At 31.9% G+C, this 46,096-nt stretch carries 43 protein-coding genes and 1 tRNA gene; 28 read left to right on the plus strand and 16 right to left on the minus strand.

Features of this window, described 5'->3' with window-relative positions; all coding sequences use genetic code 11:
• The 7 genes from QZZ51_RS04240 to QZZ51_RS04270 all read left to right on the plus strand — a co-directional run.
• The coding region (locus tag QZZ51_RS04240) for a gliding motility-associated C-terminal domain-containing protein (protein ID WP_291866404.1) at window positions 1-1,333 on the plus strand (1,333 nt) is incomplete at its 5' end.
• 19 nt (window positions 1,334-1,352) lie between these two features.
• Window positions 1,353-2,240 (plus strand): type IX secretion system membrane protein PorP/SprF, encoded by an 888-nt coding sequence (locus tag QZZ51_RS04245; protein WP_291866407.1) that lies wholly within the window; start codon window positions 1,353-1,355, stop codon window positions 2,238-2,240.
• A gap of 273 nt (window positions 2,241-2,513) precedes the next feature.
• Window positions 2,514-2,813 carry a ribosome-associated translation inhibitor RaiA gene (gene raiA / locus QZZ51_RS04250; protein ID WP_291866410.1) on the plus strand — a complete coding sequence of 100 codons (300 nt, stop codon included), beginning with the start codon at window positions 2,514-2,516 and terminating at the stop codon, window positions 2,811-2,813.
• An 11-nt stretch (window positions 2,814-2,824) separates the two neighbouring features.
• Window positions 2,825-3,661 (plus strand): universal stress protein, encoded by an 837-nt coding sequence (locus QZZ51_RS04255; RefSeq protein WP_291866412.1) that lies wholly within the window; start codon window positions 2,825-2,827, stop codon window positions 3,659-3,661.
• Between the two features lie 16 nt (window positions 3,662-3,677).
• The gene (ppdK, locus tag QZZ51_RS04260) at window positions 3,678-6,407 is read left to right on the plus strand and encodes a pyruvate, phosphate dikinase (protein ID WP_291866415.1); all 2,730 of its coding nucleotides are present in this window, start codon (window positions 3,678-3,680) and stop codon (window positions 6,405-6,407) included.
• A 77-nt stretch (window positions 6,408-6,484) separates the two neighbouring features.
• A complete protein-coding gene (locus tag QZZ51_RS04265) occupies window positions 6,485-6,862 on the plus strand; it encodes a hypothetical protein (RefSeq protein WP_291866419.1) in 378 nt (125 codons plus the stop codon).
• Window positions 6,863-6,944: 82 nt separating this feature from the next.
• Entirely contained in the window at window positions 6,945-9,242 is a 2,298-nt protein-coding gene (locus QZZ51_RS04270) for a TonB-dependent receptor (protein WP_291866421.1), read from the plus strand.
• Window positions 9,243-9,369: 127 nt separating this feature from the next.
• Here the strand turns inward: QZZ51_RS04270 and QZZ51_RS04275 are convergent, their stop codons facing one another.
• The 7 genes from QZZ51_RS04275 to trxA form a co-directional block, all read right to left on the minus strand.
• The gene (locus QZZ51_RS04275; protein ID WP_291866424.1) at window positions 9,370-10,395 is read right to left on the minus strand and encodes a DUF3365 domain-containing protein; all 1,026 of its coding nucleotides are present in this window, start codon (window positions 10,393-10,395) and stop codon (window positions 9,370-9,372) included.
• 7 nt (window positions 10,396-10,402) lie between these two features.
• A complete protein-coding gene (locus QZZ51_RS04280; RefSeq protein ID WP_291866426.1) occupies window positions 10,403-10,672 on the minus strand; it encodes a heavy-metal-associated domain-containing protein in 270 nt (89 codons plus the stop codon).
• A gap of 99 nt (window positions 10,673-10,771) precedes the next feature.
• Window positions 10,772-12,187 carry an MBL fold metallo-hydrolase gene (locus QZZ51_RS04285; RefSeq protein ID WP_291866429.1) on the minus strand — a complete coding sequence of 472 codons (1,416 nt, stop codon included), beginning with the start codon at window positions 12,185-12,187 and terminating at the stop codon, window positions 10,772-10,774.
• Between the two features lie 98 nt (window positions 12,188-12,285).
• Window positions 12,286-12,687 (minus strand): hypothetical protein, encoded by a 402-nt coding sequence (locus tag QZZ51_RS04290; protein WP_291866432.1) that lies wholly within the window; start codon window positions 12,685-12,687, stop codon window positions 12,286-12,288.
• A 255-nt stretch (window positions 12,688-12,942) separates the two neighbouring features.
• Window positions 12,943-13,392, minus strand: a complete 450-nt coding sequence (locus QZZ51_RS04295; RefSeq protein WP_291866435.1) for a hypothetical protein — start codon at window positions 13,390-13,392, stop codon at window positions 12,943-12,945.
• Window positions 13,393-13,633: 241 nt separating this feature from the next.
• A complete protein-coding gene (locus QZZ51_RS04300; RefSeq protein ID WP_291866438.1) occupies window positions 13,634-14,407 on the minus strand; it encodes a GNAT family N-acetyltransferase in 774 nt (257 codons plus the stop codon).
• An 89-nt stretch (window positions 14,408-14,496) separates the two neighbouring features.
• Window positions 14,497-14,796 carry a thioredoxin gene (trxA, locus tag QZZ51_RS04305; protein ID WP_291866440.1) on the minus strand — a complete coding sequence of 100 codons (300 nt, stop codon included), beginning with the start codon at window positions 14,794-14,796 and terminating at the stop codon, window positions 14,497-14,499.
• 108 nt (window positions 14,797-14,904) lie between these two features.
• On the opposite strand from trxA, the gene QZZ51_RS04310 reads away from it, so the two are divergent.
• From QZZ51_RS04310 to QZZ51_RS04320, 3 genes are read left to right on the plus strand one after another with little or no spacing between them, the layout of a single operon-like run.
• On the plus strand, window positions 14,905-15,750 hold the full coding sequence (locus QZZ51_RS04310) for a universal stress protein (protein WP_291866442.1): 846 nt from the start codon (window positions 14,905-14,907) through the stop codon (window positions 15,748-15,750).
• Between the two features lie 16 nt (window positions 15,751-15,766).
• Window positions 15,767-16,615, plus strand: a complete 849-nt coding sequence (locus tag QZZ51_RS04315) for a universal stress protein (RefSeq protein WP_291866444.1) — start codon at window positions 15,767-15,769, stop codon at window positions 16,613-16,615.
• Between the two features lie 4 nt (window positions 16,616-16,619).
• Complete coding sequence (locus tag QZZ51_RS04320) at window positions 16,620-17,465, plus strand: universal stress protein (protein WP_291866446.1); 846 nt, start codon at window positions 16,620-16,622, stop codon at window positions 17,463-17,465.
• 18 nt (window positions 17,466-17,483) lie between these two features.
• On the opposite strand, the gene QZZ51_RS04325 is transcribed toward QZZ51_RS04320, so the two are convergent.
• Both QZZ51_RS04325 and QZZ51_RS04330 read right to left on the minus strand, forming a co-directional pair.
• Entirely contained in the window at window positions 17,484-18,203 is a 720-nt protein-coding gene (locus QZZ51_RS04325) for a LytTR family DNA-binding domain-containing protein (RefSeq protein WP_291866449.1), read from the minus strand.
• 1,035 nt (window positions 18,204-19,238) lie between these two features.
• Window positions 19,239-20,648 carry an aldehyde dehydrogenase family protein gene (locus QZZ51_RS04330; protein ID WP_291866453.1) on the minus strand — a complete coding sequence of 470 codons (1,410 nt, stop codon included), beginning with the start codon at window positions 20,646-20,648 and terminating at the stop codon, window positions 19,239-19,241.
• A 146-nt stretch (window positions 20,649-20,794) separates the two neighbouring features.
• Between QZZ51_RS04330 and QZZ51_RS04335 the strand changes: the two genes are divergently transcribed.
• The 7 genes from QZZ51_RS04335 to QZZ51_RS04365 all read left to right on the plus strand — a co-directional run bounded on the left by QZZ51_RS04335 (window position 20,795) and on the right by QZZ51_RS04365 (window position 27,846).
• The gene (locus tag QZZ51_RS04335) at window positions 20,795-21,613 is read left to right on the plus strand and encodes a sterol desaturase family protein (RefSeq protein WP_291866456.1); all 819 of its coding nucleotides are present in this window, start codon (window positions 20,795-20,797) and stop codon (window positions 21,611-21,613) included.
• Between the two features lie 129 nt (window positions 21,614-21,742).
• Window positions 21,743-23,464: a GMC family oxidoreductase gene (locus QZZ51_RS04340; protein WP_291866459.1), complete on the plus strand. Its 1,722-nt coding sequence runs from the start codon at window positions 21,743-21,745 to the stop codon at window positions 23,462-23,464.
• 3 nt (window positions 23,465-23,467) lie between these two features.
• The gene (locus QZZ51_RS04345; protein ID WP_291866462.1) at window positions 23,468-24,190 is read left to right on the plus strand and encodes a gluconate 2-dehydrogenase subunit 3 family protein; all 723 of its coding nucleotides are present in this window, start codon (window positions 23,468-23,470) and stop codon (window positions 24,188-24,190) included.
• 18 nt (window positions 24,191-24,208) lie between these two features.
• The gene (locus tag QZZ51_RS04350; RefSeq protein WP_291866465.1) at window positions 24,209-25,042 is read left to right on the plus strand and encodes a sugar phosphate isomerase/epimerase; all 834 of its coding nucleotides are present in this window, start codon (window positions 24,209-24,211) and stop codon (window positions 25,040-25,042) included.
• A gap of 127 nt (window positions 25,043-25,169) precedes the next feature.
• Complete coding sequence (locus tag QZZ51_RS04355) at window positions 25,170-25,889, plus strand: M15 family metallopeptidase (RefSeq protein ID WP_291866469.1); 720 nt, start codon at window positions 25,170-25,172, stop codon at window positions 25,887-25,889.
• Between the two features lie 423 nt (window positions 25,890-26,312).
• Window positions 26,313-26,386 (plus strand) — tRNA-Pro (locus tag QZZ51_RS04360).
• A gap of 215 nt (window positions 26,387-26,601) precedes the next feature.
• Window positions 26,602-27,846: a site-specific integrase gene (locus QZZ51_RS04365; protein ID WP_291866472.1), complete on the plus strand. Its 1,245-nt coding sequence runs from the start codon at window positions 26,602-26,604 to the stop codon at window positions 27,844-27,846.
• Window positions 27,847-28,079: 233 nt separating this feature from the next.
• On the opposite strand, the gene QZZ51_RS04370 is transcribed toward QZZ51_RS04365, so the two are convergent.
• Both QZZ51_RS04370 and QZZ51_RS04375 read right to left on the minus strand, forming a co-directional pair.
• Window positions 28,080-29,177 (minus strand): hypothetical protein, encoded by a 1,098-nt coding sequence (locus tag QZZ51_RS04370; RefSeq protein WP_291866477.1) that lies wholly within the window; start codon window positions 29,175-29,177, stop codon window positions 28,080-28,082.
• Between the two features lies 1 nt (window position 29,178).
• Window positions 29,179-29,958, minus strand: a complete 780-nt coding sequence (locus QZZ51_RS04375; RefSeq protein ID WP_291866480.1) for a sigma-70 family RNA polymerase sigma factor — start codon at window positions 29,956-29,958, stop codon at window positions 29,179-29,181.
• Window positions 29,959-30,324: 366 nt separating this feature from the next.
• Between QZZ51_RS04375 and QZZ51_RS04380 the strand changes: the two genes are divergently transcribed.
• The 4 genes from QZZ51_RS04380 (at window position 30,325) to QZZ51_RS04395 (ending at window position 34,760) form a co-directional block, all read left to right on the plus strand.
• A complete protein-coding gene (locus QZZ51_RS04380) occupies window positions 30,325-30,573 on the plus strand; it encodes a hypothetical protein (protein WP_291866483.1) in 249 nt (82 codons plus the stop codon).
• A gap of 2,521 nt (window positions 30,574-33,094) precedes the next feature.
• Window positions 33,095-33,640, plus strand: coding sequence for a DUF488 domain-containing protein (locus QZZ51_RS04385; protein ID WP_291866485.1), 546 nt, complete (start codon window positions 33,095-33,097; stop codon window positions 33,638-33,640).
• A 2-nt stretch (window positions 33,641-33,642) separates the two neighbouring features.
• Window positions 33,643-34,122, plus strand: coding sequence for a DUF488 domain-containing protein (locus QZZ51_RS04390; protein WP_291866489.1), 480 nt, complete (start codon window positions 33,643-33,645; stop codon window positions 34,120-34,122).
• A gap of 2 nt (window positions 34,123-34,124) precedes the next feature.
• Entirely contained in the window at window positions 34,125-34,760 is a 636-nt protein-coding gene (locus QZZ51_RS04395; RefSeq protein ID WP_291866492.1) for a hypothetical protein, read from the plus strand.
• Window positions 34,761-34,796: 36 nt separating this feature from the next.
• Here QZZ51_RS04395 and QZZ51_RS04400 read toward each other — a convergent pair whose 3' ends face one another.
• The 3 genes from QZZ51_RS04400 to QZZ51_RS04410 are packed head-to-tail and all read right to left on the minus strand — an operon-like array spanning window position 34,797 to window position 36,479.
• A complete protein-coding gene (locus QZZ51_RS04400; protein ID WP_291866495.1) occupies window positions 34,797-36,047 on the minus strand; it encodes a hypothetical protein in 1,251 nt (416 codons plus the stop codon).
• Window positions 36,048-36,097: 50 nt separating this feature from the next.
• Entirely contained in the window at window positions 36,098-36,247 is a 150-nt protein-coding gene (locus QZZ51_RS04405) for a hypothetical protein (protein WP_291866497.1), read from the minus strand.
• Between the two features lie 58 nt (window positions 36,248-36,305).
• Complete coding sequence (locus QZZ51_RS04410; protein ID WP_291866500.1) at window positions 36,306-36,479, minus strand: hypothetical protein; 174 nt, start codon at window positions 36,477-36,479, stop codon at window positions 36,306-36,308.
• Between the two features lie 126 nt (window positions 36,480-36,605).
• On the opposite strand from QZZ51_RS04410, the gene QZZ51_RS04415 reads away from it, so the two are divergent.
• From QZZ51_RS04415 to QZZ51_RS04435, 5 genes are all read left to right on the plus strand, one after another.
• A complete protein-coding gene (locus QZZ51_RS04415; protein WP_291866502.1) occupies window positions 36,606-37,250 on the plus strand; it encodes a hypothetical protein in 645 nt (214 codons plus the stop codon).
• 2 nt (window positions 37,251-37,252) lie between these two features.
• Complete coding sequence (locus tag QZZ51_RS04420) at window positions 37,253-37,558, plus strand: hypothetical protein (RefSeq protein WP_291866504.1); 306 nt, start codon at window positions 37,253-37,255, stop codon at window positions 37,556-37,558.
• Window positions 37,542-38,354, plus strand: coding sequence for an ImmA/IrrE family metallo-endopeptidase (locus tag QZZ51_RS04425; RefSeq protein ID WP_291866507.1), 813 nt, complete (start codon window positions 37,542-37,544; stop codon window positions 38,352-38,354). The genes QZZ51_RS04420 and QZZ51_RS04425 overlap by 17 nt, the downstream gene beginning before the upstream one ends.
• 327 nt (window positions 38,355-38,681) lie before the next feature.
• Entirely contained in the window at window positions 38,682-41,945 is a 3,264-nt protein-coding gene (locus QZZ51_RS04430; RefSeq protein ID WP_291866509.1) for a VPA1262 family protein, read from the plus strand.
• Window positions 41,942-43,273, plus strand: a complete 1,332-nt coding sequence (locus tag QZZ51_RS04435; RefSeq protein ID WP_291866511.1) for a HEPN domain-containing protein — start codon at window positions 41,942-41,944, stop codon at window positions 43,271-43,273. The genes QZZ51_RS04430 and QZZ51_RS04435 overlap by 4 nt, the downstream gene beginning before the upstream one ends.
• A gap of 169 nt (window positions 43,274-43,442) precedes the next feature.
• Here QZZ51_RS04435 and QZZ51_RS04440 read toward each other — a convergent pair whose 3' ends face one another.
• Together QZZ51_RS04440 and QZZ51_RS04445 are read right to left on the minus strand one after the other, a co-directional pair.
• On the minus strand, window positions 43,443-43,805 hold the full coding sequence (locus tag QZZ51_RS04440; RefSeq protein ID WP_291866514.1) for a type II toxin-antitoxin system RnlB family antitoxin: 363 nt from the start codon (window positions 43,803-43,805) through the stop codon (window positions 43,443-43,445).
• A complete protein-coding gene (locus QZZ51_RS04445; protein ID WP_291866516.1) occupies window positions 43,805-44,848 on the minus strand; it encodes a type II toxin-antitoxin system RnlA family toxin in 1,044 nt (347 codons plus the stop codon). The genes QZZ51_RS04440 and QZZ51_RS04445 overlap by 1 nt, the downstream gene beginning before the upstream one ends.
• 35 nt (window positions 44,849-44,883) lie before the next feature.
• On the opposite strand from QZZ51_RS04445, the gene rnhC reads away from it, so the two are divergent.
• Together rnhC and QZZ51_RS04455 are read left to right on the plus strand one after the other, a co-directional pair.
• Window positions 44,884-45,825, plus strand: coding sequence for a ribonuclease HIII (gene rnhC / locus QZZ51_RS04450; protein WP_291866519.1), 942 nt, complete (start codon window positions 44,884-44,886; stop codon window positions 45,823-45,825).
• Window positions 45,825-46,091, plus strand: a complete 267-nt coding sequence (locus QZZ51_RS04455; RefSeq protein ID WP_291866522.1) for a hypothetical protein — start codon at window positions 45,825-45,827, stop codon at window positions 46,089-46,091. Before rnhC ends, QZZ51_RS04455 begins: the two co-directional genes overlap by 1 nt.
• The last annotated feature ends 5 nt before the right edge of the window (window positions 46,092-46,096 follow it).

A 46,096-nucleotide genomic window follows, 5' to 3' on the forward strand; every position in this document is an offset into this window, starting at 1 on the left:
TACCGAAGACGATTTTCCGTTGGATGAAAACGAAGATACCGATACCGATGGAGATGGTACAGGCGACAATGCGGATACGGATGACGATAACGATGGTACTTTAGATACAGAAGACGATTTTCCGTTAGATAAAAACGAAGATACCGATACCGATGGAGATGGTACAGGCGACAATGCGGATACGGATGATGATAACGATGGTACTTTAGATACAGAAGACGATTTTCCGTTAGATAAAAATGAAGATACCGATACCGATGGAGATGGTACAGGCGACAATGCAGATACGGATGATGATAACGATGGTACTTTAGATACAGAAGATGATTTTCCGTTAGATAAAAACGAAGATACCGATACCGATGGAGATGGTACAGGCGACAATGCAGATACGGATGATGATAACGATGGTACTTTAGATACAGAAGACGATTTTCCGTTAGATAAAAACGAAGATACCGATACCGATGGAGATGGTACAGGTGACAATGCGGATACGGATGATGATAACGACGGTACTTTAGATACAGAAGACGATTTTCCGTTAGATAAAAACGAAGATACCGATACCGATGGAGATGGTACAGGGGACAATGCCGATACCGATGACGATGGTGATGGAACGCCAGATTCTGAAGATGTTTTTCCTTTAGATCCAACAGAAGATACCGATACCGATAATGATGGTATTGGCGATTATACCGATACCGATGATGATGGTGACGGAAATATAGATACGGATTCTGATGGTGATGGAATAGGAAATAACGTTGATTTAGATGACGATAATGATGGTACTTTAGATTTTGAAGATGCTTTCACAACAGACCCAACGGAAGATACCGATACCGATGGTGATGGTATAGGAGATAATGCAGATTTAGATGATGATGCAGATGGTTATTTAGATGAAGTGGAACATAGAGAAGGTACAGATTCTAAGAATTTTGCTAGTACGCCAGAAGATACAGATGGGGATGGAATTTCCGATAGTGTAGATGATGATGATGATAATGATGGAGTAATGGATGCAAAAGATGTATTCCCTAAAACAGCAGAACCATCTTTAGCACCAGCAGAAGCATTTACTCCTAACGGAGATGGTATAAATGATAATTGGTTTGTTCCAGGGATAGATAATTATCCTAATTCTAATGTAAAAGTTTATAACCGTTGGGGGCATGAGGTATTTGCAACAACAAGTTATAAAAACGATTGGAATGGAACGTACAAATCTAATTCAGAAAAGCTTCCTGCAGGATCCTATTTATATGTAATAGACTTAGGTAATGGTACAGCACCATTACAAGGTTGGATGTTTATTAATTACTAAAGTAAAACCCCAAGAAAAAATGAAAATAAAATTAATATATACAATAGTTTTCTTAGCATTGGCAAGCATGAGTTTGTCGGCACAGCAAGAACCTAATTATACGTTTTATAGGTATAATATGAATTTAATAAACCCTGCGTATGCAGGTGCTAATGAGGTTACAGATTTAGGTCTTAATGTTAGAAGCCAATGGGCAAGTGTAGAAGGAGCTCCAGAAACGCAAAGTGTTATTTTTGGAACACCTTTGCGAAAAAATGTAGGTATTGGAGCTTCTATAATAAATGATAGAACTTTTATAGAAAACCAAACCTCTATTGCTTTAGACTTTTCATACAAATTAAAATTAAATGACAGCCATGATTTGTTTTTTGGGTTAAAGGCAGGCTTTAATTCTTATAAAGCAAATACTGCAGGTTTAATGACCTATGGAATTCAAGCAGATCCGTCTTTAATGAATATTGATGGAGGCTTTAATGTTAATATAGGAGTAGGCGCCTATTTAAAACACGATAAGTACTTTTTAGCTTTGTCTATACCAAAAGTGTTAACGCCAGATAGATTAGAGTATGATGATGGTTTGGCTAAGGTAGGCATGGATAAAATGCACATTTATTTAGCAGGTGGTTATGACATTAGTTTAGCAGATGAAATAGTATTGAAACCTACTGTACTATTAAGTTATGTGGAGGCTTCTCCCTTATCTGTAGATGTTACGGCTCTTGTAGAGTTTAATAACAGATTTAGTTTAGGAGCAGGGTATAGGTTAGATGAAAGTATTAGTGGTATTCTTGTTTTTAAAGCCAATAAATGGATGGAATTAGGGTACGCATATGAAGCAGCGTTTGAAAGCCCTGTAAGAACCATAGATAATGGCACACATGAGATATTACTTAATTTAAAATTATAAGCTAGAGTTTAATTGTATTTTTTAGTTACTAAAAGCCGTCTAAATAGTATGTATTTAGGCGGTTTTTTTATGCAGAAAAAGCAAATATACTAATAACTCATCTTTATGTTTTTTACAAAAAAGTATCCCCTTACCCTCTTTTAAACATTATGAATACGTCTTTTTTTCCTTTTTTAGAAAACCTGAGCCGTTTTCGTTTAAAGCTGACATATGTCATGTTGTTAGTTTTATATCTGATGTAAATTTGAGATATAACTTTAAATTAATAGATATATGATTATAGATATTCAATACGTGCAAATGCCTACAAGTGAAAGCATGAGTGCCTTTATAACTGAAAAGTTAGAAAAGTTAGCATCTAAATACGATTGGTTAATTAGAGCAGAAGTTTTCTTAAAACTAGAAAACGATAAAAGTGGTAAGAGTAAAGTTTGTGAAATACAATTAAGCGCACCAGGGCCAAGACTTTTTGCAAAAGCAACAGACGTGCAGTTTGATAAGGCAGCCATAAAAACAATTAAAGAATTAGAAAAACAACTTTCTAAACGTAAAGAGACGTTTAATCACCATTAATAAATTTGGTTATGAAAAAGATTTTAGTACCTACTAATTTTTCTGAAGATTCAGAATATGCATTAGAGGTAGCTTCTATCTTAGCTAAACAACATAAGGCAGAAATTGTATTATTTCATATGTTGGGATTGTCAGATATGTTTTTTTCTAATGATGAGACTAAGCTAGCTGCAGAAGCTAAATATTACCTAAAACAAGCCAAAGAACGGTTTAATATTCTTTTAGAAAAATCGTATTTAAGAGGAATTAAAGTGTCTCAAATAGTTCAGAATTATAAAATTTTTAAAGAAATAAATAGTGTAGCCCTTGAGCAACAAGTAGATTTAATAGTTATGAGTTCGCATGGCAAAAATAGTTTAGGAGATATTTTTGTGGGTACAGGAACAGAACAGGTAATTCGCAGCTCAGAATTACCTGTTTTGGTAATAAAGAAACCTAATTCTTTTTTTAAACCCAAAGAAATAGTTTTTGCTTTCGATTTTCAAATAGAAAGCTTAGAGGCGTATCGAAAAGCAATCCAAATGATTCAAGTCTTAGGGGCAAATATCAATTTGGTACACATAAATCTACCTTTTAGTAATTTTAAAAGCACCCTAGAAATAGAAGAACAAGTTAAACTTTTTATGCGTGTTGCTCACCACGGAGAAAATACACCTATTCAGAATATTACCTATTTAAACGGCTATACTATAGAGCAAGGACTTTTCAATTATGCTAGTGAAATTTCCGCAGATGTTATTGCAGTTACTACACATGGACGTCGCGGTTTATCTCATTATTTTAAAGGTAGTATCGGTGAGGATATAGCCAACGAAGCTACTTTACCAGTATTGACAATTAAAATTTAAAATTTAAAAAACGGATATGGAAATTTTAGAAGAAGTACAATCCCAAGTTTATCGTTTTGGAAATAAAAAAGCAGATGGCAATAGTAAAATGAAAAACCTTTTAGGAGGTAAAGGGGCAAATTTAGCAGAAATGAGTGCTATAGGTATTCCTGTTCCACCTGGTTTTACTATTACAACAGAGGTTTGTACCATGTACAATGAGAAAGGAAAAGAAGAGGCTTTAGCGGCGATAAAGGCCGATGTAGAAAAAGCATTAGAAAATATAGAAAATATAATGGAAGCATCATTTGGTGATGCTGATAATCCGTTACTTATTTCTGTACGTTCCGGAGCTAGAGTATCTATGCCTGGAATGATGGATACAGTTCTAAATTTAGGTTTAAATGATGAGGTGGTAAAAGGTTTAGCTACCAAGACAAATAACGAGCGTTTCGCTTGGGATTCTTACCGTAGGTTTATTCAAATGTACGGCAGTGTTGTTTTAGGCATGAAACCAGAATCTAAAGAAGATATAGATCCATTTGAAGAAATAATGGAGCACCTAAAGGATAAAAGAGAGATCGATTTAGATACAGATTTCAGCATTCAAGATTTAAAAGATTTAGTGTACGATTTTAAGGATGCTGTAAAGAAAAAAACGGGACATGATTTTCCGTTGGATCCATGGGAACAATTATGGGGAGCAATTATAGCTGTTTTTAATAGTTGGAACGGAGATAGAGCTATTTATTATAGAAATATGAACGGCTACCCGTCTCAATGGGGTACCGCTGTAAATGTACAAGCCATGGTTTACGGTAACATGAATGAAAATTCGGGAACTGGCGTATGTTTTACTAGAGATGCGGGTACAGGAGAAAATGTATTTAATGGAGAGTATTTAATTAATGCGCAGGGAGAAGATGTGGTAGCAGGGGTAAGAACACCACAACAAATAACCAAACTTGGTTCCCAACGATGGGCAGAATTAGCAAAAGTAGAAGAGGAAAACCGTAGCGCAAATTATCCTTCATTAGAGGAATTAATGCCAGTTATATTTAAAGAGCTCAACGAGTATCAAGAGATATTAGAAAAGCATTATAACGATATGCAAGATATGGAATTTACCATACAAGAAGGTAAACTTTGGATTTTACAAACGCGTAATGGTAAACGTACGGGTGCTGCTATGGTAAAGATAGCCATAGACCTTTTAAAAGAAGGGTTTATAGATGAAAAAGCTGCCATGATGATGGTGGAACCCAATAAATTAGATGAATTATTACATCCAATTTTTGATGCGGATGCTTTAAAAAGAGCAAATGTTATAGCACAAGGTTTACCAGCATCACCAGGTGCAGCAACAGGACAGATAGTGTTTCATGCAGATGAAACAAATAAATACCGTAATTGTATTTTAACAAGAATAGAAACGTCTCCAGAAGATTTAGAAGGGATGAATATCGCTAAAGGTATTTTAACGGCTAGAGGAGGAATGACGTCCCATGCGGCAGTAGTTGCTCGTGGTATGGGAAAATGCTGTATTTCAGGAGCAGGAGCTTTAAAAATTGATTATAAAAGTAGAACTCTTACGGTAGAAGGAAAAGTGTATCATGAAGGAGATTGGATTTCTTTAAATGGTTCTACAGGAAATATTATAGAAGGTAAAGTTGCTACTAGTGAGCCAGAGTTAAGCGGTGAATTTGCAGAGATTATGGATTTGGCAAATAAATTTGCTACCATGAAAGTAAGAACTAATGCAGACTCTCCTAAAGATGCAAAAGTTGCCCGTAGTTTTGGAGCGGAAGGTATTGGTCTTACAAGAACAGAGCATATGTTTTTTGAAGTAGATCGTATTAAAGCTATGCGAGAAATGATACTTGCAGATACCGTTAAAGGCAGAAAACAAGCATTAGAAGATTTATTGCCAATGCAGCGTAGCGATTTTGAAGGTATTTTTAAAGTTATGGAAGGGTTTCCGGTAACTGTGAGATTGTTAGATCCACCATTGCATGAATTTGTACCGCACCAATTAGCAACGCAAAAGGAACTTGCCGATGATATGCATATTTCCTTGCAGGCGGTAAAGAATAAAGTTTCAGAGCTTCAAGAATTTAATCCAATGTTAGGTCATAGAGGTTGTCGATTAGGAAATACGTATCCTGAAATAACGGAAATGCAAACACGAGCGATTATAGAAGCAGCATTAAACCTTAAAGAAAAAGGAATAATTGCTAAACCAGAGATTATGGTTCCTTTAGTAGGTACATTGAAAGAGTTTGAGGCACAAGAGAAAATTATTAAAGATACCGCCAATTTAGTTTTTGCAGAAAGAAAAGATACTATCGACTATATGGTGGGTACAATGATAGAAATTCCTAGAGCTGCCTTATTAGCCGATAAAATAGCGGCAAAAGCAGATTTTTTCTCTTTCGGAACTAATGATTTAACACAAATGACGTTTGGTTATTCTCGGGATGATGCCGGTAAATTTTTACCAATATACTTAGAAAAAGGTATTTTGGCTGTAGATCCGTTCGAGGTCTTAGATCAAGAAGGAGTGGGGCAACTGGTAGAAATGGGCACCAAGAGAGGTAGATCTACCAAGCCAGATTTAAAGGTTGGTATTTGTGGTGAACATGGTGGCGAACCAAGCTCTGTGGAATTTTGCTTTAATGCAGGAATGAATTACGTAAGCTGTTCTCCTTATAGAGTTCCTATAGCTAGAGCAGCAGCAGCACAGGCAGCTATTAAACGTAGTTTATAAATAAGAGCACTTATTTTTGAGTTAGAAAGATGATACTTGTCATCTTTCTAACCAAAATATGAGGTTAAATTTGCCTTGTGGAGCGTAGTAAATTACATATTGTATTATTTTTTGTAGCCATTACCCTAGCAACAAGCTTAAAAATAGCAGGGACTATGAGTTATTACATTTTAAATTCCGATAACTTTATAGAACGTTTTTGTATTAATACGGATAAGCCAGAATTAAAATGTAATGGTAAGTGCGAGCTTGCAAAAATGTTGAAAAAAGAAAATAGCACATCAGATTACCCAATAAATACGGAACTAATAAAATCGGAAACGGTTTTGTTTATATGCTCGTTTGTTAAGTTAAAATTTCCAACTTTTAGAGCTAATGAAATCAATGAAGTAATTTATTCTAATAAATACTCCTATAGATTTTTAAGTGCCATAGAATACCCTCCAGAAGCTTAGTGTAAAATACTCGTTTTTTATTCTAAACATAGAACTATTGTTTAGAAAAATCATCTATTTAACTATAAAAAAATTAACGAAAATGATACTAAGAACCATTTTTGTATCCGTACTTATGATGTTCGGATATTTTGCAAATGCACAAAATTTTAAAGGAGAAGTCCTAAGTGAAAATCAAAATATATTATTAGAGCAAGCCCATGTTGTTCCTGCAAAGGGTAAAGCAACTTATACCGATAATGAAGGTAAATTTCAGTTACAAATCCCTGATGAAGGAACTACGATTACCATTTCATTTTTAGGCTATAAATCGGTAATAAAAGAAGTAAAACCTTCCTCTAATAGAATCCAATTTATATTAGAAGAAGCTCCCATAGAAGTACGTGGTGTTATGGTAACAGGAAATAGTAAAATAGATCCTGTTTTTGTTTTAGAAACTAATGATTATGTAAAGAAAATAGTGCAACCCAGAAATGTTGCAGATTTATTTCAGGATATTAATGGGTTTTCTTTAATAAAAAGAGGAAATTATGCGGTAGACCCTACGTTTAGAGCAACCCAATACGAACAACTAAATGTTCAGTTTGATGGTGGAACAAAGGCAATGAATGCTTGCCCCAATCGTATGGATCCAATAACTACCCATGTAATACCTGAAGAAATAGAGAAAATTGAAATTATTAAAGGCCCATATACCGTGCGTTACGGAGCTACCTTTGGTGGTATAGTAAATATGGTAACACAAAAGCCTAAGGCAGGGCAGTATGGTTTAAGTGGAAGTGTACACGCTGGTTATGAGAGTAATGGTAATTCTTTAGTTTCTATGGTTCGTTTACAGCAGGCTACAAAAACGTATGATATAGTTGGGAATGTAGGATATAGAGATTTTGGTAATTATTCTGATGGAGGTGGAACAGAAATTCCGTCTTCTTTTAGAAGTTTAGATTATGGTCTAAGGGTAGGGTATAATTTTAGTGAAAATCAAAGACTGCAAGCACATTGGAGACAATCGTATGGTAGAGATGTGTTGCATGCAGGTTTGCCTATGGATACCGAGGAAGATAATAGCTCTATAGTATCTGTAGATTATAAACTTACAGGTTTATCTGGTCTGTTAAAAGGGGTAGATGCAAAGGTTTATTACAGTTATGTAGACCATATAATGGCGAATAATAGAAGACCTAGTTTTATGATGACAGATGCTGTTTCTTCTATAGATGCAGTAACAGCAGGAGGTAAGTTAGAGTTTAAATTAAAGCCAAATAATAAATTAAACCTATATACAGGAGTAGATTTATTTCATATTGCCAGAGATGGAGATCGCGTAAGAATAGTGAAAAGAAACGCAATGGGGCCTTTGGCAACCCCAAAAACATTCACAGATAAAATTTGGCAAGATTCTTATATAGATGATATAGGTGTATTTATAGAGGGTAAGTATAGTTTAACCAATAAAACAAAACTGACAGCAGGTTTACGATACGATGGTGTTATTTCTGAAACAAAAGATCCTGAAGCAGATTTTATTAGTTTATATGGCGATTTAGAGAAACGTACGGAGCATAATATTAGTGGTACTGTTTCTTTAAAATATATGCCTTCTACTCGATTTATAATGGAGTTAGCATATGGTAGAGGAGTGCGTTCTGCAAATATGATAGAGCGTGTTATAAATCATTTCTCAGTAGGTCAAGATTCGTATGAATATATAGGGAATCCTAATTTAGATGCAGAAATAAATAATCAATTTGAAATTGGATTTAAAGGTAGTATTCCTCTGGAAGACTCAACTTTCGATACTTTTAATTATGGTACTTCATTTTACTATTCCTTTTACGAAAATTACATTGTAGCAGTGGTAGATAAAACCCTTACTAGAAAGTTTATGCCTACAGCAGAACCTAGAAATCCTAAAGTTTTTAGAAATTTAAAGGAGGCGTATAAAACAGGTTTTGAGGTGTTTGGAGGAGTAGATTTTCTTACCAATTTTAATTTTACTACAGAGCTATCTTATGTATATGCGAAGAATAAAGATTTAAGCGAATCTCTACCATTAGTACCACCTTTGGTAACTCGTTTTAAACTAGGTTTTGAAAAAGAAAAGTTCTGGGTTAATTTACAGTATGCATTAACATCTAAACAAGATAATATTTCGGCTTCTTTCGGAGAGGTAGAAACACCTGGTTATGATGTTTTAGATATTCGTTTGGGGGTTGTTCCTATAAAAAACTTAACCTTAGGTTTAGCCGCAATTAATGTTTTTGATGAAACGTATTATAACCACTTAAACTTTTCGTTTAAAAACCAAGCTGATTTTGGTAAAACGGCCATTAATGATCCAGGAAGAAACCTAAGTGCATTTGTACAGTATAAGTTTTAAAGATATATAGATACATAAAAAAGGGGCATTTGCCCCTTTTTTATTATACTACCAAGCTTTTAGGATATTGGTTAAATATTAATTCTTTTTAATGTATTGAGCCTTGCCCTTAAGACGATTACTACTATTATTCTACAGCGATACTCTTTTCATCAAAAGAAATACTCCAAATGCCTCTTACTTCATTAACATCATAATCAATAGCCTTATCATTAGGGTATAGTACTTTTAAAGTAGCCATAGTTGCGATTTCAATATTTTTAAGCGATTTACCATGGCATTGTAAGCACATAGAATTTGTTTTTATAGGATAATAAAAGTGTATCTTCTTGTTTACTTTTTCTACTATTGGGTTAATTTCTTTTTCTTCGGACACTAGTTTTTTAAAAGTATTTATATGCCCCAATTCTGTAGCATTTGCCTTGTTCTTAGGATTCCTAGGTTTATCAGAAACTCTTTTAATTAGGGCATTATTTATTACAGATATACTATCTGTTAATGTAATGGCTTTTATATTGCAGAACTCAACTGCACCAACAGTTCCTTTTTCTTTAATAGTACGCATTAAGTTTTTGCCCAATTGTGCTTTTGTAGACAAGGCGTATTTTAATCCCATATCGGCATAATCAATTTCTGAATTTGGGGAATTTCTATTTTTCCTTCCCATTCCTTTGTTATTACCTTTTCCATGTCCTTTTCCGTGCCCTTGTTTATAGTGTTCTTTAAACCATTTAGGCTGTTCAATAGTATTGTCGAACATATAATCAGCTATTTGTTCAATAGTTTCTATAGGGTAGGGTTGGTATGGCATTACGCCAAATCTTTTAAGAGCACCAGGCATTTTAGAGTTTTTTATACTAGGATTTTCAATCCAATTTACCATAGATTTTCTAAATTCTTCCTTAGATGTATTGCTATTGATATAATGTTTTTTAATGGCAATCATTGGGGGAGCAATTCTACTAGATTCAGAAGCCTTTGGATTGTGACAAATGTAGCATTCTGTTTCCATTAGTTTTTTTCCAGGATGTTGTTCCGAAGAAATATTTTTAGAGCTATCTTCTTTGTCTTCCGTAGCTATATATTCAGATTTCTTAGCATCTTTACAATTAGTAAGAAACAGTAAAACAAGAGAGAGATATAGAAATTTCATAGTAAATTTATTTAGATAATTTTCCGGTGGCACAGCTTACAAAAGAAGTTGCTTTTGTTATAATAGAGTTTTCAGAATCTATAGTTGGGTAACCTATAGATTGCAATTTGTTTTTTACTATTTCTTGATCTTCTTTATTTTTATAAGAAAAAGAAATAGTTGCATTATCTGGATTTACATAAATGTCTGTAATATGGTTTAAAGCCATTAATTTGTTGGTTATAGTCTTAGCGCAACCACCACATTTTAAATTCTGTACTACTAAAGATGCTTTCATAAGCGTTTTTTTATTTTTAATTATTAATTTTTATAAGGAATGAACCCTTTTAAGGCAAATGACGGCTCTCTTAAACAACCAAACGAACTATTTATATTATTATAATTGTGTTGTTGGACAGATGTAATCCGATATTTTTAAGTCCGTTTCTTTTATATCAGTAAAACCTCCTATGACATCGGCAAAATCATCCCAACCTCTTTGTTTTAATATAGAAGCGGCAATCATACTTCTGTACCCTCCTGCGCAATAGATTACAAAAGGTTTTTCTTTGGGTAACTCTGCTAAGCGCTGGTTAATTTCATTTAAAGGAATATTTATGGCACCAATTACATGTTCTGAGTTATACTCGCTTTTCTTTCTAATGTCTATTATTAAAGGCATTTTAGCTATATAACCGGCTTCAAATTCTTTACTAGTAATTCTATTAATTCGGTCTATTTCTTTACCTGCTTTTCTCCAACTTGGAAGACCACCACCTAAGAACCCAATAGTATTGTCATAACCAACACGAGATAATCTAGTAAGGCTTTCTTCTTCTTGTTCTGGGTAGGTAACTAATAAAATTTCTTGTTTTACATTTGGAATCATTTCTCCAACCCATTGAGCAAAGCTTCCGTTTATTCCAATATTAATGCTATTAGGAATATGGGCTTTTGCGAAATCACTAGCATCCCTAGTATCTAAAACAATAGCTCCTGTTTCATTTGCTATTACTTCAAAATTTGTTGGGTTTAAAGGTTTTTTAGCACGTTCTAAGACAGTATCTAAATTATCATACCCTTTTATATTTAAGAGTACATTTTGTGGAAAATAAGCAGGAGGAGCTGTTAGGCCTGTAAGTAATTCTTTAATAAACTCTTCTTTTGTCATATCTGCCCGTAAAGCATAGTTTACTTCTTTTTGGTGTCCTAAAGTATCTGTGGTTTCTTTGCTCATCATTTTACCGCAAGCAGATCCAGCACCATGATTAGGGTATACTATTAATGTATCATCTAAAGGCATTATTTTATTTCGTAGCGAATCATACAAATGTCCTGCTAAAATTTCTTCTGTTAGTTCGGATACAACGTGTTGTGCTAAATCTGGTCTACCAACATCACCAATAAATAAAGTATCTCCAGTTATAATTCCTTTTTCAGTATTGTTTTCATCTATTAATAAAAAAGAAGAGCTTTCCATGGTATGGCCAGGAGTGTGCAATAATTTAATAGTATAATCTCCTATTTTAAATATCTGATTGTCGGTTGCGATTAAAGCGTCATAGCTTGGTTTTGCAGTTGGCCCAAATACAATTTGAGCTCCAGTTTTTTTCTGTAAATCTAAATGACCACTAACAAAATCTGCATGAAAATGCGTTTCAAAAACGTATTTTATTTTAGCATTGTCTTTCTTTGCTCTGTCTATATATGGTTGTACCTCTCGTAGAGGGTCAAAAATAGCAGCTTCTCCTTTATTTTCAATGTAATAAGCAGCATGTGCTAAACATCCGGTATAAATTTGTTCTATTTTCATAATAAGGATACTATTTTAAAGTTATAAAAGTATTGGTATAAAAAGGAGTGTACAGTAACTTTAGTTACATAGAAAAGTTAGCTAAAGCCAAGTATATATTATGTTAGTAATTGTTTTAATTTGGCGAGTATTATTAGTTCAGATTTGTTTTTTCCAGCATATGAAGAAGCAATGTCATCTGCTGTTTTCCAGATTATTTTTTTAATATCTAAGGTAAAAAATACAGGATGCTCTTTGTAGAAGTCGAGAAATTCTTGGTAATAATGCTGCCCCTTTTTTTCTTCTAAAAGCAACCAATCGAATACGATTTCAATTTGTAAAGCAGCATCCGTTCCAAATTCATCTTCTATTTCATCTACAGAAAGCCAATATTTGCGAACATCCTCTTTTAGTTTTTTAATTTCATTTGGGTGTACTTGTTTATCTGCCATGGCGATGGTATAAAACAGTTTACCTATATTTTGATAAAAGGCATTACGTATTTCTCGGTTATGTATCATTTTTGTATATATTTTATTTCTAAACGGATTTCATATAAGAGTTTTTTTGGGAATGATTATATTACAAGCACATTGGTGTTGCCTCAAAAATATTATAACTGTTTTTGTAAGAAAATGATATTAATCATACATATACAATTAAGAATTAATTGGATGTTTTGCTGCTATTACAATCTTTAAAAATTTAAATTTAAAGTATACAAAAAGCCAGTATAACCCATCGGTTATACTGGCTTTTTGTATATATAATAAGAGTTATTTTTTCATTAAATGCGTTAACTGCTCACTCTCTAGAACATGCTCCGTAATAGAGAAAAGTTGTTTTCTGTTCTGTCTTACTTGTTTAATAAATACTGCAATTAGGTCTTCTAATTCTTGGTGTTCTGTTCTAATTTGTTCTGCATCATTTTTAAAAGGTTCATCTATTAAATTAGCTAAATGGGATAGATGGCTCCTAACTTTATTTAATAGGTTCTTTACAGCGGTGGTGTCTTGTAAGATGCTAACTCCAATTTTTCGTACATCTTCTAAGTTGTCCTTTTTGGTAATCCAGATAAAATATTTATCAATTAAATGGTGTAAAAATTTTAAATCGTCTTTGTAGAAGAGTAAATCAGATTTCCAATGTTTGGTTAATACGTAAAGTTCTTGCCAATCATTTTCTTGAATATAATTCTCCTTAGGTCTTGTCTGTAAATAATCCATAATATCTTATTTAAATGAAACATTATCATTTAAAGTTATTGGTTAAACAGACTTAGAGCTATGACTAATATCATAGAACAAATTTAAGAGGGTAAAATACTACATTAAAGATAGAAATTAGTAGATTTTTTTTGTCTTTAAAATGTCATTTCAGATTAATTCAATACCCTTATAAATAGACATAGTCTTTAAAACGAATCGTCAAATCTGTATTGTTTATAGAAGTTGTTAAACGGTGTTTTTATTTTAAAATTTTATCCATAACCTTATCATATCTAGTATTCATACAAACACTAATGTCCGTAGTCATAAATTTTCCATTATAAAATAGACTAAAAATTGTAGCTGGACTTGGAGCAGATTGGGCTTGTTCCATTGTTTTTAATTTAATAATCTGTAGAGGAATTTTTCTGTCCTTAGCGGTTTCTATCAAGGAGTTTGTTGCATGAAATTCAGCAAAAGGACAACGATTAGAATAATAAGCAACAAGTCCGTTTTTTTCTTTGCATTCTCCGCTTTTCACAGATTCATTAAATATAGGTAGTTTAGCTTCTGGATTTATTCTCTTTACTAATAAACTAAACCCACTTGATATTTTTTCAATTTCTTCAAATCCTTGTTTTAGAAACCATTTTGTGTCGCTCATAAAATGAAACTTCTTGGTCCCGACTACAGTAACTAAACCGTCTTTTCTTTGGTTTTCAGCATCTTCAATAGCTGTCCTTAGAAGTTCTTTTCCGTACCCATTTTTTTTATATTTTCCAGATACCCAAAAGCAATTAATATTCAAATAATTTGGTGCTGTAATCGGAATCCATGCATTTTCTGCAGGGCCATATTCCATAAATACTTTAGCTCTTTCATTGATTCGCCTAAAGACATATCCGTTATTAAATTCTTTAGTAAGCCAATCTTTTTTTGCATTATAGCTATCCGAACATTTCTTATCTGCTATTGCGCAGCAAATATGTTCTGCTCTTATATTTTTCTTATTTAAGTCAATTAACTGTTCCATTTTGTAGTTTTTATTTAAAGAAGCCTAACAATATGGATGTACCTAAAAAAGAAAAATATTTCTTTAAGTTTTTTAAGAAAAGAAGAGGGTTAACTAAAAGATTTTAAGGTGTTTATAATGTCTTTCTTGGGTACAACGCCAGATTGTTTCCAAACTTGTTTTCCATTTTTAAAAATCAACATTGTAGGTACTCCACGTACTTGGTATTTTTGAGATAGTGTCTGGTTTTTATCCACATCTATTTTAATAATCTTTACTGCTTCGCCAAGATTCTCTTTTACTTCTTTTAAAATGGGAGCCAAAGCTTTACATGGCCCACACCATTCTGCAAAAAAATCTACTAGGACAGGAGTGTCAGATTCAATAATATTTTGAAAGCTACTTTTCATATTTTAAAACTTACTACAAAGATAGAAAACAGGTTTTTATTAAAGCTGATGAATATCATGCTTTTTTAATTAATAGGCTACTATATTTACTACACAAATAATTTAGACATGAGAAAAGTTTTAGTTCCTACGGATTTTTCAGAAAATGCATTTAATGCTTTAAAATATGCATGTCAAATTTTTAAGTATGAAAAATGCGAATTTTTTATACTACATGCTTATGCGGATGAAGTATATGCAGCGGAGGTTAAAAATGAAAGGTTAGCATTAGAGGATATAAAATATAAAAGCTATGAAAAGGTCGTAGCGAAAACAGAATTAACGATACAACGTATAGAAGAATATTCGCCTAATCCAAGACATTTATTCAAAGTGGTTGCTGCCTTTGGGATGCTTGTTGATGAGGTTAATGATTGGGTTAATCAAGAAAATATAGATATTGTAGTCATGGGTACTAGAGGAAGCACTAATGACCGAAAAATTACATTTGGAAGCAACGCTTTACAGGTACTTAAATTTGTAAATTGTCCTGTTTTAACTATACCAGAAGGGTATAATTACCATCCTCCAAAAGAGATACTTTTTCCAACTAATTATTTAATTCCTTATAAAAGAAGGGAGTTAAAATTATTGAGCGAATTAACAGGCTCTTATAGGTCAACTATTCATGTTTTACATATTGATAGAAATAAAAAATTATCGCTTAGACAGGAAGACAATCAAAAATTTATGAAGGAATGCTTGCGAAAAGCTAGTTTGGTTTTTGAAACTATGGCTTTGGAAGATAAGTCTATTGCTATATCTAAATACATTGTTCATAAGGATATAGATATGTTGATTATTGTTAATTCAAGACATTCTTATGTGGATGATATGTTATATAAATCTACTATAGATAAACTAGGGTTACATATTAAAATACCATTTTTAGTATTACAAAATTTGGCTCGGTAATTTTTAATTAGATGTTATGAAAACAATTGTATTACCTACTGATTTTTCTGATAATGCGTATAATGCAATTTCCTTTGCTATGCAATTATTTAAAGAGGAGGAGTGCGTTTTTCATATAATACACGCCTATACTCCTGTAGTCTATCAATCAGAATATGTTTTACACAGCCCAGGGCAAATTGGCTCGGGAGATACAGGTAAAATTAAGTTTTTAGAAAAATTAGAAGCACTAAAAAGAAAAATAGAAGAAGACTTTAATAATCCTAACCATCGGATTATAACACATACTGCTTTTAATATTCTTATAGATGAAATTTTAACAACCAGTGATAATCAAGATGCAGATGTAGTAATTATGGGAACCCAAGGGGCAACAGGGGCAAAAGAGATTTTTTTAGGAAGTCATACGGTACATGTAATACAAAAATCTAACCGTCCTGTTTTGGCAATACCGTCTAATTTTAAATATATAAAACCTAAAAAAATACTTTTCCCAACAGATTTTAAGGTTAACTATAGCAAAGCTCAGTTAAGTTCTATGTTAAGCATAGCTAAAGAGTATAAATCGCGTATAGAAATTATATATGTTTCCGATGGAAATGATTTAACAGAGAAGCAGCTAAATAATAAACAAAAATTAGTAAACCTTTTAAAAGGGGTGCGGCACTTGTTTCATCATAGGCCACACCAAGGAGTAATACAGGGTATAAATGATTTTCAAAGTAAAAATACCATGAACCTTCTTGTAATGATAAAAAACAAACATACATTTATAGAGCGGTTATTTATAGAGCCAATAATTAAGAAAATTGGTTTTCATTTATCCATACCGTTTTTAGTACTTCCTAATTCTATTAAAAATTAATGCTATGAAAAACATTCTTGTTCCTACAGATTTTTCTAACAACGCCTATAATGCTTTTTTCCATGCCACAGAACTTGTGAAAAATAGCGAATGTACTTTTCATTTATTAAATGTTTATCCAGAGGATAAAATTTTATGGAGTAAAGGGATTTCGAATCAATTAACAGAGCAATTAGAGGAAGATTCTATAGTTGGTTTAAGGAAAACATACCATAGAATAAAACTAGACCATGACAACCCTAAACATACGTTTAATACCATTTCCAAGAGAGGCGATTTTGTTAAAGTTGTATCTAAGATTATTCAGGATAAAAATATAGATTTGGTTGTTATGGGTAATCATGGTTGCTCAGAATTAAAAGCAATATTCTTAGGGAGTAATACGCTAAATGTAATAGAAGGCGTTCAAGAATGTCCTATTTTAACAGTGCCAAAAGAGATAGATTTTAGTATTCCAAAAGATATTGCTTTTGTTACGGATTATCGCCGTTCTTTTAATGCAGAAGTAATAAAGCCATTAATATCCTTAGCCAAATTTAATTCATCAAAAATATGTGTAATGCATATTAGCAATGAGGAAGAATTAACAAAGGAGCAAGAAGCAAATAAAAATACTTTAGAAGAGTATTTAAAACCCTTAAGACATTCTATGCACTGGATGCCTAATTTCTCTACTAAAGCAGGAGCAATAAAGATTTTTTTAGACGAGTTAAAAATAGATATGCTAGCAATGGTGAATTATAACCATACATTTATTGAAAATGTAACGCATGAACCCGTTATAAAAAGAGTTGCGTATGATTTAGATATCCCTTTTTTGGTAATACCAAATGTGGAAATTAACGCATAGCATAAGAGATATTTGTGGCTAATAGGGTTCCATAATATTTTGTAAGTCATTCTTTCTATTTCTGCTCATAGGTATTTTGTTATCGCAAATTTCAACACTATTACTACAGAAGTTTTCTATTTTTTGAATGTTTACGATATAGGATTTATGTATTCTTATAAATTTGTCAGCAGGTAGCCTAGTCATAAAATTTTTCATGGTAGAGAGCACCAAAAGAGATTTGTTATTTGTAATTATTTTAATATAATCTCCTAGAGCTTCAATCCATTTTATCTCGTTTAGAGGAACTTTTACTTTTTGTAAGTTACTATTTACTAGTATATATGGTTGTTCTTCGGAGATTCCTGTAATTTGTCTCTGTATTTTTAGAGCTCTATCCACTGCGATAAAAAAACGCTGTTTAGTTAAAGGTTTTTGTAAATAATCTGTAATAGTATAATCAAAAGCCTTTAATGCATAGTCTGCTTTACTTGCTATAAGTATAACTTGGGGTTTATGTTTTAAACTTTTCATGCTTTCTAATTCTTCTAAAAAATCGAAACCACTTATAATAGGCATTTCAATATCTAAAAAAAGCAGGTGTACTTGATTAGAAATTAAGTCTTGTTGAGCAACAATACCATTTGGGTAGGTTCCTACTAAATTTAGTTCTGGATGAGTACTTACCATTTTGGAAATAGACATACGTTGCATTGGCGAGTCGTCTATGATAATACAGTTTAGTGCCGAGTTAGTCATCGTTAGTGTTTTAAGTTATCAATGGATAAAACAATATTGTAGGTCTCGATATGGAAAAGTCTTGTTTTCTAAAAAAAAACAAATGACTTATGACAAATCTGAGACTAATAACTGATGCATCAAATGATATTTGTCAGTTACCTAAAAAAGAATATTTGTTTTATTAAGATAGAATAAGACAACAACCATACCATAATAAAAAGACAAAGTAATAATTATGAATTTATCGAGGAGTTGTTTTATCACTTTAGTTGGTTTAATATCTATATATTTTATTTTTATTAAAACCTTTTCGAAAACTTTTGTATGTAATGAGGAATAAGTGTAAGTATCATGTTATCAATTTTTTATCTATTATTTTGTTGATTTTTTAAGAAGGGTTTAAACCTCTGATCCATGCTTAAAGCATTAAAAGTATGGGTTTTTAGTACGTCTTTGAATTATATTAGAAAGAAGTGAAAATTAATTACCAATAATAAAAATAACCTTAGAACTTATGTGTTATCTAGTTTTAGATATAGGAAGCTTTTCCATTAAAACTGCTTTAGTATAGGTATAAAACCGAAAAAAAAATTGGATTTAGTAGAAGAGCCAGAAGCAGAGATGATTATGTTTACTCAATAATCGGGATTTAAATGCTCCGAGGCTTGCCTCGAGGTAGTTTACTATTTAAAATGGATAGGTAGAATAAGAACCAGAAGACAGGTAGAAACGCATTTGTTAAGGAATACTAGTTATAAGGAAAAACTATAATATTCAAGAAACAACAGAAACAATACTAGTATTCTTAAAAACAGGCAATCTTTAAGGAAGAGAAGTTAACTTTGAAGCTGAGATTAGAAGAAATTCTGTAGATATAGAAGGCATTTTCTTAGCATATATTAGTGTAGCAAATGCTTTTTCTAGAGCTTTATTAACGGCAGATGCTGTTATTTCTACTTCTCAATAGGATATTTTAATAGAAAAAAGAGAGGTTTCTTTTGACAGTGGAAAAGGAACTAATTTTGAAACCAGAAAATTAGATTAATAGGCTTGTTAAAACCATTTTATGATTGCATTAGTTAGTTTTTTCTTTCCTTCTGTATATGGAGGATATAATAGTTCTGTAGCACTTCTTGTATGTTGTTTTAGAATAGAGCGCAAATTAGAAAACTCCTGAAAACCATAAAAACCGTGAGCTTTACCAATACCACTCGTATTGCTTCCTCCAAAAGGTAAGTTATGGTTAGAATATTGTAAAACAACATGATTTATACAAGTACTCCCAGCCCTTGTATTTCTTATAATAATGTCTGTATTTTTTTTATTATTACTAAAAATGTAAAGAGCAAGAGGTTTGTCTTTGGTATTTATATAGTTTATAGCTTCTTCCAAACTTTCATACGTAAGAATAGGTAATATGGGGCCAAAAATTTCATCTTCTAATAAAGAAGCTTCATTAGGTAGATTGGTAATAAGAGTAGGAGATATATAATTTTCCACTTCCTTAGTATAGCCTCCAAAAGCAATAGTTGCATTTTTACTTTTAGCGTCTTCTATGTGTTGCGTTAAACGTATAAAATGTTTAGCATTAATTATTCTACAATAAGATTCGGATGATTCTGCATTATCACCATAAAAAATTTCAATTTGTCTTTTAAGAGCTTCTAAAAATGGTCTTTCTACTTTTTTAGGTATTAAAATGTAATCAGGAGCTACACAGACCTGTCCGTTATTTATAAATTTCCCCCAAGCAATACGTTTTGCAGCTTTTTCAATATCAGCAGTTTCATCAATTATGGTTGGCGATTTACCTCCCAGTTCTAAAGTTACAGAAGTTAAGTGTTCTGCAGCAGCTTTCATTACTATTTTTCCTATTGCTGGGGAGCCAGTAAAGAAAATATGATTAAAAGGTAGTTTTAGTAGTTCTTGAGAGACAGCAGCATCTCCTTGAATTAAGGTAATTTCATTTGGGTTAAAAATATCAGCTATAATAGCACCCATAATTTCAGAAGTTTTTGGGGATAGTTCCGAAGGCTTAATAATAACGGTATTGCCAGCTGCTATAGCAGAAACTAAGGGGCCAAAAGTTAAATTTACGGGAAAATTCCATGGAGATATAAGTAAACAAACTCCTTTAGGTTCGTAATGGATCCAAGAGCTAGATCCAAATAAAGATATAGGGGTAGAAACTTTCTTCTTTTTAGTCCATTTTTTTAAGTTCTTAATGGCAAAATTTATTTCTCCAATTACTGGGTATATCTCTGTTAATTCAGTTTCTAATAGAGGTTTTTTAAAATCAAGATATAATGCATTACAAATTTTTTTTCGATAAGTTTTTTCTATGAGAACCTTTAATTGCTTTAATTTTTTTATGCGCTCCTTATAATTTGAATTAGCTACATTCTGCTGATTGTTTTTTTGTAAAGTATATATTTTTTGAAACTCATTTTTTAATTCAGTCATAAGAATACAGTCATCATACTATTTATATTTTACAAGATAAAAATTGTTTTTGGAATAAAAAGTATTGCCTTTTGTAGATGTTGAACAAGCAGAATGCTTACTTTTTTAAGTAACTTATGCACATAAAATTTTGAAATACAACCACTATGAATGAATTAATTTTGTTTTTTGCTAATTTAAGTAATCCTCAAAAGTTAATTTGGATACTATCATGTCTATTAATATTTTGGGTTTTAGAAGGTTTATACCCCTTACGTAAGGTGCAGTATAACAAATGGGAACATGCACTTCTTAATTTTGTGTTTTTGGGTTTTACTATTATAATTAATGTACTTTTTGGAATAATAACTGTAGGTGTTTTTTCATGGTTAGAGGAAAGTAAATTTGGATTATTAAATTGGTTTGTGTTCCCTACTTGGGTAGAATTAATAATAAGTATTTTAATTTTAGATTTTATAGCACAATATGTAGTTCATTTTTTGCTTCATAAAATAAGTTTTATGTGGCGCTTTCATATGGTACATCATAGCGATACAGATTTAGATGTTACTTCAGGAACAAGACACCATCCGGGCGATTTTATTATACGAGAATTTTTTGCTTTAATAGCAGTAGTTATTGCGGGTTTACCATTTGCTTATTATATAATATACAGGCTTATTACTATATTTTGCACATACTTCTCACATGCCAATATAAGGTTGCCTTTATGGTTAGATAAAGGGATAAGTATGCTATTTATATCACCCAATATGCATAAGTTTCATCATCATTTTGAACGCCCCTGGACAGATTCTAACTTTGGAAATATATTCTCTATTTGGGATCGATTTTTTGGAACATTTGTTTATGAGGATACATCCAAAATTGTGTATGGCTTAGATGTTTTAAAGGATAAAGACTCCAATGATATATTTTACCAATTAAACCTCCCTTTTAATAAAAAAATAAAAACGGATTATTGATTTTTTAAAACAGGAGGCTGTTCATGCGATTAAATAAGATGTCAGCAGGTTTAAAACTGTTGTTTATCTAAGTTTATTTTCTATGAAGAAATATTTATATAAATTATTGAACTAACAAATGGCTAGCAAATGCAGATTAAAGAATCCTTAGAAATCTATGATGTCATAATTGTTGGTTCTGGCGCTGGTGGTGGTATGGCTACCAAGCAGTTGGCAGATGCTGGTTTAAACGTAGCTGTAGTTGAAGCAGGACCATTTTTTGATCCAGCTGATCCAGTAACTATGACCCAATTAAAGCAGCCCTATGATTCTCCACGTAGAGGAGCAGGGGTAGATCGTGCTTTTGGTGAATGGGATATGTCCTGGGGCGACTGGAAGGTTGATGGAGAGCCATATACGCATACCGAAGGAACAGAATTCAAATGGTGGCGTTCAAGAATGTTAGGAGGACGTACCAATCATTGGGGGCGAATTTCATTGCGTTTTGGTCCAAAAGATTTTAAAGGGAAAACACGTGATGGTCACGGTGATGACTGGCCTATAGGGTATGAAGATGTTAAACCGTATTATGATAAGTTAGATAAATTAATTGGTGTTTTTGGTACCAATGAAGGAAGAGAAAATGATCCTGACGGTTTTTTTCTTCCTCCTCCGAAACCGAGATTACATGAATTGTTTTATATCAATGGCGCAAAAAAATCTAATATCCCAGTAATTCCAGGAAGACTTTCTATGTTGACCAAAAGGATTAATGAGGATCGTGGGGTTTGTTTTTATTGCGGACAATGCAACCGTTCATGTTCCGTATATGCTGATTTTTCTGCAGGTAGTTGTTTGATATTCCCAGCGCAGAAAAGTGGAGGTAAAGTAAAGATTTTTGTAAACTCGATGGTTCGAGAAGTGACCACCAATGCCGAAGGGAAAGCAACTGGAGTTTCTTACATTAGTAAGGAGGATAGAAAAGAATATAAATTAAAAGCAAAAGTTGTAGTTTTAGCTGCATCTGCCTGTAGTTCCGCGCGTATTTTGTTAAACTCAAAAAGCAAACAACACCCGAACGGATTAGGAAATAGCAGTAATATTGTTGGTAAATATTTACATGATTCAACTGGTGCAAGTGCAGCCGGTGTTATACCAGGATTAATGAATAGAAAGACCTCTTATAATGAAGATGGTATAGGGGGTATGCATGTTTATTCCCCGTGGTGGGGCGATAATTCTAAGCTTAATTTTCCTCGGGGATATCACATTGAAGTTTGGGGCGGTATGGGGCAACCTAATTATGGTTTTGGTTCAGACCCTAATGCTATGAATAAGTACTTCGGATTAAAAACGGGTGGTTATGGAGATAGTTTGCGTGATGATGTGAAAAAGTATTACGGTTCAGTAATTGGTTTCGGAGGCCGTGGTGAAGGTCTTGCACGCAAAGATAATTATTGCGAGATTGACCCTACAACTGTAGATCAATTTGGTATACCGGTGTTAAAATTTAATTACAAATGGTCAGAATTTGAAAAAAATCAGGCCAAACATATGCAAGATACTTTCGAAGAGATAATTCATAACATGGGTGGTCATTATTTAGGGGATAAACCTGGTAAGGATAATGATTACGGATTGCATAAACCAGGTGAAATTATTCATGAGGTAGGAACTACACGTATGGGCGATGACCCAAAAACGTCTGTCACTAATAAGTTTCAGCAGTTACACAATGTAGACAATGTTTTCATTGTAGACGCAGGTGTCTTTGTCTCTCAAGCAGATAAGAATTGTACTTGGACAATTATGGCGCTTTCGTGGAGGGCATCTGATTATATTATTGAGCAATTTAAGGCACAAAATCTTTAGAGGATGGATAGAAGAAAGAGTTTACAAACTTTAATACTTGGAGGAGCTGCGGCTAGTACCGGTCTAGTATTCAACTCCTGCAAGACAGAGAACGGAGAAACTATTGATGAGGTCATTGCAACAAGTAGTGAAAATTATTTTGGACGAACCCCAAAAGAACTGGAGCGAATAGAGAAGCTAAATGCAGAACAATTATTCAATGAACATGAGATGGAAACAATTGCCGCATTAAGCGTAGTTATTCTTCCACCGAAAGAACCACATGGTGGCCCTATTGAGGCAGGTGTTCCTGATCTTGTAGAGTTTATGGGTAAGGATATTCCTGAAATGGCACCAACACTTTTAGGTGGGTTAATGTGGTTGGATCATAAAAGCAATACAGATTTCGAAACCGAATTTAAATCGGCAACTTTAGAACAGAAAAAACAAATTTGTGATGAAATTTGCTGGCATGATATAGAAATTCCTTTATCCGAACAACCACTTGAAATACAGTTTTTCTATATGATGCGGGGCCTTACGGTTACAGGTTATTATACATCAAAAGTAGGGATTGCAGATTTAGGATATAAAGGAAATTCGCCGAATGTTTGGGACGGTGTTCCGCAAGATGTTTTAGATCAACACGGTGTTGCTTATGACCCAGTATGGATTGCAAAATGCGTAGACCAGAGTCAAAGAAATGTTACGGCAGAATGGGACGAAAAAGGTAATTTATTAACCTAAGTAAAAGAAGAAGAAAGAATGAAAATCAATAAAAGATATAAAACAGCATTAGTACTGGCTTTAGGGTTTGGAACATTGCAAAGTGGAGCACAAGAGGTGGGTATTCAATTATGGAGTTTGCGTAATCAGTTTAAAACGGATATACCAGGTACTCTAGCGACAATAAAAGACTGGGGAATTACTAAAATAGAAGGAGGAGATAGCTACGGAATGCCTTTTGACGAGTTTAATGGACTCCTTAAAAAAAACAATCTAGAAATGGTTAGTATTGGAGCTTCGTTTGAAGATTTAGAAAAATCTCCAGAAAAAGTAGTAGAAAATGCTAAAGCGTATGGCGCAAAGTATGTTATGTGTGCATGGGTACCTCATAACGATAACGATTTTGCTATAGGAGAGACAAAACACGCTACCGAAGTTTTTAATAAAGCAGGTAAGTTGCTTAAAGAGAACGGAATTACCTTAGCTTACCATGCTCATGGCTATGAATTTAGACCCTATGAAAATGGAACTTTATTCGATTATATGATGCAAAATGCAGAACATTTCACCTTTGAAATGGATGTATTTTGGGTGCAACATGGAGGAGAAGACCCTTTGGCCTTAATGAAAAAGTATCCAAAGAAAGTAACCTTGTTACATTTAAAAGATATGGCAAAAGGTGTAGTGGGTAATAATACAGGACATGAAGATGATGAAACTAATGTAGTTTTAGGAACAGGGCAAATAGATATTGCTGGTGTAGTTGCAGAAGCAAAAAAGTTAGGCGTAGAGTATATGTTTATTGAAGATGAATCTTCTAGTGTGGTGGAACAAGTACCTCAAAGTTTAGAGTATTTAAAAGGTTTAAAATAGAATAACTCATGTTGAAAATAAGGAGAGTCAATTTCTAAGTTTGTTTAGAAATTGACTTTTTTGGTTCCTATAAATTATAAAAATAATAGTACCTTTCTTTCTTTAATATGTTTTTTTAAATAGTAATATGAGAATTATTTTTTTAGTTATGTATTTTCTTCTTTTCTCTTGCAAAGAGAAAGTAAAAGAGAAGCAGGTACCAGAAATATCTATGGGTAAAGTTGTGGACACAGTAGAGAAACCTATACCCATTATTAAGACAGAAGAAAAAAAGAAATTAAAATTTTTGGCGGGTATTCCAGATTCTACTTTTGTACGTTTAGCAGATTATAGCGAAGATTTTGCGTATGATTTAAGGTATGCAACAGAGAATAATTTTTTAAAAGCAAAAGTATACGATTGTGCGGAGTGTTATACTCGAGTAAAAACTGCCAAAGCGTTAATAAAGGCAAATACCGAATTTAAAAAAAGAGGTGTAAAAATAAAATTCTTTGATTGTTATAGACCAAATTATGTGCAATACAAAATGTGGAAGATAGTACCTAATCCACAATATGTTGCAAATCCAGTAAAAGGTTCCATACATAATAAAGGAGGAGCTGTAGACATTACTTTAGTTACTCTAGAAGGAGAGGAATTAGATATGGGTACAGATTTTGATTTTTTTGGAAAAAAGGCATACCATGATAATTATAACTTACCAAAAAATATTCTGGACAATAGAAAATTACTCAAAGAAACTATGGAGAAATATGGTTTCTGGTCTATTAGGACGGAATGGTGGCATTATAATTTATCCTCTGCAAGTAATGATAAAATTGCCAATTTTAAATGGGATTGCCCTTGAAATAATTTGAAAGAAGAATAAAAAATATTTTATATATAGTAGTCTTTTTTAACACCTATATTGATGAATTGCAGATTACAGAAGACATCAACCTACCATATTAATACATGCTACAGATGATGTCACAGCACCTGTGGAAAATAGTTATACTCCTATGAGATTTTAAATTCTGATGGTATTTCCTGTACCTATCTTTTCAGTAAGACATCGATAGGAGAGTTTTCTGTAGTAATGTTTATTTGGCATTTACTACATGCAATGCAAAAAATAAATAGAAAAATGTAAGTTAGTTTTTTATGGAAGAGTTTCATAGGTGTTTTAGGCTTGGGTAAAAAAGAACAACGTTTTGTGTAAAAGCACAGATTTCTTTTAAAAGACGACAGATATTCTAAGTAACTTTTAGTAGTTTTGTAAACTAAATTTCGGGATGTAGCGCAGTCCGGTAGCGCACTCGGCTGGGGGTCGAGTGGTCGCAGGTTCAAATCCTGTCATCCCGACGAACCTAGTAATAGGTTACAACAAAACACTGTTAATCGTATGATTATCAGTGTTTTAATTTTTTATGATATTAATTGATATCATTTAAAATCAACTAAAAAGTGTGCAATTAGGTGAATCACTTCTTACCAGAATTGTCGTAATTTTAAAGAGCTTTTAAGAACAATTTGACTTTCGTTTTACAAATGAAATTGTTTAACTTAAAACTCGTGAAATGCAAACAAACAGTACATTTTCAGTCATTTTCTTTACTAGAAAGCCCAGAGGTTTTTCTAATGAATTTTCAATTTATGCGCGAATTACAGTTGATGGAAAACGTGCAGAAATTAGTTTAAAAAGAAGCGTTCTGGTGAATCATTGGGACATTAATAAGGGTAGAGGTAGGGGAAATACTACAAAAGTAAAATTTTTAAACGCTTACTTAGATGAAGTCTATAATCAAATACTGGATTGCCATAAGCAATTATTTGAAGAAGGTATAATGGTGTCTGCCAACTCTATAAAAGCGAGGTTCCTTGGAGAAGATGATAATCGAAAAACATTAAGAGAACTTATTGAATACCATAATACCAATATGATTACCGTTTTGAAGTTTGGTACTATGAAGAATTACTATACTACGGAGAAATATTTATATAAGTTTCTAAGTAAAATATTAAAGAGAGAGGATATCTACTTAAAGCAGTTAAATTATCGATTCATTTGTGATTTTGAACAATATTTGAGGAATTATAAAAATTCAAAAATGGAAAACGTTTTAGCCAATAATGGAGTTATGAAGCATTTAGAAAGATTCCAGAAAATGATAAATCTTGCTTGTAAATTAGAATGGTTAATTAAAAACCCATTTCAACAGTTTCAATTAAAGTTTGATAAATATGATAGGCAATATCTTTCTGAGAGAGAATTACAATTAATTGAAGACACCTGTTTTAATCAAGAACGATTAGAAAAAGTTAAAAATTGTTTTTTGTTTTCTTGTTATACAGGGTTGTCCTTTATTGATTTAAAGGAGTTGACCACAAATCAAATAACCATAGGGATTGACAATAACTATTGGATATTTACCAAACGAGAAAAAACAAATGAAGTGGTTAAAATTCCAATCTTACCAAAAGCTCAGCAAATCATTGATAAATATAAGGAGGGTTTCGATGGTGTAAAATTAGAAAAGTTACTTCCGCTTTGTTCAAACCAGAAAGCAAATAGTTATTTAAAGGAAATAGTACAATTTTGTGGAATAAATAAGTACATCACGTTTCATGTCGCTAGGCATACGTTTGCAACTACGGTAATGCTATCCAATGGCGTGCCTATAGAGACCGTATCAAAGCTTTTAGGACACACTAAGCTATCAACAACACAAATTTATGCAAGGGTCGTAGAAACGAAGATAAGTGAGGATATAGGCAATTTGCTAGAACGATTTAAAAAGAAAGAAGAAAGCAAGAGCGCATGATAATTTTTAAAGCCTTTAAAAAAATCCTTTCCATACGCTTCTCAAAAAGTTACAGAAGTGTTTGGAAGGGAGTTATTAATATTTGATACAATGAAGTAATCCATTTGGGATAGGAATAATTAATGAGATTAAAATAAAAGAGAGCCCACGCGTTGTATATGCTGTTCACATTTAGTGAGTGTGATTATCAACCTCACCTTACGGGTGTACAAGCACCCTCGTAACCAAATCGGTTAATCTATAATAATTTCAATGCCTGCTTTCTTGGCCTTATATTTTATTTTGGTCATTAGCTCATAATAACTCCAGTTTCTTAATACAAATTTTTCTTCTTTAGCAATACCAATCTTGTCTTCCTGATTTAATAGAATGAGTGTTCCAGCCTGATGTTTAATGCAAAAATCGATTAGCTTCCTACTGTATACATGAATACGATGGGATACATAATTACTTTCTGTTTTGCGAAAGTTATCCACTGCTTTTACTTTCCTTTTTACTCCTTTACCTGATCTAGAATAGGTAGCTCCTATCTGCGCCCTTTTTCGAGCTGCTTGTATAGCTAATCTTCTATATAGAAACTCTTCTCTAGTGCCAATGGTAAGTCTGGTATTAGCTGTTTTCACTACAATCGGATATTCAAGAGACAGGGATGCCTCCGCTATCACTTCTGGTTTTAAGGATAGCTTCTCTTTTTCAATTTCAAAAACTGGTAGCCAGAAGATTTTACCATCTTTCAGTTTAATATGAGAAGTACATAGCTTGACCTCTCCTTTTATGACTCGCTCCAATAGAACTCTTTTATCGGAATAATCTTTTCCTAAGTACGTTTTAAAAGGAATTTGAAATAAACGAAAACAAAAAGCCCTTTTCTCATCATTATAAGATAATCTGCTTATGCCCTCCAAGCTAAATGGAAAGGCCATATCCCTCCTGAAGTTTTTAAGGGAACGTTCACCTTTCCAATATTCCTGACTATTTTTCTTAAAAGAAGTGATTAAGGTATTATTCAAACTGGACAATATATTTGTTGGGATTTCACCCTTAAAGCGATTCGATACCACGCGATAAGTAGTATTGATTCGGGAGCGTTGTAAGATACCTAGCTCATCTTTTTTTTCATCAGCCAATTTATACTTTATCCCCTCTGACAGATAAAAGAATTCCTTGATATTTTCCTGCACATACAAATGGGAAACAATAAGGTTAGCTGCTCTAAAGCACCTGTTTTGCCACTGATAAAGTTTGTCCAAGGCTTCCTTGCGTTCTTCTTTAGTAGGTAGGTCTACCAATAATTGGATTTTCCGAGTCAGTTTTAGTGTAGACTTTTCCATATTAAGACAATTGTGGTTGGTGTTTCTCCTGCATTAACTTATAAGCCACCATAAATTCTTTGTGAACTTCCTTTTGGGAGAGGTTAAGCTCTTTGGCGATCAAGGCAAAGGAATATTTATTTCTACATCTTAGTTCCAATACCCTTTCTTGTTCCTCGGTCATAACATCTTGAACCTTCATTCCGTTAGGAGGTCTTTTTTTGATTTTTGGAATACCTCCCTTATTAATAATGGTTTTGATATCACTAATAGCTTTTTTTATTTCATGACTGGTTTCATTAATACTTGTTCCCATAACCTCGGCAATAGCCTTATATTGAAAACCATATTTTAAACAGAGATCAATCAAATGCTTTCTTTCAGCACTCAATAGGGGTAATACGCTTTTGATTCGGTTGAAGGCTTTTTGTTGCGACTCCTGATCTTTTAGATTTTCAGATACATGTATGGGATCATAACCCATCATATAGTCTTGGTAATTGTCGTAATTTTCTAACGAATAGACATTTCTAAAGAACTTATTTTTAGGTTTACTATAGTATGAAATACATTCTCTTTTCATCACAAACCGTAAGAAATAGAAAATATGCTTAGGAGATTCTATTTTGTCCCTATGAACCCATAATTTTAAAAAAGTATCCTGAACTAAGGATTCTATTACAAAATGATCATTAATCATTCGCCTACCGACCCAAAAGATACTTCTGCTGTATTGAGCATGAATTTGTACCATAGCAGAGGAGTCATTATTTTTTAATAATTTAAAATTACTGTGTGGCATAATAGAGCTCGTTTAAATATCTGATGCGAGTTCTTATAATTTATAAAGAGAAGATAGCTTTGAAAAAGGTGAGAAGAATGCCCTTTTTTTTAAAAACAAAAAGGCGTGGAACTCAACTTACTGCATCAGAGGTACTGGTATACCGAGGAACAATAAGAGAGCCCACACCCATAGGTGTGAGCATCTTACTTATCATCTCGTTCCTTTAAATTACCAGTTTTCTGATACGAGATTCAAAGCGAATGCTTCAAATTTTTTATATGAAGAATCGCAAAAATATGTAATCTGCATCAAATATAGTAAAAAAATCAAATATTCGGATTTTAATCCGATATAATTCTTCTAACTCTAGTTTTATTTGTAACAATGACAGATAGAAATCGTAAAATAGTTGAGTATATTGCTGCTAGATGGGTTAGCAAAGTAGTTAACAATAGTGATTTTGCTAAAAATCATAATTTAGATGAGAAAACGGTTCGTAGGATAAAAGTTGATGATTCTTATAGAACGAGTTATGAAACCATTGAAAGCATTTGCGAAGGTGAGAATATAAATTTATCCGAATTCTTCAAAGAAGCAGAAGCAATGTTTCCTGAAATAAGAATTAAGAAATAATCACCCTAATGTAATCAGGAATGATTGGTTTATATAGTACTTCTTAGTTCCTTGCCTATAAGTTTATTGAGAGATACACAGAATGACTCAAGGAGAAAGATGAAATTATATCACTGCTTAAAAGCAAACAATAGCCCTAAATATACTACCTAACAAACCTATATTACGAGGTGACCTGCATATTTAGACTATAACTTTTCACATGTTTATCTTCTCGTTAAAATCCCATTGCAGCCCATTCTCCTCCATTTCGTAAACACTTCATTTCGGAAAAAGAGCTTCATTACAAAGGTCTTGAACATGAGCCCAAAAATTAAAAATCACATTTTAGACTCAAGTTCGCTAGAGTAGTACTTTAATGGATACGAAGAGCATCAATTTAAACTATTCAAAAAAAGAGATTTATTTATAATCTGGAGATATAACATAAGCCTTTAACTTACCTCTGCCTATTTTTGATAAAACCTTATAGTAAACAAGTTTGTTTATTTCAATGTAGAGTATCGGAATACTAATAGGTTGGGGGAGTTGTGTTCTAATTTTAGAAGCACTAACCTTATTATGTGATATAACAATACTTACAATGTTTAGTTGTCGATTGGTAAAATCCATAAACAAACATAAAGAAAACGTATAAATAATCTATGTACAAGCCCTCCGTCATTATCTTTTATGGATGGCAAAATAATAATATTTAGTTTTGAACGACTGCATAAATCAGGCTCATACTTCGCTCTTTTTTATAAGTCTTATCAACCCTAAATATTAAACCCCCAAAGCATCAAAAAAAAACAACGAAGGCCTTTAGGAAGTAAATCAAAGTATTGAACCATAATTATATCTTCTCAAGATATAAAAAAAGAAAATGGCACTAAAAATAATAAAGCCAGTAATGTTGGAAAAAAGAAAAACACTCTGGATATACTAAGTAAATCATCTTAAACAGCTCTACGGGTTAGTTTTTTTGTAGAATGGCAAACAGTTTGTGAATTATTGATTCATGCTAAATTTACAAACCTGACGTATCATTTGAAGCTACCTGATATATCGTATTTAGATATATTTATAAAGTTAGTTTTTTAATAAAAGAGCAACTTATTTTTTATGAGTTGTTCGAGTTTTTGGCTCGTTTTGGGCGAACGAAAAGGAGAAGCAAGAGGGTAGCGTGCTCGCGCAGCGCTACATATCTCATTTACTCCGTAAATCCTTTGTTTATAGGGGTTTTGGGAGATTTATAAAAAATAGGTAAAACGAGGATTTACAGTAAAAGCCTTTGAAAACCCTGTAAGCAGGCGATTTTTTACAGTAAAAAATGGAATATAAGTACCAAAAATATCGATTTTCAGCCATCAGTATCAAAGAAGAGGTGGCGCAACGCTTCCGTGATTTTTCCAAGGATGTATCTCCTTATATAGGAGCTCTGGTCGCCATACAGGACTTTTTGAGGTGCACCAATTGTCCCCATTTGCCTTGGAGATTCGGATTAAAAGAAGAACCAATGGCGTGATAGCCATTATGAAAGATATTGAGAAAGAAAAAAAAGCTATTTAAGAGTAAACAAAAAACGTTTTTAAAGTGATGGATTTAGAGGCTGGGTCTTAAAAACGGTTTTAATATTAATTCTATATTTCGCGTGGAGAATCCATCCCTTTGAAAATGCAGCAAATCCGCCAGAGCGGATACGCTAGAATAAATACATTTTTCGAATAAAAACGATGAATTTTTAGGGCAATTGAGGTACCCATTTCTGCATCTGAATTAATCGCATTTAAGCATTTTTTAATTATTTTTTTCCCAGATTAACATAATTGATTGCAGTATGTATAGGGCTTTTGAAAGGCATTATGTTAATTCGGGCAATTATCGACTATCTTCCATGTTACTGTAGAGAATTTAGGATTTTGCCGCAAATTTTTGCCTGTTCATAGGGGGTTCCAAAGGTTTTGCCGCAAAAAACAATGTTTTTAAGTAAAATTGAGCGTTTATAAATTACTGAAAATCAACTGATTATATAGCCGTGAAACTACGCAATGTCGCGCTAGCGCGTTGCCCTCTTGCTACTCCATTCCTTCATTTCATTTCAGGCTCGTCGTACTTTTTCCAAAAGCTAAAAATGTGAGAGATATTTTACATAATATAGAATTATAGCTTATAAACGTGAATTCCCCTATAAGTTACAAAGCGACCTTTTTGTACTATAATGTTCCGCGTTATGAACTTTGCTTTGCAAAAGCAAAGTATAAGGTAATACAGCTTCTTTAAATTTTTCTTCTTAAAAGTTTCTTTTACAAGGTTAATGGAATACTTATTATACGCACCGACGTTAGGAGGGGAGTATAATGTGTGTGGAATGGGTTTTACTACATTTTTTAATTTCCTAACAGATTTCCGTAATTGAATAATTGTTAATTCATTATACTTTTACAATTGAATACTAAAAAGAAATAGTTGTTATTTAGAACACGGTAAGAGACATAGGAATGGGTTTTGATTTATAAAGTTAATATCCTAAATTTGATTTATGGAGAAATCAACAATTTATTCAATTGGTCACGGGAATAAGAAGTTTGATGAATTAGTTAATGAACTAAAAAAACATCAAATAGAATTCCTTCTAGATGTTCGCTCTAGTCCAATCTCTAAATATAACTTTCATTTTAATAGAGCATGGCTCGAAAAAGATTTGCCTGAGAATAATATTACGTATGAATTCCTAGGGGAATACCTTGGAGGTCTACCTAATGACAAATCTTGTTATACTGATGGTAAAGTTGATTATGACAAACTAAAAACTAAAAATTTCTTTAAAGATGGTATTAATTTATTAATAGAGGCAAATAAAGAAAAAATGCGTGTAGCCTTAATGTGTAGCGAATCAAAACCAGAGGAATGTCATAGATGTAAATTAATTGGGCAGGAACTTTTAAATCATAATATTTCAGTCCAACATATAACTTCTAATGGAATAAAATCTCAAGAGGAGATTATTGAAATTCTAACTAAAGGTTTTGGAACAAATGACCTTTTTGGTGAGACGGGCTTCACATCTAGAAATACTTATTTATAGAGATGGAGTTTTATACAATAGGAGTTTATAATTCTACTGAAGCTGATTTTTTTAATAAACTTCTTGAAAATGAAATTGACACTTTCTGTGATATTCGTCAAAGAAGAGGTGTTCGTGGTTCTAAATACTCATTTGTTAATAGTAAAAAATTACAATCCAAACTTCAAAATCAGAATATCAAATATCTGCATTATCTAGATTTAGCTCCAACCAAGGGTATTAGAGAATTACAGAAAAAAGCCGATTTAAAAAATTTAGAATTGAAAAGGGATAGGTTGACCCTAGGTCATGTTTTTATAGAGGAGTATAACAATCAAGTTATAAAACCCTTCAATTTCAAGCAATTTATAATAGACCTTGAAAATATTAATGCTGAGAAAGTTGTTTTGTTTTGTGTTGAAGAACAACATAAAGCATGTCATAGGTCAATAGTAGCTACAAAATTATCATTGGAGTTTAATTTTGATATCAAACATATTTAATATTGGAAGTACTTATCACATCAAAAACTAAATATGGAAGTAAGCATGTATGTGTTGGCGGACTAGTGTTAGAAAATAATAGTTACATACGTTTACTAAATCGAGGGGGAGCTAGAAACCCAAAGGGTTGGTACCAATTTGCGGATACTGATTTAAATATCGGCGATGTTTGGGATATTGATTTTGAGGCTTCTCCATATATAGGAAAACCTCACGTAGAGGATGTTTTTATTAAGGTGAATAAAAAAATAAGAATAGTTCCTGATTTAGCTGATTTTCTTAATAGATGCGGGGTGAAAATATATGAAGGTCATATAGAAAACCTATTTGAAGGAAAGTTAAAGTGGCAAAAGAACGATAAAGGATACATTTCAGAGAATGAGCAGGAATTACCAAATAGTAGCGTTGGATTCTGGAAAAGTGATACTGATTTAATTTTAGAAGACGATAGATATTTTTATTACCATAAATTACTGGGTGTTATACCCAAACAAAAAAGCTTGAAATATGTTGGTATGGAAAATCCCCCTAAGGTTATTCCCAAAGGAACTTTAATAAGAATTTCATTAGCAAAATGGCTTAAGGTAAATGAGGATATAGAAGAAAGATGTTATTTACAACTTTCTGGTTGGTATTGATGAGGAAACCCTTTTCTTAATAGATTTCCCCATCAATTAACGCTCTCTATAATGACCATACAGAATGATATCAGAAATAATATATCGTAACTTATCTTTTAAGTCGAAATCTATTTCCAGCTCCTCAGCCTTATTGCACATTTCTAAAAGCTTTTTAAAATTACTAACTTCATTATCAATTTTTCGTTTAAAGATATCGGAAAGCTTAGAAATAGTGCTGAAACTACTCCTAGGTGATTGAATTTTAGCAAGAATTTTTACTCGTAGTTCATCTGGATTCTTTATTGTCTTAACATCATTCAATTCTTCTATAAAGCTATCAGTTGTATTAAGAATTTCATCCATTTCTTTCAATGAAACAAAAACATTCTCTGGCTTTGTATTGTGATTTATAACTAGTGAGCTATTTTCTACCATAGAATCTTTCTTTGGTATTAAATAGAAACCAGAAGAATCATTTTGCATAACATTAATCACATTGCTGAAATTTAAAGAACCTGTACCTAAATCATTTGTGGTTATTTTAATAGCTGATGACACTTGCCCAAACTTACCTGCATCTTTAGTATGTCTTTCAGAAGCGATAATTTCTAGTTTTGACTCGCTAATTGCTGCGCTAGTTATTTTATATTCAATGCCTGGGTTTGTCTTCATATTCTTATGTAGACTTAACATTCCAACAACGAAAGTGAAATCAATTCCATATTCATAATAGCGAGTAGATGTGATACCACGTAGGTAAGTAATATCTTTATGGTCTACTAAACGATAGCTTTTCTCCTTATTGTAGCCATCACTATTTTTGGCCATTTCTTTAAAATACTGAACATTGTAGTTAGCAAGTGAAGCTTGTCCTATTTTAAATAATTTGTTTGCATATTTGGTCATAGCATACTCGTCTAAAAACGTATTTTTAGAATCATATATAGCTATAGTTTTTAAACCTTCTTTAACCTCATCAATATCTACATACTCTTCAAAATTAAAAATAATGTTGGTGTCACTACTTCCAGAAATTGATTCTTCAAAGACATTAACATCTTTAGTTTCTGCTATAATTTTATAGCGATTATAATCTGTTACAAAGTGCTTAACTCTTTTGTAGATTAAATCAATAAATTCAATGGAAATATATTCATTTTTAATATGTTCAATATCAAACATTTTATGAATATCATCCTTGTAGGGATGATGCTCAATTAGAGAGCATAACTTCTCAATTTTAATTTTACCTGAGCTATTATCAGCATCAAAGTGTACTTGTTTTTGTTTAAATTTTTCTTCCATAATTTTATTCTAAAAAAGCAGTTTAGCGTCTTGCTAAGGACATTTACTAATTATGATTTTAATAATTCTGAAAATGCAAATAATGCAAAAGCAACAGTTACTATCGCAACCATTGTTTTTGCTTGTTCGCCTTTAGCTGTGAAACACAAATCTTGCTCACATATACTAACCTCATCTTTTGAAAATTTGCTTAAATACATAATTTCAAATTTTAATAGTTAAAAAATTCTCTCACATAAAGCCCGAGAGATTCTGAGCTTACTTTTCTTTTCTAACGCCTTTAAACTTGCCGCCAGTAGTTTTTACATCCATGAATCTTCCTGTTTGGGTATCTCTTTTTACATAAAGTTCAGTTTTTGGGTTTAATATTTGTGAACGTTGTTTAACAGCTCCTTTTCTTGCGTTGTCTCCTGTGGGTTTATTCTTTGCCATTTTGTTATTTTTTATTACATTGTAATATCTATTACCGAGTTATTTAATTTCTCTTCGTAATCAGATGTTCAAAGTGTGACAAAAGTGAAATGTCACACTTTTTTCATATAATAATAGCGGCTAAGCATGGATATAGAAACTCACTTATTAACGATAGATGACATGGACCAAAATGAACATGAAGCGCAAGCTTCTATGTCTTTTATCTATGAAACATTTAGAGGTTTTGTCTACAATGTTATTTTTAACAAAATTCACTTCACAGCTAACAAGGAGGAGGTTGCTTTAATTGTAATGTCAAATGTCTTTCTTGAAGTATGGAAAAACCCATTAGGTTGGGAATTTGATTCCACTAAACACAAAACTCAGGAAGGTGGATTTAAATCTTATCTGTCAGTAATTGGCAAAAACAAATTTTTCGAAGAACTAAGAAAGAGCAAGTCCTCTAGGGAGAATGAAAAAAATACAATGGATGATAATGACAGCGAATGGAAATGGGCCTTGCTCGAAGATGAATTCGATTATTTAGATGAGGAATTGGCAAGAAGACGAAATTTAGTTGATGAATGCCTAATGGAATTTTCCCAAAAAAAGCGAGAGTTAATTCGTATGTATTTCCTGTTTTACGAAGAGGATAAAAATTTCACTAGTGAAAATATTAAACTACTAGAAAATATGTTTGAAACTACTTGGCAGAATATTAGACAAACAATTTCAAGAGCCAAAGGAAATATTAAAAAGACAATTGAAGCTAAAGAGGTAAAAAAATAGTTATGTATTCAGAAAACAAAAATATAGGTAAACTCTTAAGGAAATATGGATATGCTTTTCCTGAAACTGAGGAAGAGGTTGAGGCCTTCGAAAAGAAATATAAAGGCATATTTTCAAATCCATCCAGTTGGCCAGATTTATCTGATATTATTAATGAGACGGGTTCCTCTATTCCAATAATTCAATTAAATAATGCCGTAAATAAATCAGTGTCAAATTTAGCAATGGCTGCAAGAGAAGGAAAGGAAATATCTAAAAAGGATAGAGAGCAAATGAACAAGGATAAAAAAGATGCCCGAAAAAAATGATTTTTTATCAAGAAATGACGTTGTCGAAATTAATGAGTTAGCTAGTAGCATTTCCGAATATTACTTTCCATACGGTCAAATCGACCCGATTTTAATTGCAGAAAAAAATAATATCAGCTATAGTTTTGGCAATTACTCAGATTCATTTGATGGCTTGTTAGAATGTGAAAACGGTGTATTTCACATTTATATAAACTTGACTAGACTTAAACAAGCATATTCAGAGAGGGCTCGTTTTACCTTTGCTCACGAATTAGGACATTTTTTTATCGACGACCATCGTAATGCGCTTCTACAAGGTTTATCTCCAAGTCATTGTTCGGAAACGGGATTTAAGAGTAGAAATAGAGCAGAACGCCAAGCAGATTATTTTGCATCTTGCTTACTTATGCCAGAAGCAGGTTTTAAAAAATACTGTGATAAAAAGAAATTTGAATATAGAATAATTGAGGAACTCGCTAAGAAATATGGTGTTAGCAAATCTGCAACAGCTCTAAGGTTTTGTGCAATAGGCAATCATCCCATTATGGTTGTTTATTCATTTAAGAACAAAATTAAATGGTATTGGACTTCACATGACTTCCGTTTTAAATGGCTTAAATATGGCAAAGATAGATTGCCTGAGGATACAGTAGCTGGTGAATACTTTAGTATGGGAAGAAAAGCATTAAATACAGAACCAATTTTTGCAATGGACTGGTTTAATGTTAAGAACGAAAATCAAGCAAATTTGCCATTTTATGAACGATGTTTAATTCATGGTGAGCATTGTTTAAGTATTATTTGGGAGGATTAGGATTTTGGCCTAAGAGAATTTTGGTAAAACAATAGGTGAGTAGAACGTTAAGAATTTTAGGGGGCTGGGTACTACATTTCGTTTATCAATAAAATGTTTCAATAAGTTCATAGCAGTCTTAATAGTTAGAATAGATCCTGAAATTTAGCGCCCGACCCTTGAAATGGCAATAAAACCCCAAAAGTATGGATAATACCAAATTATGGTAAGGGATTTGTAAAGGAAATAAAAGTTCTTGACTTCCCAACCTTTTTATTAAGGGTACGTTGTTAACTTTGTAGATGTAAGATAAATCAAAAGCGTCTCTAAAAAAATATTCAAAGATTTATGATTAATACCGCATTAACAAATGACGAAAGATTAAAACCACTATTTGATAAAACCTCTATAATAGCATGGCAAGTTTTTATATTACTAATTGATGATAAAAAAAAGAAAGTTTATAAGATTACTTATTCATGGGTAATTATTAGTAGTAGAAGAGAAACCTCAAGCGAAGCGTTTTTAAGCGATTTTAAAAAAGTACATAAAGAGAATGATATAATTTATTCTATCGCAAAGTTAAGTCTCTATAATAGTCCAAAAACGATAGTTAAAATCATAAACGATTTATTTAATGGAAAATCATTATGTGAATCTTTAGATATTAGCCAAATCAATTTCTCAAAAATCAATTTTGATTTACAACTGCAAACTGATAAAAGAAAATCTATTTTTAAAGTAAGACCGATAATCTTTAATGAAACCAACACCTTAATTAGTAGAAACTTTTATGATAAGGCATCATTGAATAGCCCATATCAGAATGTCCCATCGTTTTCTTTAACCATTAACAATTTAGATAAGCAATCTCTATTTAAAAATGACAAGCATCAATATTTTGAGAATTGGAAACGAGCATTGATGTCAATATTAAATCATTTAGAAGATGAAACCTCATTGCCTTTTTCAAAATCAGGGTGCATAAGACTTGGAAATATTGAGTTTATAAACACACAATGCTCAAATGAATATTACATAAATCATGTGTCATTCAATAATATAAAAAGAGAAATAGAAGTTAATAATAGAAAAATAGCTTCATCTAATGAAGTTGAAGTTATTATCAAACCAAATAAACATACCGAAAACAAACAGCGTATTATAAACTGTTTTCTAACTAATGGGGGACAAGTTATTTTGGATGAGTGTAAAGAATTAGTTCATGAAAAGGATAATGAGGTTAAGGTTGTTTTTTCATCAAAAGAACAAATAGGGAAAATCTCTGTTAGTATTTGGAAAAAAGACAAGGATAATTATCAAATTTGGTATAAACACCCAACAGTTTTATTAAGATATATTTCAAGCTCTATTGGAATGGTAGGAATGGCAGGCAAAGTAAAATCTGAATGGTTAGATGTAATAGCAAAAAGCAACAAGAAAACAGAAAATGACATTAGAGAAGCCGAAAAAATTTCAAAATCGTCATACACGACAATGTCTATTGGAGATAATGATTTAGACCCTTGGGTGAAAACTGACCGAGAATTTTATGACCTCGTTGATAAAATAAATCCCAAAAAATCTGAATCCCGTTTTTTCCCAAAAGGATGGGACGACGAAGATAAAAAACATGGAGCTATTTCATTTTTAAAATGGTTTAAAGATATTTCAGATAAAGCTCAACATGTAGTTATACAAGACCCATTTTTCGATACTCTTGGTTTAGATTTTCTATCAAGAACAACAAAATCAGCTACAAAATTTTCAATACTTACATGTACTCAAGTTAATTCTTTTGATGACGACATCGCAAGTGATTCAGATATTTCAGAGCCAAACAGAGCTAAAAGATTAAAGTATTTTATTCGTAATTACCCTTCATTATTTGATTCTTTAAACATAAAAATTAATGACCTAAGAAGTACTGGCGGTGGAGACAAAAACATACTTCATGATAGATATATTTTAATATTTGAAAATGGCGAATTAAGCAAAGGATTTCACTTATCCAATTCAATCCAAGGAGCAACAAAAAACCACCCATTACTTATAACTTCAATTCCGATAGATGTATTAATTCAAGTTGATTCACATCTCAATGAGATAATAAATAATGCAGATAATAAAAAGGATATAGAATTAATTCAATTATTCAATTCCGAAAACTCTAGAAAGAAAATTGAAGAGCCTGACGAAGTTGCAAATGAAGAGTTATTAGACAAGCTTAACAGTTTCAAGGCAATTGATAAGCCTTTAAAATCAACAACCTTAAAAGGTTTGTTAAAAGAAAATTCTGATAGCAAAAAAGATATTTCAAATTTCTGGTCAACTATTGGCTATTTCTTTGCTCGAACAAGTCAACCTCAAAAAACAATAACTTCTTTAGAAGAATACTTGAATAAACAGGAACTTGTTAGTTTAAGAGAATATATAGAGTCTTCAATTAGTAAAACACACCCAATAGGTTTTTCTGACTATAAAGATTTCAGAGTAAATAGTTTTCAATTCCTATTCCATCAAGACTTTAAAACTTCATTAAAAGACAGCATACATATTGGAGAAGCTTTTAGAGAAACATCTTGTTTTCAAAACTGGGGTATTCATTATGGTTGCAAAATTCTAATCGAACATGGTTTTGATGAATTCACAAAGCTTTTATTATTTATAGAAAAAAAATATAAGTTGAGAAGTCCAAATCAAGATTACTCAAATACTTCATTAATGAAATTGTCATCAATAGTCTTTAATTGCTTTACTGAAAGGCTATTTTGGCATGACGACATTGAATTTATAAGGAACTCTCTTAAAATTAAGTTAAGCTACATAAAACCACTAAGCATTGCAGCACTTTTATCTTACATGCCATCTGTAAAATCAAAAACCGAATATGACGAGTTTAAGAATGTTATTAATGGTAATTGTACCAAAACAGAAATCTTAGATATTCTAACCAACTTTCTTTCATACATAAGGTTAAGAAAAAAAGATAAATTAGAATTTTATGAAGAAAACATCTTCAATCACATCTTTGAAGTCTTATCCAATAATTTTAATCAAAGGGGTTTAGACTATATTTTTCAAAATTGCTTAAACATTTTCCATCCGTCAATAGAGAAAAAGTTTACTGAAAAAGTATTATTTAACCTTGTCGAAAGTAAAAAAATTGATTCAAATCATATTATGGATTTATGGTCAAATGAATTTTTTAAGAATATTGAAAATATTAAATCTCACAAAGATTATTCGGGTTTAATAGATATAACTGGATGGGCATTTTGTATTGGAGATATAAATTCTAAGAATACCTTTTTAAAACAGATTGAAAAAAGAATTAAGAGTTATAAAAATGAAATTCAAAAACCTTTTAAACATGGAACAATTAAATGGGGAGAATCATTTGAAGCTATTCTTCTCATAAGAACTGTATTAATAATAGCTTTGCTATATGATTTAGATAATGAAGCTAAAATTAAAAACAGAAAATTAATAATTAATTATATAGATGATATATCTATTTTGGAAGATTCATATAAACCTCGAATCTTTGATGGTAAGATTAAAAAATATTCACAATTAATGTTAAAAGAATATAAAACGAAAATAGCTTGATAGAACAAGAATTAAATATAAAAGCGTATAGTTTTGTTGATAAAATAGAAGGTTTAGAGAAACTTCAAAATCCTAAATACAAAAAGCCCCCAATTAGAAAAGGTTCTATTGGAAACCTAATGATAGATGATTGGTCTGATAAACTTTCTGATGAGTTTCCTTCATTTAGAAGTAGCTATATACCCGAATATTTAGAAAGGGATATTTGCGTACTAATAAGTAAAGTTTGGTATGGCTTTAAAGACAAAAGCGTTTACATAGATTACTACAAATTCATAACAGAAATATTAGCTTTAAAACAATTTGAAAACATAGTATCAGATGACTATTTAAAACAAAAAGGTTTCTTATGGATAGTGAATATTCACATTAATAATAAAGCGGAGAAAAACCTCTTAGAATATATATATGATGAACTTGCTAAAGATGTAAAAGAAACGACTTACTACTTCCCATTAATTAACATGTATATTGATGAAAAATTCAGTATTGGTAATAGTACAGTAACTTATTTTAACCAAGAGTACTTTGATAATCTATGGAGGAAATTCACTGATGAAAACACTTCTCAAACTAAAGAAGATTTCGATAAAGTTTATAGAAAATATCAAGGTAGAGTATTTCTTTCCTTGAAAATAAGAGCGGAAAGTGAGAAAGGCGGAGGACTAGCTTATCAGAGAGCATCATTTTTTGCAGATATTTTAAAATTATTATCACCAACTATTGGTTTTCCTAATGAAGAATGTGCAGTAGATATTGATAAAAGAATGCCCTATGAATCTGAATTCCTTTCATCGGATGACACTAATGAATATGGCTTTAGCATAACTCTTTCCGCAAAACAAAAACCTCTCCACCCTCCTAAGGAAATGATTAAAGCTTTTCAGCCTTTACTTGATACGTTTGGGAATTTGATTGATAAGAAAAATAAAAATGAACTAGATGAGCTATGCATGAGAATGATTCAATATTTTTCTAAAGCCATTTCGGATAATGATTTACATGTTAGAGTTACTAATCTTATAACAATAATAGAGAGCATCTTTCTTTTGGATAAAGAAACTTATGGAATGGCTAAAATGGTAAAAAAAAGAATGGGCTATTTTCTTTATAAGAATAACGTCAATCAAAAATTTGAGTTTATTGAATCGCTTACATCAATGTATCAAATTAGGAACAAGATGATTCATAAATCAAATAGAAAATATATTGAATTAAATAAATTGAAAGACTTGCAAGTAAATATCCTCGAAACGCTTCATCAAGTAGTATTAAAAAGTGATATTTTTAAATCTAAAAAAGAACTCATCAAAGATTTAGATGCATAGCTTTGACTTAGCTGATGAAAGGAGATGATATAAATAAATATTCAGTCTTTTATAAATAATTGAAGAGATAGGGGAACACTTATTAACTGACTGACGGCAGGAGCAAAGGCAATGTGTGTGAAATGGACTTTAATGCAATGTAATCAGTTTAGCACCTATTCAACACGATTTATATAGTAATCTTATTCTTAATTAAATATGTTTGTGCTTTATTAAGCACACTATCTTTTAACAACTCCGAATTTTCTGCATAATAGTTTAAACTTTTTTCTTGGAGTTCCTTATTAGCCCTAATACTTTTGGCAATTTCAATATCAAAATTCTTCCCATCAAAATATATTTGAATGTATCTATTCCGACTTTTACCATTACTTAGCAATAAATCAATTATAACATTGCCTTTATATTTTGTTTTACGAAAGTAATGAGCTAAATCAGCAATATAGTTTTCCAAGCTTAAATAACTTGTTGAAAACACTAATTGCGATTTAAAACTATCGTAATAATCACTTATGTGATAAGGTTTTTCCATTAGAATAAACTTTTATGCGAATCCTCAATCAATATAACTGTTTTATCAATTAACGCTATACACTCACTTTTATTTTCTAGTACACGTGCACTTTCAATTGCTGAATCAACATGAAATAGTCCATGCCGATGTTTATTAAAATATTTATAAAGGTCTAATATAACTTTTTGTTTGCTGGAAATTGTAATTTTTTCTCTTGCATATTCTGTTAACACGAGTCTTCCTAAATTATTGGACTCCACAATCTCTCCAAAACCATCTTTCCCAATAACTATACCAAATTGTACCAGAACCTGCTTTAAATAGCCTTCCAAACCTCTCAGAACAGGAAAAGCAAAGCTAGAATAATCAGTTAACTCTATATCAAGTTTTTTCAAAGCAAGAGCTGGACTAATAATAGCTTTAAGTTTATCTTTAATGAAATCAAATGTGGAAGGTAGTAGTACCTGCATATCTCCTAAAGCTTCTGCTGCAGTTATATCAACTTTTATAGTTTTGAGCTGACTATCTATTATCTCCTTAAAATCCATTATTTCAGCTAACATTTCTAAGATATCAGTATAAACTGAATATTGACGTCCTTGTATATGACAGGCACCATTTGTATAAATCCAAAACACTACTGAATCACCATCTTTCCCAACTATCTTATATTGTTCACCATGAATATGATTATGTCCATTATTTATTTCTGCATTACATTCTTCTATTAAAAAATTAAATAATAAACCTTTACCATCAGAAGGGAAATTTGCTATCCTAATACTTTTGGTTTCACCATCACCCCTTAAACAATTTGCTTTAAGAAAACCAGCAACTGATAAAGTGAAATCTTGATTTTTTCCTGTAGGATGAAATGTAGTTCCGCCGCTTTTAAGGAAATATACATTTAAACATGCAGGGCCACTTGCAGTACTAAGGTGATACTGAAAAAACCCATTAGATTTTTTACTTTTGGTAAAAGAATTGATTCCCGGATATTCATTTAATATCTGGTCTATTTTCTCTCTATTGATTGGAAGGTCTTTGTATTCTAAAGCCATTTCTGCTTATATTTATCTAACTATATTATAATTCTATGGATAATGTCGGAGCAATATTACAAGAAATTGAGAACAAATTAAGGAATGCGTACAATATTTTAGAGGTCAAGGATATCAATTATGGTAGACAATTCAAAATTAAAGTAGATAATGATACAATAAATTTTAGAGTTTTTTATAATAAAAAAGGAGATATTAAGTATGACTATTCAACAATTAAAGATTCATTTTTTTTGTCAAAATTATCAGGTTACCTTGAAGGTAAAGTAATAAAAGTACAGCAAGAGCATGTTAACCAGGATACAGTAGATAATGAAAAGGTTAATCCTTTTACAAATGCTATAGGTACTGATGAGTCAGGAAAAGGAGACTATTTCGGCCCCCTTGTTGTAGCTGGCGTTTATGTTAATGAAAAAACAAAAGTAATTTTGGATAATAATGGAGTTAGGGATAGCAAAAAAATTGGTGACAAAAAAATACTTGAGCTAGCCAACATGATAAAAAGAGTTTGTGTAAATCAGTATGTAATTGTTGAAATTGCACCACTCACTTACAATAATTTGTATGAATCTTTCAAAAAAGAAGGAAAGAACTTAAATACCTTGCTTGCGTGGGGTCATGCAAAGGCCATAGAAGAGGTTTTAGCCAAAGTCGATTGTGAATTGGCAATTTCAGATAAATTTGCAGATGAACGATTCATTATTAGCCAGTTACAAGAAAAAGGACGAGAGATAACTTTAAAACAAGAACATAAAGCCGAAAAATATACTTCTGTTGCAGCAGCTTCAATTTTGGCAAGGGCACGGTTTTTAGAAAAAATGAATAAATTATCGATTGAATATGGAATGAAATTATCAAAAGGTGCTTCTAAAAAAGTTGTGCTCCAGGCAAGAAGTTTAGTTGATAATAATACTGTAGGCATATTAAAGAATGTAGCTAAAGTACATTTTAAAACAACAGATAAAGTGATGAATTAATGTCAGATAATTTAGATAAAGGTACAGAGGCGAATCAATTACGAAAGTCTGGTGATTTTAAAGGAGCTACAAAAATTTATCAGGAAATGTGGGCTGTTGAAGAAAATAAATTTACAGGAGCTGGCTTATTACATTGTTTACGGAAAGACCAAAAGTATGATGCAGCTTTAGAGTTATCTTCTGAAATCTTTTCGAAGTTTTCTGATTTTGATTGGTGTAGAAACGAATGTATCTGGACTAATATATCTGCAAAACTTTTTATTTAGTTTTG

The sequence above is a fragment of the Maribacter sp. genome, from assembly GCF_016744255.1.
Taxonomy (GTDB): Bacteria; Bacteroidota; Bacteroidia; order Flavobacteriales; family Flavobacteriaceae; genus Maribacter_B.

Bases quoted from the DNA above. Each gene is read 5' to 3' on its own strand.
- QZZ51_RS04445 (WP_291866516.1), bottom strand. From the start codon at position 44,848: ATGGCTTTAGAATACAAAGACCTTCCAATCAATAGAGAGAAAATAGAC.
- QZZ51_RS04430 (WP_291866509.1), top strand. From the start codon at position 38,682: ATGATTAATACCGCATTAACAAATGACGAAAGATTAAAACCACTATTT.
- QZZ51_RS04410 (WP_291866500.1), bottom strand. From the start codon at position 36,479: ATGGCAAAGAATAAACCCACAGGAGACAACGCAAGAAAAGGAGCTGTT.
- QZZ51_RS04285 (WP_291866429.1), bottom strand. From the start codon at position 12,187: ATGAAAATAGAACAAATTTATACCGGATGTTTAGCACATGCTGCTTAT.
- QZZ51_RS04275 (WP_291866424.1), bottom strand. From the start codon at position 10,395: ATGAAATTTCTATATCTCTCTCTTGTTTTACTGTTTCTTACTAATTGT.
- QZZ51_RS04290 (WP_291866432.1), bottom strand. From the start codon at position 12,687: ATGATACATAACCGAGAAATACGTAATGCCTTTTATCAAAATATAGGT.
- QZZ51_RS04420 (WP_291866504.1), top strand. From the start codon at position 37,253: ATGTATTCAGAAAACAAAAATATAGGTAAACTCTTAAGGAAATATGGA.
- QZZ51_RS04365 (WP_291866472.1), top strand. From the start codon at position 26,602: ATGCAAACAAACAGTACATTTTCAGTCATTTTCTTTACTAGAAAGCCC.
- QZZ51_RS04425 (WP_291866507.1), top strand. From the start codon at position 37,542: ATGCCCGAAAAAAATGATTTTTTATCAAGAAATGACGTTGTCGAAATT.
- QZZ51_RS04440 (WP_291866514.1), bottom strand. From the start codon at position 43,805: ATGGAAAAACCTTATCACATAAGTGATTATTACGATAGTTTTAAATCG.
- QZZ51_RS04255 (WP_291866412.1), top strand. From the start codon at position 2,825: ATGAAAAAGATTTTAGTACCTACTAATTTTTCTGAAGATTCAGAATAT.
- QZZ51_RS04340 (WP_291866459.1), top strand. From the start codon at position 21,743: ATGCAGATTAAAGAATCCTTAGAAATCTATGATGTCATAATTGTTGGT.
- ppdK (WP_291866415.1), top strand. From the start codon at position 3,678: ATGGAAATTTTAGAAGAAGTACAATCCCAAGTTTATCGTTTTGGAAAT.
- QZZ51_RS04370 (WP_291866477.1), bottom strand. From the start codon at position 29,177: ATGGAAAAGTCTACACTAAAACTGACTCGGAAAATCCAATTATTGGTA.
- QZZ51_RS04350 (WP_291866465.1), top strand. From the start codon at position 24,209: ATGAAAATCAATAAAAGATATAAAACAGCATTAGTACTGGCTTTAGGG.
- QZZ51_RS04315 (WP_291866444.1), top strand. From the start codon at position 15,767: ATGAAAACAATTGTATTACCTACTGATTTTTCTGATAATGCGTATAAT.
- QZZ51_RS04390 (WP_291866489.1), top strand. From the start codon at position 33,643: ATGGAGTTTTATACAATAGGAGTTTATAATTCTACTGAAGCTGATTTT.
- QZZ51_RS04280 (WP_291866426.1), bottom strand. From the start codon at position 10,672: ATGAAAGCATCTTTAGTAGTACAGAATTTAAAATGTGGTGGTTGCGCT.
- QZZ51_RS04335 (WP_291866456.1), top strand. From the start codon at position 20,795: ATGAATGAATTAATTTTGTTTTTTGCTAATTTAAGTAATCCTCAAAAG.
- raiA (WP_291866410.1), top strand. From the start codon at position 2,514: ATGATTATAGATATTCAATACGTGCAAATGCCTACAAGTGAAAGCATG.
- QZZ51_RS04245 (WP_291866407.1), top strand. From the start codon at position 1,353: ATGAAAATAAAATTAATATATACAATAGTTTTCTTAGCATTGGCAAGC.
- QZZ51_RS04330 (WP_291866453.1), bottom strand. From the start codon at position 20,648: ATGACTGAATTAAAAAATGAGTTTCAAAAAATATATACTTTACAAAAA.
- QZZ51_RS04455 (WP_291866522.1), top strand. From the start codon at position 45,825: ATGTCAGATAATTTAGATAAAGGTACAGAGGCGAATCAATTACGAAAG.
- QZZ51_RS04345 (WP_291866462.1), top strand. From the start codon at position 23,468: ATGGATAGAAGAAAGAGTTTACAAACTTTAATACTTGGAGGAGCTGCG.
- QZZ51_RS04405 (WP_291866497.1), bottom strand. From the start codon at position 36,247: ATGTATTTAAGCAAATTTTCAAAAGATGAGGTTAGTATATGTGAGCAA.
- QZZ51_RS04355 (WP_291866469.1), top strand. From the start codon at position 25,170: ATGAGAATTATTTTTTTAGTTATGTATTTTCTTCTTTTCTCTTGCAAA.
- QZZ51_RS04300 (WP_291866438.1), bottom strand. From the start codon at position 14,407: ATGGAACAGTTAATTGACTTAAATAAGAAAAATATAAGAGCAGAACAT.
- QZZ51_RS04375 (WP_291866480.1), bottom strand. From the start codon at position 29,958: ATGCCACACAGTAATTTTAAATTATTAAAAAATAATGACTCCTCTGCT.
- QZZ51_RS04270 (WP_291866421.1), top strand. From the start codon at position 6,945: ATGATACTAAGAACCATTTTTGTATCCGTACTTATGATGTTCGGATAT.
- QZZ51_RS04415 (WP_291866502.1), top strand. From the start codon at position 36,606: ATGGATATAGAAACTCACTTATTAACGATAGATGACATGGACCAAAAT.
- QZZ51_RS04400 (WP_291866495.1), bottom strand. From the start codon at position 36,047: ATGGAAGAAAAATTTAAACAAAAACAAGTACACTTTGATGCTGATAAT.
- QZZ51_RS04320 (WP_291866446.1), top strand. From the start codon at position 16,620: ATGAAAAACATTCTTGTTCCTACAGATTTTTCTAACAACGCCTATAAT.
- rnhC (WP_291866519.1), top strand. From the start codon at position 44,884: ATGGATAATGTCGGAGCAATATTACAAGAAATTGAGAACAAATTAAGG.
- QZZ51_RS04295 (WP_291866435.1), bottom strand. From the start codon at position 13,392: ATGGATTATTTACAGACAAGACCTAAGGAGAATTATATTCAAGAAAAT.
- QZZ51_RS04385 (WP_291866485.1), top strand. From the start codon at position 33,095: ATGGAGAAATCAACAATTTATTCAATTGGTCACGGGAATAAGAAGTTT.
- QZZ51_RS04380 (WP_291866483.1), top strand. From the start codon at position 30,325: ATGACAGATAGAAATCGTAAAATAGTTGAGTATATTGCTGCTAGATGG.
- QZZ51_RS04325 (WP_291866449.1), bottom strand. From the start codon at position 18,203: ATGACTAACTCGGCACTAAACTGTATTATCATAGACGACTCGCCAATG.
- trxA (WP_291866440.1), bottom strand. From the start codon at position 14,796: ATGAAAAGTAGCTTTCAAAATATTATTGAATCTGACACTCCTGTCCTA.
- QZZ51_RS04310 (WP_291866442.1), top strand. From the start codon at position 14,905: ATGAGAAAAGTTTTAGTTCCTACGGATTTTTCAGAAAATGCATTTAAT.